Raw genomic sequence first — 57,201 nt, 5'->3', positions numbered from 1 at the left:
CGGGATGCCGAGGGCGTGCATCGCCCGGCTGACGACGTACTCGCGCAGCATCGGCCCGACGGCGGCCAGCCCGTCGCCGCCGCGGGAGAACGGCGTGCGCCCCGAGCCCTTGAGGTGCAGGTCGTGCAGTCGGCCCCCGGTGTCGACGAGCTCGCCGAGGAGCAGCGCCCGCCCGTCCCCCAGGCGCGGGTTGTAGTAGCCGAACTGGTGGCCGGCGTAGGCCTGCGCCACCGGGTGCGCACCCTCGGGGACGGCGGTGCCGGTGAGCAGGCCGATCCCCTCGGGACCGCGCAGCGCGGCGGGGTCGAGACCGAGCTCGGCGGCGAGGTCCTCGTCGAGCACCAGCAGCCGCGGGTCGGGCACCTCCGCCGCCTGCCAGGCGACCGCCATCTCCGGCAGCTCGCGGGCGAACCGGTCGTGCAGGGCGACGGTCAGGGCGGGGGCGACGCTCATCCTCGCCAATGTACGAGCGTCCGTGGGCGGCCGCGTCAGCCGCGGAGCAGACCCGTGAGGCGGTCCTGGGCCTGGCCGACCAGGGAGCGCACGAGCCGCGTGGCGCGCGGGCGGGCGGGCAGCCGCGACTCGACGGCGGCCAGCCGGGTCTCGAGGGCCACGACGTCGGCCACGACGTCGTCCTCCCGCGGGGGCTCCGCCGGCCGGGCCGCCAGCCGGGCCAGCCCGTCCGACAGCGCGGCCACCAGGCCGGAGACCTCCTCCGGCCGCAGCTTGACGGTGCCGACGCAGAGGTCGTCGCGCCAGACGCTCAGGTTGAGCAGGCCCTGCTCCGGGTGGGTGGAGACGCGCAGGGCGCGGCTGCGGTCCCGCGCGTCCCAGACCCACCGACCCGGCTTCGGCAGTGCGATCACCGTCATCCCGCCATGATCGGCGGGATCGGCCCGCGCGGCCAGCAGGACCACCGCGCCGGTCCCGTCACTGGGCGCCGGCCACCTCCGGCCGCGGACCCGTGGCGTGCGCCAGCGCCCAGTCGAGGACCTCGTCGGCGATCCGCTCCCACCCCTCCTGGGCCGGCAGCAGGTGGGCGTAGCCCGGGTAGTCGCGCACCTCGGTCACCGTGCCACCGCGGTAGTGCCGGGCGTTCGAGCGCTGGATGGCCGGCGGCATGATGTGGTCCTCCCCGCCGGAGCCGAACAGCAGCGGCGGCCGGGCCGGGTTGGCGTAGTCGACGTGCGCGTCCTGCGGGCCGGGCATGAGGTTGGCGAGCACGGAGTTCCACAGGATCCGGCCGGACGCCGGGACGTGGTAGCGCCGGTAGAGCGCCCGCGACTCCTCCTCGGAGAAGGTGTTCGTGAACGCGTAGTGCCACTGCTCCTCGGTGAGCCCGACGGCGCGGTGCCGGTTGGCCGGGTTCTTGAAGACCGTCCAGGTGGAGCGCAGCTGCGACAGCGGCAGCAGCTTCACCCCCTCGGTCGGCGCCGAGTTCAGCGCCACCCCCACGGCACCCAGACCGCGGTCGAGCAGCAGCTGGGTGAGCGTGCCGCCGGCGGAGTGGCCGATCAGGACCGGCGGCCGCTCCACCCCGCGGACGACGGCGGCCAGGTGCTCGACGATCGCCGGCAGGGTGAGCTCGGCGATCGGCGTCGGGTCGGCGTTGAGCGCCTCCACCTCGACCTCGAACCCGGGGTAGCCGGGGGTGAGGACGCGGAACCCGCGCTGCTCGTAGTGGCTCTTCCAGTTCTCCCAGCTGCGCGGGGTCACCCAGAAGCCGTGGATCAGGACGATGGTGTCCGGTGCGGTCGGCGTGGTCACGGTCGCTCCCTCGGGATGGTGGCCGGTCAGCGGGGAGCCTGGCAGCGGGCCCGGCCGGTGACGGGTCCCTACGTGCACGACTCCGGTCCCTGCCCGCATCCCCGGGCGGGTTCCGATCACCGCGGGCCTCTGCCAGGCTCGGCGGCGTCCACGGGGGACGTCAGCTGCGCGACGCCCAGGGACGGCGATGCTGCTCTCCGAGACCATCCCGCTGCCCCGCGCCGGGCACCGCGGGGAGCCCGCGGCGGTGCCGGGGAGGCTGCAGGCGTTCCGCTTCGGGACGACGGTGCTGCTGACCACTGGCGCGACCCGCCCGGGCCCGGTCCGCGGCCGGCCGCGCGAGGCCCGGGACGGCACCTCCCTGGTCGCCCTGGTCTTCCCGCACCGCGGCCCGGACGGGTCCGGCCGGCCCGGGCACGGGCCGCCGGACGAGGGCGGTGACCTGGAGCTGGTCGACCCGACCGCGCCCGCCGGGTCCGCCCGGGTCACCGGCGGGCGGTCCGGCGCGCTGCTGGTCCCCCTCGACCGGCTCGGCCTGCCCCTCGACGTCGTCCGCCGCGCGGCCCCCCGGCTGCGCACCAGCGCACTGCACGGGCTGGTGCGTGCGCACCTGCAGCGGCTCGCCGACGATGCGGCCGGGCTGTCGGCCGACCCCGGCGCGGCGGCCCTCGGCGGCGCGACCGTCGAGCTGGTGCGCGCGCTCGTCCTGTCCGCCGCCGGCGACGACCGGCCCGACCCCCCGGCGCCGGAGGACCCCCTGGTGCGCCGGGTCCGGGCGCACGTCGCCCGGCACTCGACCGACCCCGGCCTCACGCCGGACGCCGTCGCCCGAGCGCACGGGGTCTCGGTCCGCCACCTGTACAAGGCCCTCGCCGCGGCCGGGGTCAGCCTCGAGCAGGACGTGATCGCCCAGCGGCTGGAGGCCGCGCGGACCCGGCTGGCCTCCCCCGCCGGGCGGCAGCGGTCGATCGCCGCCACCGCACGGGCCTGCGGCTTCGCCGACCCCAGCCACTTCGCCCGGCGCTTTCGCCGCGCCTACGGCACCAGCCCGCGGGAGTGGCAGCGGACCGCCGTTGCCCGCTGACCGGTCCCCGCCACGTGGTCAGCGGTCGCGCCGGTAGCCGAAGAAGCCGCGCTGCTTGATGACCTCGCAGACCTCCGGCGGGACCATCGACTCCCAGCCCTCGTCGTCGGTGGGGATCCGCTTGAGCACGTCCCGGCTGAGGATCGGCAGGTACTCGGGCTTGTACCGGTCCAGGTGCACGAAGCTGCCCCGCTGCGCCAGGTAGTCGTAGAGCGGCTGCAGTTGCCCGCCGATCGAGACGGTCTCGACCGTGGTGACCTCGCCGTCGCGGAGCATCGGGTAGACGAACAGCCGGAGCTCGTTCTTGAACAGGCGGCCGAAGCTCTCCAGGATGCCGCCCGGCAGGTCGGCGTGGCTGGCCTCGTCGAAGAGGTCCAGCAGGCTCGGCAGGCCCATGACCATGCCGATCCGGCCGTCGGTGCGCCAGGCGAGGTAGGCGGCGAGCCGGTGGTAGGCCACGTAGTCGGAGATGAGCACCGTCATCCCGCAGGCGGCCAGCAGGTCGGCGCGGGCGAGGAAGTCACGGCGGTCGACGACGTCCCCACCGGCGCGCAGGTTGGCCATCGTCAGCTCGGTCAGCAGCAGGACGTCGCGTCCGGCGACCGCGGGGTCGGCCTCGAACTCGGCCCGGGCCGCCTCCAGCATGTCGATGTTGACCACCGTGGGCGGGCGGAAGCTGCCCCGCTCGACCAGGATCGCCTTCTTGCGCAGCACCTCGCTGGGCTGCAGCACCCGCCGGTCGGGGCCGAACATCGCCGCCCCGCTGAGCCCGACCTGCACGAGCTTGAGCGCCATGACCCGGTTGTCGACCGTCCGGAACTCGATCCCGGACAGCTCGATCATGTCGATCTCGATCCGGCCGGTGGTGAGCTGGTCGAGGAGGCTCTCCACCAGGCGCTCGGGCTCGTGGTGGTGGAAGAACGCCGCGTGCAGCAGGTTCACGCCCACCACGCCCAGCGCCTCCTGCTGCTGGGGCGCCTCGTCGTCGAGCATCCGCACGTGGACGACGACCTGGCTGGGCTCGTCGCGGGGGTGGGACTGGAACTTGACGCCCATCCAGCCGTGGCACTCGTTCCCGCCCCGGTAGCTGCGCGCCACGACCGTGTCGGCGAAGGCGAAGAAGGCGGTGTCGTCGCCGCGCTGGTCGCCCAGGCGGTCGAGGTTGAGCTGGTACTCGTGGTCGAGCATCGCCTGCAGGCGGCCCTTGGAGACGTAGCGCTCGCTCTTGCCGTAGACGGCGTCGCTGACCGCCATGTCGTACGCCGACATGGTCTTGGCCACGGTGCCGGCCGCGCCGCCGGCCCGGAAGAACCACCGGGCGACCTCCTGGCCGGCGCCGATCTCCGCGATCGTGCCGTACCAGCGGGGGTCGAGGTTGATCTGCAGTGCCTTCTGCAGGGTGTCGACGCCGGCGTCCATCGCGGGCTCCCGTCCTCACCAGGGTGGCGGCGAGCGTAGTCCCCGGCGCACCGCCGGGCACCCGGACCGGACGGCGGACGCGAGGCCCTCGCCCTGCGGGAGCGCCGGCGGGCGAGGAGTCTCGTCGGGGACCCGCACCGTGCCCCGCCGGGGCCCCGGGAGACGAGGAAACCCATGAGCACTCCGACCAGGAAATCGGTCTGGCGGCGGATGCCGATCGACCAGATGGAGGAGATCGAGAAGGAGACCGGCGGCGGGACGCTCGCCAAGAGCCTGGGGCTCTGGCAGCTGACCGCGATCGGCGTCGGCGGCATCATCGGCGTCGGGATCTTCTCCCTCGCCGGGCTGGTGGCCGCCGGCGACGCGGACAACGAGGCCGTCGGCCCGGCCGTCCTCATCGCCTTCCTCATCGCCGGCCTCGCCTCCGCGGCAGCAGCGCTGTCCTACGCCGAGTTCGCCGGCATGATCCCGCGGGCCGGATCCGCCTACACCTACGGCTACGTGGCCCTCGGCGAGGTCATCGGGTGGTTCATCGGCTGGGACCTGCTGCTGGAGTACATCGCCATCGTCGCGGTGGTGGCGATCGGCATCTCCGGCTACCTCGGGGAGCTGCTGGACAACCTCGGGCTCACCCTGCCGACGTCGCTCACCGCCTCGGCCGAGGAGGGCGGCGTCGTCAACGTCCCCGCCGTCCTGATCTGCCTGCTGGTCACGTTCATCCTCAGCCGCGGGACGAAGACCTTCGGCCGGTTCGAGTTGATCGCCGTCGGGATCAAGATCCTGCTGATCCTCGGCATCATCGGGCTGGGGGTCTTCTACGTCCAGGCCGGGAACTACGACCCGTTCCTGCCGTCCGGCTTCGGCCCCGTGCTCACCGGCGCGGCCACCGTGTTCTTCGCGGTGTTCGGCTACGACGCCATGAGCACCGCGGCCGAGGAGGCCGAGGACGGCAAGAAGCACATGCCGAAGGCCATCATCCTGTCGCTGGTGATCGCGATGCTGCTCTACGTCGCCGCCACGCTGGTGCTCACCGGGATGCAGGACTACCGGGACATCGACCCGACCGCAGGCTTCGCCTCGGCCTTCGAGAGCGTGGGCCTGCCGGTGATCGCCAGCATCATCTCCGTCTTCGCCGTGCTGTCGATCCTGACCGTGATGCTGACGTTCCTGCTCGGCGTCACCCGCGTCTGGTTCTCCATGAGCCGTGACGGGCTGCTGCCCCCGTGGTTCGCGAAGGTGGACCGGACCGGCACGCCGCAGCGGGTGACGTGGATCGCCGGCGTCGGGTCGGCCGTGCTCGCCGGTGTCTTCCCCATCCGCGCCGTCGCCGACCTGACCAACATCGGCATCCTGTCGGCGTTCATCGTCGTCTGCGTCGCGGTCATCCTGTTCCGCTACACCCGTCCGGACGCGCCCCGCTCCTTCCGCCTGCCCCTGATGCCCGTGGTACCCGCCTTCGGGGTCCTGGCGTCGCTGTTCCTGATCTGGCAGCTGCCCTGGGAGACGTGGGTGCGCTTCGGCATCTGGCTGCTCATCGGCCTGGTCATCTACTTCGCCTACGGCCGCGGGCACTCGCTGCTGAACCCCGACAGCCCCCTCCACCACCGCTCCCCCCGGACACCGGCCGGCTGAGCGCGTCCGGACCGGGTCAGGGACGCAGCGCCTGGCTCTCCCGGTAGGACCGGTCGCGCACGGCCCGGAAGAGCGCGACCGGCTGCAGGTCGTCGGCGCCCAGGGTCGGCGCGAAGCGCAGGTGCTCGGCCCGGTCGCCGGACACCGCCGGTCCCGGGGTGAGGTGCCCCCACCGTGCCCAGCCGCCGGTGAGCGTCGCGGCGAGGAGCTCCCACCCGGTGCCGGTCCCGTCGTCGCGCGCCCCGAGCAGGACCAGCCGGCCGCTGCCGGTGCGGTAGGGCAGCACGGAGGAGAACGTCCGGCCCATCGGTGCGGGCAGGAACAGGTGGCGCAGGCCGGGCGGACCGCCGGCGGTGTTGACCAGCACGTCGAGCGGGCCGCCGGCCCGGCCCAGCCCGTCGAAGCGGACGGCGAGGCCGACGACGTCGGGAAGCGGCTCGGGCAGCCCGGCCCCGCGCGAGCGGCGGACGACGACGTCGTGGCGGCCCGCCTCGTCGAGGAGCCGGGCGCCCCAGGCACCGCCGCCGTCGGCCTCGACGGTCGCGGTGAACGCCTCCCCGCGGGGGTGGAAGACCCGCGCACCGCGCAGCGCCGTCCCCAGGGCGAGCGCGGACGCGGTGGCGGCACGGGGCAGGGAGAGCAGGTCCATGCCGCCCGGCTACCCGGCCGGGTGTCCGGTGACCCCCTCCGGTGCCGCCGCGGCGTCGAGGTGGGCCAGGACCATCGGGACCAGCCAGTCCAGCCGGTCGAGCACGCCGCTGCCCGGCGGCATGAAGTGGGTGGTGCCCGGCAGGATCGCCAGGCGCGCCCGGGACAGCCCGGCGAGGTCGCCCATCGCGCCCCCGCCGAGCAGGTGGAAGAGCTCGACCGCGTGTTCGGCGCGGACGGCGTCGGCGTCCCCGGCGACGACCAGGGTCGGCGCGGTGACGTCCCGGACGGCCGGCCAGTCGAAGGGCGTCTCGTCCAGGGTCTTGAGCTTCTCCACCAGGACCGGGAAGTGCTCGGGGTCGGGTGCCACCGACTTGTAGGTGGCCTCCATCGGCGACCCGGCGAACCCCTCCGGCGTGATGGTCGGGATCCTCGCCAGCAGCTCCGGCTGCATCCCGGCGCTGGAGTGCGACGCCGAGACCACCACGAGCCTGCGGACCACCTCCGGGTGGCGGATGGCCACCTGCAGCGCGGCGGCACCGCCCATGCTGAAGCCCATCACGTCGGCGCGCGCGATGCCGAGGTGCGCCAGCAGGCCCGCGGCGTCGTCGGCCAGGCCCTCGTAGGTGATGGGCCGGTCGACGTCCGCCGTCCGGCCGTGGGCCTGCAGGTCGGGGACGACGACCTGCCGGGTGGCCGCCAGCGCCGACACCAGCGGCCCGAGGTCGCCGGTGGTCATGTACGCGCCGTACAGCAGGAGGAGCGGGGTCCCGGCCGCCTCCCGCTCGGGACCGTGGACCTCGACGTACACCTGCAGCCCGTTGACCGGCGCGTACCCGGTCCTCGGGCCACCGGTGGCCGGCTGGACGGTGTCGGTCACGTCGGTACCTCCTCGGTCCGGCGGCCCGGCCGGGGCGCCCGCGGGGAGCGGCGCGGGCGCCCGGCCGGGAACCGTCAGCGGTTGGGGCTGTACTTCTCGATGAACTGCGCGTAGCGCGTCGCGCCGACGCCCTCGGCCACGTCGTTCATCCGCAGCACGGTGAGGCCGAGGTACCCCCACCCGTCGAAGGCCTCGTTGATGTTGTCCCAGCCGCCGTCCCAGGTGACCCCGCCGGAGAGCGCGTTCTCGCCCTTGAGCTCGACGCCGGCGCGGAACCCGTAGTCGCCGATCCACTGCACCAGGGTCTGGGCCAGCGACCACGCACCCGCCTCGGTGGGCTGGTCGTCCATCTCCAGCGCGGTGAAGTGCATGACCACCTCACGCGGGCCGCCGTCGAACCGGTTGGCCAGCTCGACGATCCGCGCGTAGCCGTGCCCGGTCGCCCAGGAGTTCTCGTCGACGCTGGTCTGGATCAGACCGGTGGTCACCTCGGTCGCCCGCGGGATCACCGGGCTGGCCATCTGCCAGTGGATGCCCGGGACCTTGTAGCCGATGTCGGCCTCGGGGAACTCGTTGCCCAGCGTGCGGATGACCGTGGTCAGCACCCGCTCGCCGTGGTCGACGAGCGAGCCGTTGTACCAGTCGACGAAGTCACGGCCGTACTGCGTGTCCATGTACGCGTGGCTGGTGAAGAAGGCCTCGGCGTCGGCCGGCGGGGCGATCTCGTCCGCCGACCGCAGGGTGGTCCCCCAGGCGCGGTTGACCGCCCGCAGCGAGCCGTACTGCTGGACCATCGACTTCTGGAAGTCGCGGACGGCCAGCGGGGAGTACGACTGCAGCGCGCCCCGGGTCGGGTAGCCGGTGCCCCTGTCGTGCTGGTTGTAGGAGGGGTACCGCAGCTCGCCGGACGGGCCGAGCGAGACGTTGATCTCCACCACCTCGTCGGCGTAGAGGTCGCCGTAGCGCTGCTCGAACGCCCGGGTGAAGTCCCGGTACTCGTTCATCACGATCTGGTCGGCCCAGCCCTGCACGGTCTCGCGGCTGTAGTTGCCCTGCTCGCTCCGGTGCTGCAGGCCGTTCGGGCCGAGCTTGATCCCCCGGAAGCTGCGTCCCTCGTACTTCGGCCACAGCCAGGCGGGCAGCAGGCTGGTGTAGTCGTCGCCGACGTTCCCGCCGCACTGGTGGAAGGACAGGATCGGCGCGAGGTCGAGACCCTTCGAGGTGATCACCTCGAAGATGCGGTCGTAGTAGGCCCAGTCGAACTGGTTGTCGGCGGCACCCTCGACGTCACCCCACCAGACGTCGACGCTCACGGCGTCCACGCCGTAGGCGGCGACGGTCTCCAGGTCGGCCTCGAAGTCCGCCCACTCCGCGTCGGTCTCCACCTTCAGCGGTGCCATGACGTTGGCGGTGAACTCGGGGTTGTCCTTGGCGACCGGCCCGGGGGGCACCGGGCCGTCGGCGGGCGCGGCCTGGGCGGTACCGGCGCCGGCGAGGAACAGGCTCAGGGCGGCGATCGCGACTGTGGTTCGTCTCACGGCGCTGCATGCTGCCAGTCGGTCACGGTTCGGTCACAGGGGGGTTTCCGGCCGGAGTCGTCCGCCCGGCGTGTCCCGCCCGACGCGCCCGGCGGCCCGGCTCAGGAGCTCGTGAGGACGACGAGCTGCCGGGTCGCCCGGGTCATCGCGACGTAGCGGTCGACCGCACCCTCGATGCCCGTCCCGAACGCCGCCGGGTCGACGAGGACGACCAGGTCGAACTCCAGTCCCTTCGCCAGCTCCGGGGTCAGCGAGCGGACCCGGGAGGTGGCCCGGAACGTGGGGTCGCCGATGACGCAGGCGGTGCCCTCGGCGTGCCCGGCGAGCCAGGCCTCGAGCACCCGGTGCAGGTCCGCGACCGGTCCGGTGACGACGGGGACGCCGCTGCTGCGGACGGACGTCGGCACGTTGGCGTCCGGCAGCACGGCGCGGATGACCGGCTCGGCCTCGGCCATCACCTCCGCCGGCGTCCGGTAGTTGATGCCCAGCGAGGCGATCCGCACCGGGCCGAGCCCGACCCGCGCGAGCCGTTCCTCCCACGACTCCGGGAAGCCGTGCCGGGCCTGCGCGCGGTCGCCGACGACGGTCAGGCTGCGGGAGGGGCAGCGGCGCAGCAGCACCTGCCACTCGGCGTCGGTCAGCTCCTGCGCCTCGTCCACGACGACGTGCGCGAACGGGCCGGCGAGCAGGTCCGGGTCGGCGGTGGGCAGCGCGGCGTCGTCGACCAGGGCGTCGCGGAGGTCCTGGTGGCGCAGGCTCGTCATCAGCAGCAGCTCGGAGTCGTCGGCCGCGATCAGCTCGTCGATGACGCCGGCCATCCGCTCGTGCTCCGCGGCGACGACGGCGTCGTGCCGCCGCCGGCGCCGGGCCGCACCGGCGTCACCGAGTCGCCGGCGGGTGGCGTCCAGGAGCGGCAGGTCGGACAGCGTCCAGGCCCGCGCGTCGGCGCGCTGCAGCGCCCGGACGTCGTCGCGGCCGAGCCAGGGGGCGCACCGCCGCAGGTAGGCGGGCACCGACCACAGGTCCCCGACGACGTCGGCCGCCTCGAGCAGCGGCCACGCGCGGTCGAGGGCCGCCCGCAGGTCGGCGTCGCGCTGCAGCGTCCGGCGGAGGAGGTCGACCGGGACGTCGTCGTCCTCGTGCGCGTCCACCAGGATCGCGAGCAGCGCCTCCCAGACCTGCTCGCGCGCCTCGTTGTGCGGCGTGCCGGGCTCGGCCGCGTCGAACGCCTCGGCCCAGTCGTCGGGGTCCAGCCAGACCTCGGCCCACGGGGTCGAGACCGTCGTCCCGGTGGTGGGCGGCTCCTCGTGGAACCGGACGGCGGCCTCGATCGCCTCGGCCATTCGCGCGGACGACTTCAGGGCCGCCACGTGCGGGTCGGTCTCGACGACGGCGTCGGCGCCCTCGGGGACGAGGTCGCGCAGGGTGGTGGTCTGCACGCCTTCCTCGCCGAGACCGGGCAGGACATCGGCGACGTAGGCCAGGTAGGGCTGGTGCGGACCGACGAACAGCACCCGGCCGCGGCCGGGACCGAGCCGGGGGTCGGAGTAGAGGAGGTAGGCGGTGCGGTGCAGGGCGACGACGGTCTTGCCCGTCCCCGGGCCGCCGTCGACGACCAGGGCCCCGTGGGACCCGGCGCGGATGATCGCGTCCTGGTCGGCCTGGATGGTGCCGAGCACGTCGCGCATCCGGTCCGACCGGCTGCCGCCGAGGCTGGCGAGGAAGGCGGACTGGTCGTCGAGCGCGGCGTGGCCGACGAGCCCGTCGGGGGTGAACACCTCGTCCCAGTAGTCGGTGACCCGGCCGCGGGTCCAGCGGTAGCGGCGGCGGCTGGTCAGGCCCATCGGATCGGCGTGGGTGGCCCCGAAGAACGGCTCGGCCGCGGGGGAACGCCAGTCGACCAGCAGCCGTCGGCCGGCGCGGTCGGTGAGGCCGAGCCGGCCCACGTAGACGGGCTCGGGGTCGTCGGCCCGGACCATGCGGCCCAGGCACAGGTCGAGGCCGAAGCGGCGCAGCGTCCGCAGCCGGGCGGTGAGCCGGTGGACCTCCAGGTCGCGGTCCAGCGCCGCCTGGCCCTCCCGGTCGGGGGCCCGGCGCTCGGCGTCGAGGCGGGCGGACAGGTCGGCGACGGTCTGCTCGAGGCTGTCGGCGATGGCCGCGAGGTGCTGCTCGTCGGCCGCGACCAGCGCCGGGTCGGCCTTGGCGGCGAGGTGGTCGGGGAGGTCGAAGGCGCTGGTGGTCAGGGAGGGCACGTCGGCTCCGATCCGTGGTGCGGGACGCCGGTCCCGGCCCGGCCGCGCGCGCGGGCACGCGGCGCTGCGGAGGGGGTCGCTCGTCCCGTTTCCGCAGGTCCAGGCCTCGGCCGGGCGAGTGTGGGGCATCCCCCGGCCCTTGCCGCAAGCCCCCTGCTGTGCTATACGTTGGAAGTGGCGGGGGGTGGTCCCGCCGGCCCTCAGATCGCGGCGTAGACGGCGTCGATGTAGGCCTGCGCGCGCGGGGAGCCGACGATGCCCGGTGCCATCCGGTTCATCATGTAGCTCGTCGTCACCCGGCGGTCGAGGTCCATCACGATCATCGAGCCGCCCCAGCCACCCCAGAAGGCGACCCGGCCCCCCGGCAGGTAGGGCACGGCCGCGGACGGCGACAGCCCGAAGCCGATGCCCATGCGGAACGGCACGCCGAGGACCAGGTCGACGCCGTCGGCCTGGACCTCGAAGGCCAGGTCGACGGTCTCGTCCGACAGCAGCCGGACGCCTCCGGCCTCGCCGCCCAGCGACACGACCCGCATGACGTCGAGGACGCCGCGGGCGTTGCTGTGCCCGTTGAGCGCACCCAGGTCCGCGGCCCGCCACCCGGGCGTGTTGGCCTTGCTCGCGTCGGCCACCGGGCCGGTGAAGCAGCGGACGACCGGGCTGGCGGGGTCCATCGCCGCCAGGTCGAACGCCAGGGGCGGCGGGGGGACGACCGGCGCGATGCGGCCCTCGTCCTCCGGCGCAGCGCCGATCTGGAAGTCCGCCCCCAAGGGACCGGCCAGCTCCTCGGCCACGTACTGCTTCAGCGACCGGCCGTCGACGCGTCGCAGCACCTCGCCGAGCAGGTGGCCCTGGTTCTGTGCGTGGTAGCCGGACGCCGTCCCCGGCTCCCACCACGGCGCCTGGGCGGCGAGCCGCGCGACCGAGCTGTCCCAGTCGTACATGTCCTCCACGGTGAACGGCGGATCCCAGCCGGCCACGCCGGAGGTGTGCGACATCAGGTGTGCCACGCGGATGCCCGCCTTGCCGTTGGCCCCGAACTCCGGCCAGTACTCCGCGACGGGGGCGTGCACGTCGAGCCGACCCTGCTCGACCAGCGTCAGCACGGCGAGGGCGGTGATCGTCTTCGTCGTCGACCAGACGTTGACGATCGTGTCCTGCGTCCAGGGCGTCGTCCGCCCCTCGTCGCGCCAGCCGCCCCAGATGTCGACGACGGTCTCCCCGTCGACGTCGACGGCGATGGAGCCACCGAGCTCGTCGCCCTCGAGCTGCGCGGAGAACGCGTCGCGCACCCCGCGGAACCGGTCGTCGTACGTGCCGTGGACCTCGGCCATCAGGACTCCTCGGGGCCGGCGCGACCCCGGTGTCGCGTCGGCTGGATCCCACCACCGGGCTCGTCGAGGACGCAATGAGCGTCGGAGCCCCGGACGACGCCGACCCGCCCCGCCGGGCGCTGGCCGGTCGTAGGCTCCGACCTCCACTCGCGGACGCGCGCACGCCGACGCTCGGGAGGGAGCGACGATGCCGCTCTACCTGACCAGGTTCAGCTACACCCCGGAGACGTGGGCCCGGCTGATCGAGCACCCCGAGGACCGCCGGACTGCCGCCCGGACCTACATCGAGTCGGTCGGGGGACAGTTCCACGGCTTCTGGTACGCCTTCGGGCCGCACGACGGCTACACCCTGTGGGAGGCCCCCGACAACGTGTCCATGGCCGCGGTCGCGCTCGCCCTGTCGGCCGGTGGCGCGCTCAGCACGGTGGAGACGACGGTGCTGCTGAGCGTCGACGAGACGATGGACGCCATGCGGACGGCCGCGCAGGTCCGGTACCGGCCGCCGGGGGCAGCGTCGGAGGCGTAGCCGTATGGGCCTGCGGTCGCGGCCGCGGGAGGATGCCGAGCTCGCGCGCCCGGTCCACGGCGAGCAGCCGGTCGTGGCGGTCGAGCTTGCGATAGGCGTTCTCCAGGTGCTTGTGCACCGTGCGGGGGCTGATCCGCAGCAGGCGCGCGGCGGCGTCCGCGGTCAACCCGTCGCCGACGTGACCCAGGACCTGCACCTCGCGGGCGGTGAGGCCGAGCCGCTCGGCCGCCGCCGCGCCGTCCGGCGTCGTCGCCGACCGCCCGCCGACGGCCCGGTCCAGCAGCGCCAGGACCGGCTGCAGCGCGCACGCCGACGCCAGCTCCGCGTCGGTGAAGTCGGCACCCGACCGGTTCACCGTCCATCCCCGGCCGCCGGCCGCCGTGCGCGCGGTCAGGATGGTCAGCTGGTGCTCGGCGCCGCCCGGGCGGAGCAGATCGACGTAGGCCGGGCTGCGCAACAGCTCCGCCCGGGTCGCCACGTCACTCAGCCGTCGAGGAGCCGGCGCGCCGCGGGACCGGTCGGCACGATAGCTGCGCACCACCGGATGCTCCTCTGCCAGGGCGAAGAACTGCCGGGCCACGTCGCCACCGGGCCGTCCGCTCCGCGGCAGCCGCTCGACCCGAGCCCACCGACTGCCGAGGTCGAGCGTCACGTGCCCGATGAAGTCGGCGTGCAGCAGGTCCGTCAGGGTCCCGGCGACCACCCACAGGTACTCGGCCCGGTCCGTTCCGCCGTCGAGCTCGCCGACCAGCTCCGGCGACACCGACCGCATCCGCCCTCCCCACACGGCGACCCCGACACCGACCGCGGAGGTCGTGCGGAGGACGACAGCGTGGCACCGGACCGCCGTCCTCGGCCAGACCGGCGCCCCCGCCAGGCCACCGTCGGGCACTCAGTGCCTGGTCTCGTACCTGGTCAGGAGCACGCCGCCCGGGAACGTCCGGGTCTCCACCAGGGTCAGGTCCACCCGGTCGTCCAGGGCCGTGAAGAACGGTGTGCCGCCGCCCACCAGGACCGGGTGGGTGACGATCGCGTACTCGTCGACCAGCCCGGCCCGCATGGCCGCCGCGGCGAGGGTGGCGCCGCCGACGTCCATGGGACCGCCGTCCTCGGCCTTGAGCCGGGTGATCTCGGTGACGGCGTCACCGCTGACCAGGCGGGCGTTCCTGTCGACCGCGCCGATCGTGGCGGAGAACACCACCTTCGGCACGTCCCGCCAGCGGCGGGCGTACTCGATGTGCGCCGGTGTGGCGCCGGGCTGCTGGTCGGCGGTCGGCCAGTGGGAGCTCATCGTCTCCCACAGTCTGCGCCCGTACAGCGCCAGCCCGGTCGCCCCCACCCGGTCCGACCACCACTGGAACAGCTCGTCGCTCGGCACGCTCCAGCCGAGGTCGTCGCCGGGCGCGGCGATGTAACCGTCCAGGCTCACGTTCATGCCGAAGGTCAGTTTCCGCACGGCGCAGCCTCCCGCGAGTCGGTGTCCGGCCTACGGACCGACACGGCGCGGCGAACTGATCGGTCGGACCACACCGAGGGCCGCTCGACCAGACCGGGAACACCGCGGGACACCCTGCCGGACGGTCGCGGCCTCGTCGTCCGGGAGGAGCCGTGTGACGCCGGCCGGGGGTCGCGCCGACGACCACCTGTACGGACCGACGCCGCCCGCTGAGCGTGGGACCGGAGGTCGGAGGCGGGGGCGACGGACGAGTCGGCCTGTACGCCGGGTTCTGTCCTCGGGCGCCTCGCGGCCTCCCGATGGGCGGTCATCCATCTAGGCCCGCCGTTGCCGGCGGGCTCGAGCGGTCCACCCGCAGGCTCGGGCGGGCAGCCCTCGAACGCCTGCGCGGGACGGCGGTCCGGTCGCCCAGCCGCCGTCCCTTCTCGACCTTGCTCCGGGTGGGGTTTACCGAGCCGCACCGGTCACCCGGTGCGCTGGTGGTCTCTTACACCACCGTTTCACCCTCACCAGCGGCGAGCCGCTGGCGGTCTGTTCTCTGTGGCACTGTCCCGCGGGTCACCCCGGGTCGCCGTTAGCGACCACCCTGCCCTGTGGAGCCCGGACGTTCCTCGGCGACGGGGTCTCCCCCGCCGACGCGACCGCCCGGCCGACTCGTCCGTCGTGCCGGCCAGTCTACGGGCCCTCCGCACGGGGTCCCATGACGCCTGGCCATCGGCGCGACGCTCCCGGTGAAAAGACACGCCGGGGCCCACCAGCCAACTCCTCCAGTTCACCGACCCGGAGTTGGCACAAGCGCACAAGACCTCTACGGTTTCGGCGTCTGGTCGGTCGTCACCTCCCCCATCCGGGGGAACCGCGCCGGATGCCGCCGAGTCGCGCCGGCCCCGTCGACGCGAACCGGGGACCCACCGCACCACTGGGGTGAGTCCCGCCTCCCGAGCCCTGCTCGGGGGCGGGTAGGGCGCATCCCCGCCCGAACCCGTCAGCTGACCCGGTAGGCGGCCAAGGGAGAAACGGAGATCTGCAGCGAGGGGTGCCGAGCGGCGCCCGTCCTCGCACCCCCAGACACCGCCGCCGCGACCCGCTGGACACCTACGCCGGTCGCCGCGTACCCGGGCACGGACCTCGGCAGCCCTGCGCGTCGCCTGCCTCCGGCGGGCTCGGCACGGTCGCGCGTCCGGCTGCCCGTCCCCCCAGGTCACCCCTCATCCGGAACGGGGACCCGCCCGACCAGCGGGCGGCCCCACGGACCACCGTCAGGAGCTCTCCTCACCATGCCCTCGAACACCCCTCGCCGCACCGGCGTCCGCCGGTCGCTGACCGTCGGCGCCTTCGCCGTCGCCTTCGGCCTCGCCGGCCAGTCCGCCGCCCAGGCTCACGACTGGGACCGCGACCGGGACCGCGGCGGCTGGGACCGCTGGGACCGGACCTCGTCCACGGCCGAGGCGGAGGCCCCCGCTCCGGCGCCGGCCCCCGCCGAGGAGGCGCCCGCGGTGCCCACCGGGGCTGCGGCCCCCGCCCCGGCGGCGTCGCTCCCCGTCTCGACCGACCTGAGCGGCAAGCCGACCCCCACCTCCACCGCCTACAGCGCGTGGGCGGCGCACGTCCGCCCGGTCGTCGCCGAGGTCACCCAGGCCTTCGGCGTGTCCACGGTCCTCACCCGGCCCGGCCACTCGCCGACGCAGGAGCTCGCCGCCGACTTCATGGTCTACAGCGACTCCGCCAAGGGTGACGCCGTCGCCCAGTACGTGATCGACAACGCCGAGCGGTTCAACGTCGACTACGTCATCTGGGAGCAGCGGATCTACATGATCGGCGGCTCCGGCTGGCAGGCGATGGAGGACCGCGGGTCGATCACCGCCAACCACTACGACCACGTGCACGTCAGCTTCAACTGACCGGCGGCCGTGGGGACGCGGTACCCCGGCCGCGTCCCCACGGCACGCTTCGTCGTGCACCGGCCGGCCTCATCCCACGGTGCCCGACCTCACCCCGCAGCGCGAGGTCGGGCACCGCGCGGGGAGGCCGGCCGCCCGTGCGCGTCGAGGAGCGCCGCGGTCAGCCGCCGTAGAGCACGAAGCCGGCCACCCGGCGCCCTGCGTCGTCGGCCGGGGTCGCCATCTCGACCTGTCGCCGTGCCTGCTCCTCGACCGGGTCGTCCGACAGCGCCTGCAGGTAGCGCCGGTGCTCGGCCAGCGAGGCCACCGCCCGGTCGACGACGGCGGTCACGTCGACGGTGTGGGTCGCCCCCACGGGCGTGGAGACGGCGGTCCACCGCACGCCCTGCCACGGCACCGGGTCGGCCAGTTCGGGGAAGATCCACTCGTTCGCCGCGTCGCCCACCGCGTCGAGCACCGCCCGGCCCAGCGCCCGGTGGTCGGCGCTGTTCCAGTACGCGGGCGCGGTGCCCGGCGGCGTCCAGGTGTCCCCGAAGTGCATCGTCACCACCAGCTCCGGCCGGTGCCGGCGGATCGCCGCGGCCACCGACCGCCGCAGGTCCAGACCCTCGACCAGCCGGCCGTCGGGATGGCCGAGGAACTCCACCACCGAGACGCCCGCCGCCGCCGCGGCCGCCCGCTGCTCCCGCTCACGCAGCGGCCCGGCCACCTCCGGCGGCAGACCGGCGATGCCGGCCTCCCCGCTGGTGGCCAGCACGTAGCGCACGTCGCGCCCGGCGGAGGTCCACGCGGCGACGGCGGCCGCGCAGCCGTACTCGATGTCGTCGGGGTGGGCGACGACGACCAGCGCGCGCTCCCAGTCCTCCGGCAGCGGCTGGGTCACGCCCGCCCCCGGGCCACGCGCAGCGCCGCGGCGATCATCGGCACCTGCAGGGGCAGCCGTACCACCCCGGCCGCCAGCAGCGCCGGCCGCCCGCGCGCCGCCCGCAGGTGGTGCAGGTGCGCGGGCAGGAACGACGCCAGCAGGACCGCGGCCGCCCAGCCCCCGGCCCGCCGGCTCGGCGGTGCGGACAGCAGCGCGGCGGTGGCCACCTCGGCGACCCCGCTGCCCAGCACCCAGCCGCGCGCGTCCCCGAGCTCCGGTGGCACCAGCCACTCGTAGGTCCGCGGCCGCACCAGGTGCAGCACGCCGGAACCGCCCAGGGCGGCGGCCAGCCAGGTCGCGGGCGCGGGCGGTCGCATGCGGCCACCGTAGGCTGCCGCTCCGTGCCCGCCGCCGACCTGCTCGTCGCCGCCGCGGTGGCGCTGGCCGCGGGCGTCGTCAACTCCATCGCCGGCGGCGGCTCGCTGATCCTCTTCCCCACCCTGGTGGCGCTGGGCCTGCCGACCGTCGCGGCCAACGTGACCAACTCGGTCGCGCAGTGGCCCGGCTACCTCGGCGGGATGGCCGGGTTCCGCCGCGAGTACGCCGGCCAGGGCGGGCGGCTGGCCCGCCTCGGCGTCGTCTCGGTCCTGGGTGGGACGGCGGGCAGCGTGCTGCTGCTGACCACGCCCAGCGCGGCCTTCGACGTCGTCGTCCCGGTGCTGGTGCTCCTGGCCAGCCTGCTGCTGGCCGTGCAGCCGCTGCTCACCCGCCGGCTGCGCGACCGGGACGGCGCCACGGTGCGTGACCCGCGGTGGCTGTACCTCGCGCTGTTCCTCGCCACCGCCTACGGCGGCTACTTCGGCGGGGCGCTGGGCGTGATCCTCGTCGCCGTCCTCGGCACGGCACTGCACCGGCTGCCGCTGGCCAACGCGCTGAAGTCAGCGCTGTCCGCGGTGACGGCGACGGTCACGCTGGTGGTGTTCGGGCTCTTCGGCCCGGTCGCCTGGCAGGTGGTCGCCGTCGCGGCGCCGGCGAGCCTGGTGGGCGGCTTCACCGGCGCCCGCATCGCCGGCCGCATCCCCGCGACGCCACTGCGGGTGCTCATCGTCGTCTTCGGCGTCGCGGTGTCGGTGTACCTGTTCGGTCGGATCTGAGGGTCATTCGCCGCCGCGGCCGGGCTCGCCGATGGCGATCATCGCCTCCACGGCCCGGCGGGCACGGGCGGCGGTGTCCGGGTCGACGTCCACCGCGCCCTCGCCGGTGCGCAGCGTGTGCAGCAGCTTGGCCGGGGTGATCATCTTCATGTAGCGGCAGGCCGCGCGCTCGTTCATCGGGATGAACGCCGTCCCGCTGTTCAGCGAGCGCAGCTGGTGCAGGATGCCGACCTCGGTGGCCACCAGCACCTGGCCCGACGACGTCCGCGCCGCCGCCTCGACCATCCCGCCGGTGGAGAGCACGCGGGTGCGGTCGGCGGGCAGGTCGCCGTGGCTGACCAGGTCGAGCACCGAGGTGGTGCAGCCGCACTCGGGGTGCACCAGGATCTCCGCGTCGGGGTGCGCGGCCACCTGCGCCCGCACGTCAGCCGGGCTGATGCCGGCGTGCACGTGGCACTCCCCCGCCCACACGTGGATGTCCTGCCGGCCGGTCACGCGCTTGACGTGCGCGCCGAGGAACTGGTCGGGGCAGAACAGGATCTCCCGGTCCTCGGGGATCGAGCGGATGACGTCGGCGGCGTTGGACGACGTGCAGCAGATGTCGGTCTCGGCCTTCACCGCGGCGGTGGTGTTCACGTAGCTGACGACGACGGCGCCGGGGTGCTCGGCCTTCCACTCGCGCAGCTGCTCGGCGGTGATCGAGTCGGCCAGCGAGCAGCCGGCGGCGTGGTCGGGCAGGAGCACCGTCTTGTCCGGCGAGAGGATCTTCGCCGTCTCCGCCATGAAGTGGACGCCGCAGAAGACGATCTCGCGCGCGTCTGTCTGCGCCGCGACCCGGGAGAGGTAGAGCGAGTCGCCGGTGAAGTGGGCGACGTCCTGGATCTCGGGCACCTGGTAGTTGTGCGCGAGCACGACCGCGCCGCGCTCCTCGGCCAGCCGGCGGACCTCGGCAGCCCAGGTCTCGAACTCGGCGGGCGACAGGGTGCGCTCGTCACCGACGGCGGCGGGGGCGGCGGGCGCGGAGGTCGCGGTCACGGGGGCTCCTCGGAGGGGAAGGGGCTCTCATGGTGCCCCGCCCGGCGTCCGGTGCGGCAGCGTGGGGTCGCCGGGGCGGGCCGTTCGGTGCAACACCCGCGCGCCCGGCCCACTTCCCCGTCAGCGCCGCACGTCGTAGACCAGGTGGGTCACCCGCTTGCCCTGGACCACCTGGGGGTCCTCGAACTGGATCTCCGGCGGGCCGCCGGCGCCGAAGTACGGCTTGCCCGAGCCCAGGACCACCGGGACGAGGGCGAGCACCACCCGGTCGACCAGACCCGCCCGCAGCGCCTGCCCGCCGACGTCCCCGGCGCTCACCGTGACGTCGCGGTCCCCGGCGAGCTCCCGGGCCCGGTCGATCCCGGTCCGCACGTCGGGCACGAAGCTGAACGGCGCGGTGCCCAGGTACGGCCAGCCGGCGGCCGGCCGGTGGGTGACCACGACGACGTGCTCGCCGCTGGGCGGCACGCCCTCCCAGCCGTTGGTGAGGTCGAACAGCCGGCGCCCGCAGACCATGACGCCCACCCCGGACGCGACGGCCTGCATGAACTCCGCCGTCTCCTCGGTCACGCGGAAGGGCCGGTCCGGGTCGCTGAAGGTCATCTCGACGTCGCCGTTCTGGTACCAGTCGAACAGCGGCCCGGGCATGTCGTCGTCCCTGCCGACGAACCCATCGAGCGACACCGCCGCGAACAGCGCGACCCGTCCCATCGCCTGCCTCCTCGCTCGCGGCCCCCGGACGGGGCCGGCTGCAGTGGAGACCGCCCCGACGTGCTCAACTCATCGGTTGAACACGTTCCGCGCGAGATCGGCGCTCTCGTGGCGATCACGCGCTGATGGCCACGAGACCGCCGATGTCGTGGCGGGGGGCGGCACCTCAGCGCAGGTGCGACGTGTCGTTGACCAGCCGGACCGACGTGCGGCCGTCCGAGCTCCACGCCACCGTCGACAGCGACGCGGCCTCGAGGAACACCCGGTGCACCACCTCGTCGCCGACGCCGAGGCCCGCGGCCAGCAGCAGCTTGATCGGCGTCACGTGGCTGACCACGAGCACGGTCCGCCCGGCGTGGCGCTCCAGCAGCCGCGCCCGCGCCCGGGCCACCCGCCGCGACACGTCGGCCACCGACTCACCACCCGGCGCGGCCACCGTCACGTCCGCCGCGAACCGCCGGACCGCGAGCGGGTGCCGCTGCCGCGCCTCGGTGGCGGTCAGCCCCTCGAGGTCGCCGAAGTCGAGCTCGGCGAGGTCGTCGTCGACCTCGACGTCGAGGCCCAGCGCCGCGGCCACCACCCCGGCGGTCTCCCGGGTACGGCGCAGCGGGGAGGCGACGACCACCTCGATGCCCAGCTCCTTGGCACGGACGGCGGCCACCTCGGCCTCGGCCCGCCCGGTGGCCGACAGCGGGAGGTCGTTGCGGCCGCTGTACCGGCGTTCGGGAGTGTGCTCCGTCTGCCCGTGCCGCAGCAGGTGGGTGACCGTGGTGACGACCGGAGCGGGCTCGGCGGCGGGCTGGACGTCGTCGGCCACGACCGCGGGCTCGGCGGCGGCGTCGCGGTGCACGGGCCGGCCGTCCATCGCACTGTTGGCCAGCGCGTCGGCGGCGCTGTTCTGCGCGCGCGGCACCCAGGTGTAGCGGACCCGGCCCAGCTGGCGGGCGATGTCGCGGGCCTGCACGGCCAGCTTCTGCATGTCGGGGTGCTTGATCTTCCAGCGGCCCGACATCTGCTCGACGACGAGCTTGGAGTCCATCCGCACCTCGACGTCGGCGCCCGGGTGGAGGTCGAGCGCGGCCTGCAGCCCGGCCACCAGGCCGCCGTACTCGGCCACGTTGTTGGTGGCCCGGCCGACCGAGGCGGCCCGCTCGGCCAGCACCCGGCCGGTGTCCGCGTCGCGGACCAGCGCGCCGTACCCGGCGGGTCCGGGGTTGCCGCGCGAGCCGCCGTCGGCCTCGACGACCAGTCGGCGCGTCACAGGCCCGACTCGGCGGTGCGCACCAGGATCCGGCCGCAGTTCTCGCAGCGGACCACCTCGTGGGGATCGGCGTTGCGGACGGCGGCCAGCTCCTTGCCGAACAGCTCGATCCGGCACCCCTGGCACTGGCGGGCCTTGAGCACCGCCGCACCGGTGGTGCCCGTCTGGGCGCGGATGCGGTCGTAGAGCGCCAGCAGCGCGTCGGAGATGCCGGCGGCGATCTCGGCCCGGGCGGCCTCGTGGCGGGCGGTGGCGTCGGCGATGTCGGCGAGGGCGTCGTCGCGGAGCTGCTCGGCCCGCTCGCGGTCGGCGACGGCCGCGGCGCGGCCCTCCTGGGCGGCGACCAGGGCGGCGTCGGCGGTCTCGCGGCGCTCCATCAGCTCGAGCACCTGGTCCTCGAGGTCGGACTGCCGCCGGCCGAGCGAGGCCAGCTCCGACTGCAGCGAGGTGATCTCCTTCGCCGTCACCGCGCCGGAGTCGATCCGGGACTGGTCGCGCGCCGCCCGCTGCCGGACGGTCTCGACGTCGGCCTCCAGCCGCTTCTGGTCCCGGTCGAGGTCACGCACCTCGGTGTCGGCGCGCACCTCGGCCTCGGTGAAGGTCCGCTCGGCCTCCGCCGCGGCGTCGACGGCGGCGACCTCCGGCAGCGTCCGCTTCCGGTGGGCGAGCTGGGTGAGCGCGACGTCCTCGTCGGCCAGCGCCAGGAGCTTCTGCTGCTCGAAGTGGTCGGCCTTCACCCGGCCAACCTACCGGGGCACCGCCCCGGTCCCGGCCCCCGTGCAGGGACCCGCCGCGAGCGTGGTCCGGCCCTCCTGCAGGGGCCCGCCGCGAGTTCACGAGTGGTGGGGGGCAGGAGGGTCCTCCACGGGGGGCACGGGGGTCCTTCGACTACCTGCGAGTGGGACGCCCTCCCGTCGTGCCGGGCGGGGCGGACTCCAGCGGGTCGGGCAGCTCGCGGAAGGTCGGGTCCTCCCGCTCGGCGGTGTAGTCGGTGTCCTGCGTCCCGTCGACGCCGTCGTCGACCCGCGCCGCGCGCAGCGCCACCGTCACCAGCACGGTGACCAGCAGGTTGACCAGCAGCGCGAGCAGGCCGGTGTAGACGGTGTAGGTGGTGTCCAGGCCCAGCTTCGACAGCGCGAACGACGACCCGCCGAAGTGCTCGCGCACCACCGTGCCGTCCGGGCCGAGCCGGGGGGTGTTGTAGAGCATGAGCAGGCCGGCGGCCATGCCGGCGACCCAGCCGGCGATCAGCCCGCCGCGGTGCATCCACCGGGTGTAGAGGCCCAGCGCGACCGACGGCAGCGTCTGCAGGATGATCACGCCGCCGATGAGCTGCAGGTCGATGGAGAACTGCGGGTCGATGAAGAGGATGGCCGCCACCGCGCCGAACTTCACGACCAGCGACACGATCTTGGCGACCTGCGCCTCCTGCCGAGGGGTGGCGTCCTTCTTGAGGAACTCCTTGTAGATGTTGCGGGTGAACAGGTTGGCCGCGGCGATCGACATGATCGCCGCCGGCACCAGCGCGCCGATGCCGATGGCGGCGAAGGCGATGCCGGCGAACCAGCTCGGGAACATCTCCTGGAACAGCACCGGGACGACCGTGTTGCCGTCCTCGCCGATCGGCGTCACGCCGGCCGCGATCGCCATGAAGCCCAGCAGCGCGATGAAGCCCAGCGCCAGGCTGTAGACCGGCAGCGCGCTCATGTTGCGCTTGAGCACGTCGCGGTTGCTGGCCGCCAGCAGCCCGGTGATCGAGTGCGGGTAGAGGAACAGCGCCAGCGCCGAGCCCAGCGCCAGGGTGGCGTAGCCGAGCTGGCCGCTGGCCGGGAGCAGCAGGCCCGCCCCGGTGCCGGCGGAGAACTTCTCCTCCGCGGCGCCGAAGATCGCGTCCCACCCGCCGAGCTTCGACGGGATGACGATGACCGCCACGATGATCGTCAGGTAGATCAGCGTGTCCTTGACGAAGGCGATCAGCGCCGGCGCGCGCAGCCCGGAGTTGTACGTGTAGAGCGCCAGGATCACGAACGCGACGATGAGCGGCAGCTCGCCCTCGACGCCCATCGCCTTGAGGATCGCCTCGATGCCGACCAGCTGGAGGGCGATGTAGGGCATCGTCGCGACGATCCCGGTGAGGGCCACCAGCAGCGCCATCGTCGGGGAGTCGAACCGGGAGCGCACGAAGTCGGCCGGGGTGACGAAGCCCCGCACGTGGCTCACCGACCACAGCCGGATCACCACCAGGAACACCAGCGGGTAGATGACCACGGTGTAGGGGACGGCGAAGAACCCGGCGGCACCGGCCCCGAACATGAGCGCGGGGACGGCGACGAAGGTGTAGGCGGTGTAGAGGTCACCGCCGAGCAGGAACCAGGTGATCCAGGTGCCGAAGTTGCGCCCGCCCAGCCCCCACTCGTCGAGGTGCATGAGGTTCTCCGCCCGCCGCCAGCGCGAGGCGACGAACCCCAGGACGGTGACGACGAGGAACAGGACGATGACGATCGACAGCTCGACGACGTTGACCCCGTCCACGGCTCAGCGCTCCCTGTCCCGCTCGACGGCGGCGCGGGCGGCGGCCCGCTCGGCCGGGCTGCGCCGGGTGGCCCGGTAGACGACCACGGTGGTGAGCACGCCCAGGCCGACGAACGCCAGCTGCAGCCAGTAGAAGAGCGGCCAGCCGAACAGGGTCGGCTCGACGCTGTTGTAGAGGGGCACCAGCAGCGGCACCACGATCGGTATCAGCAGCAGCCAGTTCCACGGGCTGCGGTCGCTCCGCCGGGGGACCGCACCCCCTGACGGCGGTCGTTGGGCGGTGGCCACGGCGTCCTCCCGTCTCAGCCGGCCGCGCTGGCCGGGTCCCCTCCTGCCGACCGGCCCCGGTGCACCGTCCAGGGGTCCGTGCGGTGCCGCGAGGCGGCGGCCTCGACCCTGCCGGACAGGTCCGCGGCCAGCACCTCGGCGGCCACGGGCACCCAGGGCCACTCGGTCGCGAAGTGTGCCACGTCACACACCGCCGGGCCCCTCGACTCCTGGGACTCCGACACCGGGTGGTGCCGCAGGTCGCTGGTGAGGAACACGTCGGCCCCCGCAGCCGCCGCCTCGGGCAGCAGCGAGCCGCCGCTGCCCCCGCAGACGGCGACCGTGCGCACGGGCCGGTCCGGGTCACCGGCCGCGCGGACCCCGCCCTCCGTGGCAGGCAGGACCGCGGCGGCGTGCGCGGCGAAGGCGGCCAGCGTCGTCGGCTCGGCCAGCTCGCCCACCCGGCCGAGGCCCTGGCGGGAGCCGGGCTCGGCCGGCTGCAGCGGCCGGGTGCCGGTCAGCCCGAGGACGGCGGCGAGCGCGTCGTTGACGCCGACGTCGGCGGCGCGGTCGGCGTTGGTGTGCGCCACGAACAGCCCGCAGCCGGCGCGCACCAGCCGGTGCACCAGCCGGCCCTTCGGGTCGTCGGCCGGGACGCCGTGCACCGGGGTGAGGAACAGCGGATGGTGGGTCACCAGCAGCTGCGCGCCACGCTCGACCGCCTCGTCGACGACGGCGGCCACGGGGTCGACGGCGACGAGCACCCGCTGCACCGGCTCGGCGGGGTCGCCGCACACCAGTCCGACGGCGTCCCAGCTCTCCGCCAGCCCGGGCTCGTAGCGGGCCTCCAGCGCGGCGACGACCTCGCCCAGGGTGGCGGTCACGGGCGCCGACCCTAGGTCAGACGGGGCGGCCCAACACGACGCGGCGGCCGTGGACCGCGAGGCCCATCACCGCCTCCCGGTCGACCAGCGCCGCCAGCTCCGGCCCGGGGCCGGTGACCTCGGTGAAGCCGCGCGCGGCGTACCACGGCGCGTTCCACGGCACGTCGGCGTAGGTGGTCAGCGTGACCCGTGCCGCCCCGGCCTCGCGCGCGGCCCGCACGGCGGCGTCGAGCAGGGCGGTGCCGAGCCCGCGCCGTCCCGCCGTCGGGTGCACCGAGAGCTGTTCGAGGTGCACGTCGCCGTCCACCCGCTCCAGGACGGCGAACCCGGTGACCGGGCGGCCGGCGACCAGCACCCGCCAGGCGGCCGCCCGCTCCTGCGGGGTCTGCGGCGGCGGGAGGTCGGCGAAGCCCAGCGGCACGAACAGCGCGTCCGCGGCGGCCTCGATGTCGGGCAGCAGCTCCAGGTCGGCCGGCTCCGCCACGCGTACGTCGGCGTCCACGCCGTCAGGCCGCCGTCGGGGCCGAGTGCTCCACCATGCGGCGCAGCATGCCGGGCACCACCCGCGCGTGGAACGGGCGGACCACCGCGAAGTACGCCCGGCCCAGGGCGTTGTGCCGCCGGACGACCGTGACGGCGACGAGCTCGTGCCCGTCCGCGGCGGGGCGCACGTGCAGGACCAGCCGGAAGTCCAGGTGCCGGTCGTCGACGCCGAGCACCACCGTGTCCGCGGCGGTCGAGTGCACGGGGAAGAGCCCCGTCGGCCCGGTGCGCAGACCCAGGGGCCTGACCACCAGCGTCCGGACGCCCATGAGCGCCCGCACCCATGCCGGGACCGCGGCCGGGCCGAAAGCGGCGAGCCAGTCCCGGGCGTCGGTCGAGGCCCCCGCCGGGACGGGCGCGGCGAAGGCGTCGGCGAAGTCGGCGCCGTCGAGGGCCGCGGCGGCGACCAGTCCCGGCGGCACGGCGACCGCGCGCGGGCGGGGCCTCGCGGCTGCTGCACCGGGGATCACGGGCCACCTCCGTACGTCACCGTATGGTGGTCCGTACCGTAGCGTACGGACGTGTCCCCACGGGAGAGGTTGTCGGCGGAGGACTGGACCCGGGCGGCGCTGGAGGCGCTGGGCCGTGGCGGCCTGGCCGCGGTGGCCGTCGAGCCCCTCGCCACCCGCCTCGGGGCGACCAAGGGCAGCTTCTACTGGCACTTCGCCAGTCGTGACGCCCTCGTCGACGCCGCCCTGGAGCTGTGGGAGCGGGCGCACACCGACGCCGTGATCGCCGACCTCGACCGGCTGGCCGACCCCCGCGAGCGGCTCCGCGCGCTGGCCGGCCGCACGCTCGACCACGCCGGCGGCGGTGACCCCGTCGTGTCGCTGCTGCGCGACGTGGACGACCCGCGCGTCGTCCGGGTGCTCGCCGCGGTCACCCGGCGCCGCGTGGAGTACGTGCGCGCGCTGCTCGTCGATCTCGGCGTGCCTCCCGAGGAGGCCGGGCGCCGGGCGGCCCTCGCCTACGCGGCGTACGTGGGCTGGTGGCAGGTGCGCGCCGTCGCGCCGGAGCTGGCCCCGGCGGGCGAGGCGTCGGAGGGCCACGCGCGGGTCCTGCTGGAGGTCCTGCTGCGCGGGGACCGGCCGGGGGCCTGGGCCGACGCCGACCGTCCTGGCTGACCGCAGCGCACTCCGGCTCACCGCAGCGGGTCCTCCCTCACCGCAGCGCGTCCTCCCTCACCGCAGCGCGTCCTCCCTCACCGCAGCGCGTCCTCCCTCCCGTCCCACCGTGAGGGAGGACGCCGCACGATCAGGTCACCTGATCCCGGCGGCCCCCGGCACCGGGTGAGACGCTGCCGGACGTGGCGGACCGGTCGCTGCGCGCCCCGGCGTGGCTCGAGGAGCTGGTGCGCACCTCTCCCCCGCCGGTGCCGTGGCGCGACGTCGTCCGGTTCGCCGTCACCGTGCCCGCCCCGCTGGCCCTGGCGCTCGCCGTCGGCGGGGAGGCGGCCCTCGGCGCCGGGGTCTTCGCCACCACCGGGGCGCTCGCGGCCACCCTCGCCCCGCAGGGCGGGCCGCTGCGCGACCGGTTGCGCCGCACCGCGGCCGCCGTCGGCCTGGGCGCGGTCGGGCTCGTGGCCGGCCAGTACGCCGCCGGGGGCGGGGTCCTGCCGGTGGTGGTCGTCGCGCTGCTGGCGCTGGCCGCGGCGCTGATCAGCGGGATCGGCTCGGCGGCGTCGCTGGGTGCGCTGCAGCTGCTCATCTACACCGCGCTGGCGTCGGGCCTGGTGACGCCGCTGTCCCCGGCGGTGGAGGTGGCGTGGTTCGCGGCCGGCGCGGCGTGGGCGACCCTGGCCACCGTCGTGCAGGCGGCGACCGAGCCCAGCGACCCCGACCGCAGCGCGGTGGCCGCCGTCCTCACCCGCATCGCCGGGCTCCTCACCGCCGTCGGCACCGAGGACACCGACGACGCCCGTCGCGACCTGACCACCGCGCTCAACGACGCCTACGACCGGGTGATCCGCAGCCGCAGCCTCGCGGCGGGGCGCAACCGGGAGCTCGCCGAGCTGGCCGGGGTGCTGAACGCCACCGCGCCGCTGGTCGAGGCCGCCGTCGCCTCGGCCCGCGCCGGCGTGCACGCCGACCCGCACGACGTCACCGCGGTGCACGCGCTCGCCGCCGCGGTGACCGGGAGCCGCGAGCTGCCCCCCGCGCGGCCGCCGTCCCTCGAGGAGGGGCCGGCGCAGCGCCGCGCGGTGCGGCACGGGGTGCGGCTGGCCTGGGCGGTGGTCGGCGACCCGGAGGAGCGGGCGGGGGCCGCCGTCGACCCCGCGCGGCCGTCCTGGCGGGAGCGGCTGCGCGATCTCGCCGACCGCACGCTCGGCAGCGCCGACTCCCGCGACTTCGCCCTGCGCCTGGTGCTGTGCATGACGATCGCCGAGGTGGCCCGCCAGCTGCTGCCCATCGAGCGGCCCTACTGGGCGCTGCTCACCGTGGCGATCGTGCTCAAGCCCGACTACGGCTCGGTGTTCACCCGGGCGGTCCAGCGCGGCGCCGGCACGCTGCTCGGCGTCCTCATCGGCTCGCTGCTGCTGTCGGTCCTGCCGCGCGACGGCTGGGTGGTGGTCGCGATGGCCGTCGCGGCCGGGCTGCTGCCGTGGGCGCGTGGCGCCAACTTCGGCCTGTTCTCGGTGTTCCAGACGCCGGTGATCATCCTGCTGCTCGACCTCGCCGACCCCGGCGGTCCGGGCCTGGTCGGCGCCCGGCTGGTCGACACCCTCATCGGCTGCGCGATCGTGCTGGTCGCCGGCTACCTGGTCTGGCCCTCGACCTGGCGGGCGCCGCTGGACGAGGCGCTGCGCGCGGCCGCGCTGGCCCTCGACGCGTTCGTCGGCGCGGCCTTCGGCGGCGACCCCACGACCCGGCGGCGGGCGCGGCGGCGCACCTACCGGGCGCTGACCGAACTGCACACCCAGCTGCAGCGCCGGCTGGCCGAGCCGCCGCCGGTGAGCACCCGCGCCGCGGCGTGGTGGCCGGTGATCGTGCAGCTCGAGCGCACCGCCGACGCGGTCACCGAGGCGGTCATCGCCGTCGGCCAGGGCGGTCCCTCCCCCGACCCGGACCAGGTGGCGGTGCTGCGCCGGGCGCTGCGCGAGCTGGAGGACGACGTCCGCGCCCACCGGCCCCCCGACGACGCCGAGATCCTCGCCGACGGCGTGCTCGCCCCGGTGGCGCGTGAGGTCGACGCCGCCCGCCGGCTCGTCCGCGACGCCGCACCCGGCCGCCGCGCCGAGGACGTCGCCCGCCGCGGCTGAGAGACGGCCGTCACTCCCGGTTGCCGGGACCGCGCCGTGCGCCTGTCATGGACGGATGCGCCGCCGCCGACGGACCCCCTCGCCCGCCCCCCGCATCCCGGCCGTCCCCGGCATCGACGGCCCCCCACCGCCGGGCTCGCGCACCGTCCGCACCGACGACGGCGTCGACCTGCACGTCGAGTTCGACGGCCCCGAGGCCGCGCCACTGACCGTGGTGTTCTGCCACGGGTTCACCGCCCGCCTCGGCGAGTGGGAGCTGCAGCGGCAGGCGGTCCGCGACCGCGCGCGGCTGGTGCTGTGGGACCACCGCGGGCACGGCCGGTCGAGCTGGGCCGCCCCGACGACGGCGACGATCGACCGCACCGCCCGCGACCTGGGGCAGGTCCTCGACGCCGTCGTCCCGGCCGGGCCGGTGGTGCTCGCCGGGCACTCGATGGGCGGGATGACGATCATGGCGCTGGCCAGGCAGCGGCCGGAGGCGTTCGGCACCCGCGTCGTCGGGGCGTTCCTGCTGGCCACCTCCGCCGGCGGGCTGGTCTCCACCGGCCTGCTCGGCACCGTGGTCCGGGTGATGCAGGCACTGCGGCTGCTGCCGCTGTACCTGTGGTGGCTGCGGCTGCTCGCCCCGCTGCTCGAGCGGTACCGGCGCCGCGGCACCCGGATCGGCCACCGCTTCGTGCGCAAGTACCTGTTCGGCAGGGACGACGCGACACCCGAGGCGGTGCGGGCCGTGCAGGAGATGCTCGAGGAGACGCCGCTGACGATCACCATGGCCTTCTACGGCACGTTCCTCGACCACGACGAGACCGCGGCGCTGCCGGTGCTCGGCCGGGTGCCGGTCACCGTCGTCGCCGCGGAGCACGACCGGCTGACCCCGGCCGCACACGGCCGCCGGCTGGCCGAGCTGCTGGGGCCGCGGGCCGAGCTCCTCGTCGTCCCCGGCGCCGGGCACAGCGTCAACCTCACCCGCACCGCGGTCGTCGACGCCGCGCTCGTCGCCCTCCTCGACCGGGTGGGGACGGCTGGCTCCGGCGAGGCCCGGCAGGCAGGCTGAACCCGACCGGTGCCCACCGTGTCCCGCGCTCCACGCCCGTGTTACGCCGGGCGACCTGCGGGACAGGTACCGGACGAGACCGTCTCGTCGAGCCCGAGGAGTGACCCCCGTGGACCGCCTGAGCGCCACCGATGCCGGCTTCTACTACGCCGAGACCGAGAACGCGCCGCTGCACGTGGGCTCCGTGGCCGTGTTCGAGGGCCCGGCACCGTCCTACGGCGACCTGGTGCGGCTGCTGCTGAGCAAGTTGCCGCTGGTGCCCCGGTACCGGCAGCGGGTGCGCGAGGTGCCACTCAACCTGGGCCGGCCGCTGTGGGTCGACGACCCGCACTTCCAGATCCTCTACCACGTGCGGCACACCGCCCTGCCGAGGCCCGGCGGGCGGGAGCAGCTGCGCAACCTCGCCGGGCGGGTGCTCGGCCAGCGGCTGGACATGGCCAAGCCGCTGTGGGAGGTGTGGCTGGTCGAGGGCCTGGAGGACGACCGCTGGGCGATCATCTCCAAGGTCCACCACTGCATGGTCGACGGCGTCGCCGGCACCGACCTGATGCAGGTCATGTTCGACCTCGACCCCGAGGCCGAGCACGCGGCGCCGCGGGACTGGACGCCGCAGCGCAGCCCCTCGGGTCTGGCGATGGCCGCCGGCGCCGTGGCCGAGACGGTCACCACGCCGCTGCGCCAGCTCACCTCGCTGCCCGGCCCGCAGGCGGTCACCGGCGGCGCGCGGAGCCTGGTCAAGGGCGCCCGCGCGGCGGCGGCCGGGCTGCCCACGCTGGCCCGGCAGGCGCTCACCCCGCTGGCCCGCACGCTCACCGGTCCGATCGGCCCGCACCGGCGGTGGGCGTGGGCCGACGCCGAGCTCACCGAGCTCAAGACCGCGCGCACCGCGCTCGGCGGCACCGTCAACGACGTCGTGCTCACCGCGATCACCCGCGGCTTCCGCGACCTGCTGCAGGGCCGCGGCGCACTCGGCGGGGACACCGTCGTGCGCACCATGGTCCCGATCTCGGTGCGCAAGGAGAACGAGCGGGGAGCGCTGAACAACCAGGTGACGGCGGTCTTCGTCGACCTGCCCGTCGGCGAGCCCGACCCGCTGGCCCGGCTGACCTCCATCCGGCGGCAGATGGACGAGTACAAGCAGACGATGCAGGCGGTCGACGCCCGGTCGATCATCGCGATGGGCGACTACGTGTCCCCCACGCTGCTCTCCCTGGGGGTGCGGGCGGCGGCACAGGGCGGGCAGATGTGGTGCCAGGCGGTGACCACCAACGTCCCCGGACCGCGCGTCCCGCTCTACGTGCTCGGCCGGCGCATGGTCTCGTCGTACCCGTACGTGCCCATCGCCGGCGGCACCCGGATCTCCATCGGCATCTTCAGCTACCTCGGCTCGATGACGTTCGGGATCAACACCGACTTCGACGCCTTCCCCGACGTCGACGTGCTCTCCGAGGGGATCCGCCGCGGGGTCGACGAGCTCGTCGGGCTGGCGCAGGGCCAGCAGGCAGCGGCGGCCCGGTGAACCGGTTGCGGCCGGGAGGGGTCGGGTAGCCGAACGGCGTGACCGCACCCGAGAAGGACCTGACCGTCGCCGTCACCGGCCCCACCGGAACCTTCGGGGAGGGGCTGGTGCCCCTCCTGCAGGCCGACGACCGGGTGGAGCGGGTCGTGGGCATCGCCCGCCGGCCCTTCGACCCGGCGGCCCGCGGCTGGACGAAGATGGAGTACCGGCAGGGCGACGTGCGCGACACCGCCGCGCTGCGCGAGGCCTTCGCCGGTGCCGACGTCGTCGTGCACCTGGCGTTCCTCATCACCGGCAACGCCTCCCGCCAGACGACCCGCGCCATCAACGTCGACGGCACGCTCAACGCCTTCCGGGCCGCCGCGGCGGCCGGTGCGCGCCGGTTCGTCTACGCCTCCTCGCTCGCCGCCTACGGCTTCCACCCGGACAACCCGGTGGGCATGACCGAGGACTGGCCGGTGCGCCCGGCGTCGCGGCTGTTCTACGCGCAGGAGAAGGCCGAACTCGAGCAGCTGCTGCAGGCCGAGGCGGAGGCGCACCCGGAGCTGTCCCTGTACCTGCTGCGCCCGCCGGTGGTGCTCGGCCCGCACACCGTGGGCGCCAAGGACCTGCTGCCCGGCCCGCTGGCCCCGCTCGGGCGCTGGCTGGCCGAGCAGAGCACCCGGCGGCTGCCGGTGCCGGTACCCGTCGCGGTGCCGGCCCTGCCCCTGCAGTTCGTCCACGAGGACGACGTCGGCCAGGCGCTGCTGCAGTGCGTCGTGGCCGCCGGCCCGCCCGGGGCCTACAACATCGCCGGCGACGGCGTCCTGACCGCCGCCGACGTCGCCCGCGAGTACGGCGCCCTCCCGCTGCCGCTGCCCGCGGCGCCGGCCCAGCTGGCCGCGCGGGCGGTGTCGCGGCTGCCGTTCCTGCCGCCGGCGGCCGAGTGGGTGGAGGCGGCCAGCCACCCGGCGATCATGGACACGACCAAGGCCCGCGAGCAGCTGGGCTGGCGGCCGCGCTACACCGGTCTGGAGGCGCTGCGCTCCACCCTCCGCTCGGGGTGAGCGCGGCTTCCGCCCGGGGCGCCGGACCGGCAGGCTCGGCGTCCCGCGGGCGGAGCCGCGACCGCCGCCGGCCGGTGCCCCGGCAGCTCCCCGAGCAGGGCCGGCGACGAGACCGCAGAGAGGTGCACATGACCAGACTGGTGGACGCCGACGTCCCGACCATCGTGCTGGCCGACGTGACCAGCGAGGTGGAGCGGCGGCTGGTCGCCGAGGCGCTGCCCGCCGACGGCGACCGCGTGACCGTGCTGCCGCTGCACGGCACGGCCCTGCACGAGGCCCTCGACGGGGCCTCCCCGGACACCGTGGTCACAGCGGTGCGGGTGGCGTGGGCACCGCGCCGTCCGCCCACCCCGGCCCCGGGCCGCAGCCGGCGCGGGCGGCTGCACGACGCCCGCCCCTCGCTGCTGCGCCGTCCCCCGGCCGCCCTGCAGGCGGCCGCGCTGCGCCGCGACCCCGACCGCGCCCGGGTGGTGGTCGCGGAGCCGGCCAGCGTGGCCGAGCTGACCCGCCGCTGGGACGGCGGCGGCCTGCTGCCCGACTTCGTCGCCCAGCAGGCCGAGCTGGCGCTGGACCGCGCCGAGCGCTCGGTGGTCGGCGACCGGGCCAAGGTGCCGCGGCACGTGGCCGAGGCCATCCAGTACAGCCCCGAGTTCCGCGGTGAGGTGGCCGCCCTCGCCGAGCGCCTGGAGCGCCCGGAGGAGGAGGTCTACGCCGAGGCGGTCGAGGACCTCGGCAGCCTGGTCGCGGCGATGGACCCGATGGCCGTCGAGCTGTTCACCGCGCTGCTGCGCCCGGTGCACGCCCGCGCCTGGGACGTGCAGGCCGACACCGCGCGGCTCGACGACCTGCGCGAGCTCAACCGGCGGCACCCGCTGGTGTTCCTGCCCAGCCACCGGTCCTACGTCGACCCGCTGGTGCTCGCCGACGTGCTCGCCGCGCACGACTTCCCGCGCAACCACGTGCTGGGCGGGGACAACCTGCGCTTCTGGCCGGTCGGGCCGATCGCCAAGCGCGCCGGGCTGGTGTTCATCCGCCGCAGCTTCGGCGACGACCAGGTCTACAAGCTCGCCGTCCGGGAGTACTTCGCCTTCCTGCTGGCCAAGCGGTTCAACCTCGAGTGGTACATGGAGGGCGGCCGGACCCGCACCGGGAAGCTCCGCCCGCCCCGGCACGGGCTGCTGCGCTACGTGGCCGACGCCGTCGAGCGCGGCCGGGTCGACGACGTCTACGTCGTCCCGGTGTCGATCACCTACGACCAGCTGCGCGAGGTCACCGGCATGGCCGCCGAGCAGGGCGGTGCCGCCAAGCGCGGCGAGGGGCTGTCGTGGATGGCCTCCTACATCCGCGAGCAGGTGCGCACCCCGCTGGGCACGGTGCACGTCGGGTTCGCCGAACCGCTGTCGCTGGCCGCGGCCCTGCGCAACGGCGCCGACCCGGCCGACCCCGACGCCCGCCGGCTGACCCTGCAGAAGGTCGCGTTCCAGGTCGCCGTCGGCATCAACGCGGTCACCCCGGCGACGGCGACGGCGCTGGTCACGCTGGCGCTGCTCGGCGTGCGCGACCGCGCGCTGACGCTGGGCCAGGTGCAGCGGGTGCTCGAGCCGCTGCTGGCCTACCTGACCGAGACCGGCCGCCCGCACTCGGGCTCGGCGCTGGCCACCGCCCAGGGCGTGCGGCGCGTGCTCGGCGCGCTCGCCCAGCAGGGCGTGGTCACCGTCTACGAGGGCGGCGAGGAGCCGGTCTACGCCATCGAGCGCGGCCAGCACCTGGTCGCCGCCTTCTACCGCAACAGCGCCATCCACCACGTCGTCGACCGGGCGATCGCCGAGCTGGTGATGCTGCGCGACCCGGTCGACCGGTGGGAGGAGGCCTTCCGGCTGCGCGACCTGCTGAAGTTCGAGTTCTTCTTCCCCGAGCGGGACGCCTACCGCGAGGCGCTGACCGCCGAGCTGGAGCGGCTGGACCCGCAGTGGGAGACCGCCGACGGCCGCGAGGTGCTCTGCGGGGCGCCGCTGCTGTTCGCCCACCGGGTGCTGCGCTCGTTCGTCGACGCGCAGCTGGTGGTCGCCGAGCGGCTGGCCGCCCGCGACCCCCGCTCGCCGGTGGTGCAGGCGGAGTTCCTCGCCGAGTGCAGCGGCGTGGGGCAGCAGATGCTGCTGCAGGGCCGGCTGCACGGGCCCGAGTCGCTCTCCCGCGAGCTGTTCGCCAGCGCCCTGCAGCTGGCCGCCAACCTCGACCTGGTCGACCCCGGCCGCGAGGAGCTGGCCCGCCGCCGGCAGGAGTGGGCCGCTCAAGTCCGCGACGTCGTCGGCCGAGTAGGAGTGATCGACGAGTTGGACGCCGCGTCGCGGCGGGAGAACGTGGGGGTGGAGCCGTGAGCGCCGACCAGGAGACGGCGACCGGCGGGCTGCGCGAGAACGCCGCGGCGATGGCGCGGAGCAACGTGTGGACCGAGGAGCAGCTGATCGCCGACGTCGAGGCCGCGCCCCCCGGGCCCCGCGTGGGCGCCTTCTTCGACTTCGACGGCACCGTGATCGACGGCTACTCGCTGGCCGCCTTCGCCCGCCACCACCTGCGCTCGCTGGAGGTGACGCCCAACGCGCTGGGGCAGCTGCTGCTGTCCGGCCTGCGCGGGGTCACCACCGAGGAGGACTTCGAGCGGTTCACCGTCCTCGGCATGCGCGCCTGGGCCGGCCGCAGCGAGGACGAGCTCGTCGAGCTCGGCGAGCGGCTGTTCGTCCAGGGCATCGCCGGGTCGCTGTTCCCCGAGGCCTGGCGCCTGGTCACCGCCCACCTCAACGCCGGGCACACCGTCGTCCTGGCCTCCTCGGCCACCCGGTTCCAGGTCGAGCCGGCCGCCCGGGCCCTCGGCGTGGAGCACGTGCTGGTCTCCCCCGTCGAGATCGTCGACGGCGTCTGCACCGGCCGTCCCGGCGGGCCGCTGCTGTGGCGCAAGGGCAAGGCCGCCGCCGTGCGCGCCTTCGCCGAGGAGCACGGCATCGACCTGCTGCAGAGCTACGCCTACTCCAACGGCGACGAGGACGTGCCGTTCCTGCGCACGGTCGGGCGGGCCCGCGCGCTCAACCCCGGCAGGGGGCTCGCCGCCGCCGCCCGCCACTACTCGTGGCCGGTCGCCCGCTTCCGCCGGCGCGGGCAGACCTCGCCGGTCGACCTCGCCCGCACCGTGGCCGGCGTCGGCGGCATGGTCGGCGGCTTCGCCACCGGCCTGGCCGTCGGCGCGCTCAACGGCTCCCGGCGCGAGGCGGTCGACCTGGGCATCACCCTCGCGGGTGAACTCGGCAGCGCGCTGGCCGGCGTCCGGCTCGACGTCCAGGGCGCCGAGCACCTGGCCACCCGGCCGGCGGTCTTCCTGTTCAACCACCAGAGCCAGCTCGACGTCCTGGTGCTGGCCAAGCTGCTGCGCGGCGGGTTCACCGGCGTGGCCAAGAAGGAGCTGGCCCGGACGCCGGGCTTCGGGCTGGCCTTCCGCCTCGCCGACGTCGCCTTCGTCGACCGCGGCGACCCCGCCCAGGCCCGCAAGGCGCTCGAGCCCGCGGTGGAACGGCTGCGGGAGGGCATCTCGCTGGTCGTGGCGCCCGAGGGCACCCGGTCGGCCACCCCCACCCTCGGCCCGTTCAAGAAGGGCGCCTTCCACGTCGCCATGCAGGCCGGCGTCCCGATCGTGCCGATCGTGCTGCGCAACACCGGCGAGCTGATGTGGCGCGGCGCGACCACCATCCACCCGGGCGTGGTGCAGGTCCGCGTGCTCCCGCCAGTCCCGACCGAGGGCTGGACCGTCGAGCAGCTCGACGAGCGGATCGCCGAGGTGCACGACCAGTACCTGCGCACCCTGGCCAACTGGGGCGGCCGCGGCGAGCGCCCGGTGGTCAGCGAGGAGCCGACCGCCGGCGAGCACAGCCGCAGTCCCGCGCCGCCGCTGGACTGGGGCAGCGCCCCGGAGATGAACCCGCTGGAGACGGCCATGTGGCGCGCCGAGGTGGCCGACCCGCGGCTGCGCGCCAACGTCGCGCTGCTCGAGCTGCTCGACCCCGCGCCCGACTGGGAGCGGCTGCGCGCCGCCCACGAGTGGGCCTCGCGGATGGTGCCGCGGATGCGCCAGCGGGTGGTGGAGCCGGCGCTGGGCATCGGCACCCCGCGGTGGGTGACCGTGCCCGAGCTCGACCTCGACGCGCACGTGCGGCGGGTCCGGCTGGAGGCGCCCGGCTCGATGCGCCAGCTGCTCGACGTCGTCGGGGAGTTCGTCTCCGCGCCGCTGGACCGCGACCGGCCGCTGTGGCAGGCGATGCTCGTCGAGGGGCTCTCCGACGGCCGGGCCGGCTACGTCGTCAAGACCCACCACAGCACCACCGACGGGCTGGGCGCGGTCCAGCTCATGGGCAAGCTGCACAGCCGCACCGCCGAGCACGACCCGGCCCGCCCCGAGCCGCCCGTCCCCACGCCCGACGACGGCGTCTCGCGCACCGGGCTGCTCACCGAGCAACTGGTCGGCACGGCCCGCTCCGCCCCGCTGGCCGTGCTGCGCCGCGGGGTCGACGCGCTGACCGCGGGCGGGCGGCCCTGGGACCTGGTCGGCTCCGCGCTGGGCTCGGTGCGCTCGGCCGGGCGCACGCTCACCCCGCCGGGACCGGGCTCGACCCTGCTGACCCCGCGCGGCGGCGACTGGCACCTCGAGGTCCTCGAGGTACCGCTGGCCGACCTCAAGGCCGGGGCCAAGGCGGCCGGCGGCTCGCTCAACGACGGCTACCTCGCCGCGGTGATCGGCGGGTTCCGCCGCTACCACCAGCGGCACGGGGCACCGCTGGGCACGCTGGCGATCGGCATCCCGATCAGCCTGCGCGCCCAGGACGCGCCCGAGGGCGGCAACCGCTTCACCGGCGCCCGCTTCCCGGCACCCCTGGACGAGGCCGACCCCACCGTCCGCATCCAGGCCCTCCGCGAGTTCGTCATGTCGGTGCGCGGCGACGCGAGCTCCAGCGTGCTCAACGACCTCCTGGCCCCGACGCTGAGCTGGCTGCCCGCCCCGGTGATCGGCGCGGTCTCCGGCCAGCTGACCAGCGCCAACGACGTCCAGGTGTCCAACGTGCCGGGCGTGACCCACCCGGTCTACATCGCCGGCTCGCGGATCGACCGGATGTACCCGTTCGGCCCGCTCCCCGGCTGCGCGGCGATGATCACGCTGCTGTCGCACGAGGCGCAGTGCTGCATCGGGATCAACGTCGACTCCGCCGCCGTCACCGACCCGGCCGGGCTGGTGGCCGACCTGCAGGCGGGACTGGACGAGGTGGTGGCCCTGGCTGGGGTGTGAGGGGCGGCGGATACGGTACTGGACCGGGAGTAACCCGCGTCACAGTCCCCACCGCCGGGAGCGTCCATGAGCTTCAACCTCGCCACCATCCTGCGGGAGTCCGCCCTCGCCCAGCCGGACAAGCCGATGCTCCGGCTCGGGCCGCTGACCCTCACCTACGGGCAGGTCGACCAGCTCTCGGCGCAGGTCGCCGCGGGGCTGCGGGCCGCCGGGCTGCAGCGCGGCGACACCGTCGCGCTGCAGCTGCCCAACGTGCCGCAGTTCGTGCTCGCCTACTTCGGAGCGCTGCGCGCCGGGCTGACCCTCGTCCCGCTCAACCCGCTGCTCAAGGCGCCCGAGGTGGCCTACCACCTGTCCGACAGCGGGGCACGGCTGCTGGTCACCTTCGACGCGTTCGCCGACGAGGCGGTCAAGGGCGCGGCCGAGGCCGGCGACGTCCGCGTGTACGTGGTGCCCTCCCCCGGCGCGCAGGCGGACGCGCTGCCGGGGGACACCACCCCGTTCGACGCGCTGCTGGCCGGCGGCGCGGGCGCCGACCCGGCCGACGTCGAGCAGATGTCCCCCGACGACACCGCGGTGGTCATCTACACCAGCGGCACCACCGGCCGGCCCAAGGGCGCCGAGCTCACGCACTTCCAGGCGTTCATGGCGGCCACCGTCGCCGCCGACACCTTCCAGTACCGCGACGACGACGTCGGCATGGCGGTGCTCCCGCTGTTCCACGTCTTTGGCCTGTCCAGCGTGATGAACTGCGCCGTCCGCGCCGGGGCGACGCTGGTGCTGGTGCCGCGGTTCGAGGTCGGCGCCGTCCTCGACGCGATGGAGCAGCACCGCGTCACCGTGTTCTGCGGCGTGCCGACGATGTTCGTGGCGCTGATGCACGCCGACCTCACCGGCCGCGACGTCTCCGCGCTGCGGGTGTGCGTCTCCGGCGGCGCCTCGATCCCCGGCGAGGTGATCAAGGGCTTCGAGGCGGCCTACGGGGCCACGGTCCTGGAGGGCTACGGGCTGTCGGAGACCTGCGCGATCGCCACCTTCAACCGCAGCGCCGAGGAGCGGCGGGTGCTCTCGATCGGCAAGCGGCTGTGGGGCTGCGAGGTGCGCGTGGTCGACCCCGACGACCAGGAGCTGCCGCCCGGCCCCGACCACGTCGGCGAGATCGTGCTGCGCGGCCACAACGTCATGAAGGGCTACCTGAACCGGCCCGAGGCCACCGCCGAGGCGATGAAGGGCGGCTGGTTCCACACCGGCGACCTCGGCTACCGCGACGAGGAGGGCTTCTTCTTCATCGTCGACCGCAAGAAGGACCTGGTCATCCGCGGCGGGTTCAACGTCTACCCGCGCGAGATCGAGGAGGTCCTGCACGCCCACCCCGCCGTCCTCGAGGCCGCCGTGATCGGCCGGCCCGACGAGCGCCTCGGCGAGGAGGTCGTGGCCTACGTCAGCCTGCGCGCCGGCGCGTCGGCCGAGCCCGACGAGGTGATCGGGTTCTGCAAGGAACGGCTGGCGGCCTACAAGTACCCGCGCGAGGTGGTCGTGATCGACGAGCTGCCGAAGGGGCCCAGCGGCAAGGTGCTCAAGACCGAGCTGCGGAGCCGCTGACGGCGACCTCCCCCAGCCAGGTCAGCACGAGGTCGGCCAGGCGCTCGGGCACCTGCAGCTGCGGCACGTGCCCGACGCCGGCCATCTCCTCGTACCGCCAGTCCGGGTGCTCGGCGGCGACCTCCCGCGCGGCCGACACCGGCACCAGCCGGTCGCGGTCGCCCTGCACCAGCAGGACCGGGGCGGTCACCCGCGCCATCGCGCTCCGGTAGCGCTGCGGGCGGAGCAGGATCCCCAGCAGCGACCGGGCGGCGACGAGGAAGGCGCGGTCCATGCCGACGACGTCCTCGCGCTGCTCGAGCAGCGCCACCGCCCGGTCGACCACCGGCGCGGGCAGCTCGTCGGGGTCGACGCCGACCAGTCCGAGCATGGTCCGCACGCGGGTGAGCGGCGTCTGGCGGGCGCGCCGCACGGACAGCACCCGCTCGCCGACACCCGGGATGGCGTAGAGGGCGAAGGTGGCGGCCACCAGCGGGTCCAGCCGGCGGCGACCACCGGGCAGGGCCGGGTCGAGGAGCACCAGCGCCCGGACGGCGTCCCGGGCGGCCGCGGCGGTGAACAGCGAGACCATGCCACCCATCGAGTTGCCCACGAGCACGGCCGGCTCGCCGACCACCTCGCGCAGGAACCGCTGCAGCACGGCCACGTTGGCCGGCACGGTCGCCCGGCGCTCACCGGGCTCGCTGCGGCCGAAGCCGGGCAGGTCCAGCGCCCACACCCGGGCCGACGGCGTCAGCAGCGGGGCGAGCAGGTCCCAGTTGCCGTGGGAGCCGCCCAGTCCGTGCACCAGGACGACGGCGGGACCGTCGTCGGCGCCGCCGTAGTCGACGACGTGGACCGGCCCTCCCAGGTCGACCGTCCTGCTCGTGCCCGGTGCGTGCTCCACTCGCCGTCCTCCCGCCGTCGTCGGCACCCCGCGCGCCGACGTCCGTACGGTTCCACGGCCCCGCGGCTGTCGCGCGGCGGGCTCCTGGGACCCCTGCGACCGGTGTGGTCTGCGCCACACTCTGCTCACCGGCGTTCCCGCGCGCCGGAACAGTCAGGTGTGACGGGTCCCCGAGAGTGGTACCCGGCCGTACGGCGGCGACGGGGCTGCCGGCGAGGAGGGCGACGTGGCACGAGAGCAGTTCCAGGGACCGGGTCTGCCGCTCTACCTCACGGAGGTCGGTCGCGCGTTCGCCGACTACGGCCTCTACCTCGCCGCCCGGCCGCTGCTGCCCCGCCTGCCGGTGGGCGACGGGCACCCGGTGCTCGTGCTCCCCGGGCTGATGGCCGACGACATGTCCACGGTGACCCTGCGCCGCGTGCTGCGGCGGCTCGGCTACCGCGTGCACGGCTGGCGGCTGGGCCGCAACATCGGGCCGACGGCGGAGTGCGTCGAGGGCATGGCCCGGCGCATCGAGGACCTCGGCGACCGCTACGGCCGGCCGGTCAGCCTCGTCGGGCAGAGTCTCGGCGGCATCTTCGCCCGTGACCTGGCCCGCAGGACCCCCGACGCGGTACGCCAGGTGATCACCCTGGGCAGCCCGTTCGCGCTGCGGGCCGACAGCCAGACCCGCGCCCACCGGGTGTTCGAGCGCTACTCGCACCTGCACGTGGAGCGGCGCACGCTGCCGCTGGAGAGCGAGGCGACGCCGATGCCGGTGCCCTCGACGTCGATCTACTCCCACCAGGACGGCATCGTCGCCTGGCAGGCCTGCCTGGGCCGGCTCTCGCCGACGTCGGAGAACATCGCCGTCCACGCCAGCCACCTGGGCATGGGGCACAACCCGGCGGTCATCTACGCGGTGGCCGACCGGCTCGCGCAGCCCGAGGGCACCTGGCGCCCGTTCCGCTGCTCCCTGGCGCTGCGCCCGGCCTTCCCGCGCGCCGACGTCCCCGAGCCCTGGTTCCCGACGGCCGCCGCGGCCTGAGGCAGATCTCGACCCGCGAGTGGTCGGCCGGCGTGGTCACCGCACTGCCGTGACCACGCCGGCCGACCGTTCGGCGGCGGTTGTCGACGTGACGCGGTCTCGACGGCGCTGAGACCGCACCAGGTCGACAGCGGGCGCTGACGGTTCGCGCGCGTGCGGTGACGGCGCCGTGACGCCCCCCGACTAGGGATGACGTCGTCGGGTGGAGCGGGCTGGCGCTCCGTGTCGTGCGGGCCCATCCACCTCTCGGGGAGAGGAGCGACCGTGGCGGACGAGGACGCGGAACAGCGTGTCTCCCGGCTGGAGGAGCAGGTGCGGCGAGAGCACCCCCGGGCCGACGACGTGCTCGCGTCGGCACCCCGGGACCCGTACCTGCGCGCCGCCGCGCTGGCGACGGTGCTCGAACTGGACGCCCTGGCCGCCATGCGGGGCGAGGTGTCCCTGGACACCCTCGTGGACGACCGCGACGCGCGACGCGCCTCCGTCGAGGAGGCGCAGCGGGTGGCCGCCGAGCACGGCATCTCCGTCCCGACCCTCGATGGGGAGGCGTGACGATGGGTGCGGGCATCAGCGCCCGGCCGGTACCCCGGAGCCGCTGGGTGGACGGAGGCCCCTCCACCAGCTTCGACGAGCCGTTCCACATCCAGCACGCCTACTGGTACGGAGTGCTCACCGTGGAGGTGCTGACCGGCTACGAGTCCTACGACGCGTCGGCCAGCGTGAAGGTCAACGGCCAGGAGGTGGGGAAGCTCGAACCCCGCCCGCTCAGCAAGTACGACAACCTGATCCCCCAGCACCTGGTCTTCGGCCTGGGAGCACTGGGGCTGGCGCACCCGTACCCCTACACCGGGACGCACCGTCTGCGGATCGATCCGGTCTCCCCCGCCGACTGGCTCGTCGTCGGTCAGTGGTTCCTCGTGCACTACGGCGAGTGACCGCACCAGGTCGACAACCGGCGCTGAGCGGGACAGTACGGGCGTTCCTCGCGCACTGCGGCCTCTGCAGGACCGGCACTGCACGGGGGACGCCGGCACTGCGAGATGTCGTGGGCGCGGCCGGGATCGAACCGGCGACCGCTCGCTTGTAAGGCGAGAGCTCTCCCGCTGAGCTACGCGCCCCGGCCACCCAGGGTAGAGGCCCCGGGCGGCGGGCCTCAGGCGGCCAGCGCCTGGACGGCGTCCTTCCAGCCGGACTGCTCCCGGGCGTCACCGGGCGCGTTGACCTCGGCGAACGCGATCCTGCCCTCCGCGTCGACCAGGAACGTGCCGCGCAGCGCCATGCCGGCCTTCTCGTTGAACACGCCGTAGGCCTGGGCGGTCGCGCCGTGCGGCCAGAAGTCGCTCAGCAGCGGGAAGTCGAAGCCCTGCTGGTCCTTCCACGCCTTGAGGCTGAACACCGGGTCGGTGCTGATCGCGACCACGCGCACGCCGGCGTCGGTGTAGACGGCGAGCTCGTCGCGCAGCTGGCACAGCTCACCCGTGCAGATGCCGGAGAAGGCGAACGGGTAGAAGACGACCAGCACCGGCGCCCCGCGCAGTTCGGAGAGGGAGACGACCTGGCGGTCGGAGTCGGGGAGGCTGAAGTCGGGCGCGACGTCGCCGACGGAGAGGCTCATGCGCCCGATCGTGCCGCACCCGCCGGGGGTGCCGTGACCGGGTCCCTAGCGACGGGTGCGGGCCGTCTTCGGGGTGACCAGCCGGATGCCCGACCAGTCCTTGGCCGCCGAGATGCTGCTGGTCTGGGCGAGGCCCGCGGTGGGCGCGGCCTCGGTGACGTCACCGGGCTCGACGTGGCCCGGCCGCCCGGACTTGGGCACCAGCAGCCAGACGACGCCGTCGTCGGCGAGCGAGGCGATGGCGTCGACGAGGGCGTCGACGAGGTCGCCGTCGTCCTCGCGCCACCACAGCAGGACGACGTCGGCCACCTCGTCGGTGTCCTCGTCGACCATGTCGCTGCCGGAGACGTCGACGATGGAGTCGCGCAGGTCCTCGTCGGCGTCCTCGTCCCAGCCGAGCTCCTGCACGACCATGCCCGGCTTGATGCCCAGCCGGGCCGCCATGCTGGCGCTGCCCGAGTCGACGCTCATCCCTGCTGTTCCTCCGAGGCTCCGTGGGGTGCCGGCCGGGGTGCGGCGAGCACGCGACGCCGGCTCCCCGGCGTGTGCGGAAGGGGTGGGCCGACGACGGACACGACCGGCGGGGAGGGCACCCGCAGCCTGGTCATGTCACCCCCCTCGAGCCCGGACGTACGGCGCCGACGGCGTCGGTCCGCGTGGGCAGGAGCGTAGGGCATGCCTGGTCAGGCGCAAGACGTCCGCGGGACGCCGCGTGGGCCCGGTCCCGGCGTGCGACGGCGGCCGTACGGGTCCTCGCGTGACGCCGGGGCGCCCGACGCGCGACCATGGACACATGAGCTCACCGCAGCAGGGTGGAGAACCCACTCGCGACGCCGGCCAGCCCCGCGCGGTCATCACCGACGGGCTCCCCAGTCAGCTGGTCGACACCGATCCCGACGAGACCCAGGAGTGGGTGGAGTCGCTCGACAGCGTCGTCGAGCACGCAGGCCGCGGGCGCGCCCGCTACCTCATGCTCAAACTGCTGCAGCGCAGCCGTGAGCAGCAGGTGGGCGTCCCGGCGCTGCGCAGCACCGACTACATCAACACGATCCCGCCGGAGCGGGAGCCGTACTTCCCCGGCGACGAGGACACCGAGCGGCGGATCCGCGCCTACATCCGCTGGAACGCCGCGATCATGGTGCACCGCGCGCAGCGGCCGGGGATCGCCGTCGGCGGGCACATCTCCTCCTACGCCTCCTCCGCCTCCCTCTACGAGGTCGGCTTCAACCACTTCTTCCGCGGCAAGGACCACCCCGGCGGCGGCGACCAGATCTGGTTCCAGGGCCACGCCTCCCCCGGCATCTACGCCCGCGCCTTCCTCGAGGGCCGGCTGACCGAGCACCAGCTCGACGGCTTCCGGCAGGAGGTCAGCCACCCCGGCGGCGGGCTGTCGTCCTACCCGCACCCGCGGCTCATGCCCGACTTCTGGGAGTTCCCCAGCGTCTCCATGGGCCTGGGCCCGATGAACGCGATCTACCAGGCCCGGTTCAACCGGTACCTGCACAGCCGGGGCATCAAGGACACCTCCGACCAGCACGTCTGGGCGTTCCTCGGCGACGGCGAGATGGACGAGCCCGAGTCGCTCGGCCTGATCGGCCTGGCCGCCCGCGAGGAGCTGGACAACCTCACCTTCGTCGTCAACTGCAACCTGCAGCGGCTCGACGGCCCGGTGCGCGGCAACGGCAAGGTCATCCAGGAGCTGGAGTCGTTCTTCCGCGGCGCCGGCTGGAACGTCGTGAAGGTGATCTGGGGCCGGGAGTGGGACCCGCTGCTGGCCGCCGACCGCGACGGCGCGCTGGTCAACCTGATGAACTCCACGCCCGACGGCGACTACCAGACCTACAAGGCCGAGGACGGCGCCTACGTGCGCGAGCACTTCTTCGGCCGCGACCCGCGCACCCGCAAGCTCGTGGAGTCCATGAGCGACAAGGAGGTCTGGGACCTCTCCCGCGGCGGGCACGACTACCGCAAGGTCTACGCGGCGTTCAAGGCGGCCGTCGAGCACAAGGGGCAGCCGACGGTCATCCTCGCCAAGACCATCAAGGGCTGGACGCTGGGCAGCCACTTCGAGGGCCGCAACTCGACCCACCAGATGAAGAAGCTGACCGCCGAGGACCTCGCCGCCTTCCGCGACCGGCTCTACCTGCCCATCCCCGACGAGGCGCTGGACAAGACCCTGCCGCCCTACTACAAGCCCGACCCGGACTCCGACGAGATGCAGTACATGCTCGAGCGCCGGCGGGCCCTGGGCGGTGCGGTGCCGCGGCGGCGGGCGGAGTTCAAGACGCTGAAGGCGCCCGACGACAAGGCCCTCGACGTCCTGCGCCGCGGCTCGGGCAAGCAGGAGGTGGCGACGACGATGGCGTTCGTCCGCCTGCTCAAGGAGCTGCTCAAGGACAAGGACCTCGGCCCGCGGTTCGTGCCGATCATCCCCGACGAGGCGCGCACCTTCGGGATGGACTCCCTGTTCCCGTCGCAGAAGATCTACAACCCGGCCGGCCAGCGCTACACCTCGGTCGACCGGGAACTGATGCTCGCCTACAAGGAGTCCGAGCAGGGCCAGATCCTGCACGAGGGGATCAACGAGGCCGGGTCCACGGCGTCGTTCACCGCCGTCGGCACCTCCTACGCCACGCACGGCGAGCCGATGATCCCGATCTACATCTTCTACTCGATGTTCGGGTTCCAGCGGACCGGTGACTCCTTCTGGGCCGCCGCCGACCAGATGACCCGCGGCTTCGTCCTCGGCGCCACCGCCGGCCGGACGACGCTCAACGGCGAGGGTCTGCAGCACGAGGACGGCCACTCGCTGCTGCTGGCGCTGACCAACCCCGCGGTCGTGTCCTACGACCCGGCCTTCTCCTACGAGGTCGGGCACATCACCCGGGACGCGCTGCTGCGCATGTACGGCGAGGACCCGGGCGCGCCGCTGGGCGGGCACCGCAGCCCCGACGTCATGTACTACCTGACCGTCTACAACGAGCCCTACAACCAGCCGGCCGAGCCGGAGGGCCTCGACGTCCAGGGGCTGCTCGCCGGCATGTACCGGTACGCGCCCGGCCAGGGCGACGGCCCGAAGGCGCAGCTGCTCGCCAGCGGCGTGGCGGTGCCGTGGGCGCTGCGCGCGCAGGAGCTGCTGCGCGAGGACTGGGGCGTGTCGGCCGACGTGTGGTCGGTGACCTCGTGGACCGAGCTGCGGCGCCAGGCCGACGAGGTGGCCGAGCGCAACCTGCTGCACCCGGAGGAGGACCCGCAGGTCCCCTACGTGACGCAGCGGCTGCAGGAGGCCGAGGGCCCGGTCGTCGCCGTCTCCGACTGGATGAAGGCGGTCCCCGACCTCATCGCGCCCTACGTCCCCGGCGGGATGTCGACGCTGGGCACCGACGGGTTCGGCCTGTCCGACACCCGCCCGGCGTTGCGGCGGCACTTCCACGTCGACGCCGAGTCGATCGTCGTCCGCACGCTCGCCTCGCTGGCCGACCGGGGGCAGCTCGACCGGGCGAAGGTGCGCGAGGCGGTGGAGCGCTACCGGGTCCGCGACGTGCAGGCGGCGCCGGCCGACGAGCGGTCGGACCCCAGCCCCGCCACGTGAGCACCGCTGACGACGGCGGCCCGGGCCTGCGGGTCGCCGTCGTCGGCGGCGGGGTCATCGGCCTGACCTGCGCCCTGGAACTGGCGCGGGCCGGCCACCGGGTGCGGCTGCACGCGGCCGACCCGCCGGAGGGGACCACGTCGGCCGTGGCCGCGGCCCTGTGGTTCCCCTACCGGGCGGCGCCGGCCGACGCGGTGCTCCGCTGGGGTGCCGCCTCGCGGACGGTGTTCACCGCACTCGCCGGTGACCCGGCCACCGGGGTGACCCTGCGGCCGGGCACGGTGGTGCACCGCACCCCCGAGCCCGACCTGTGGTGGACCGTCGGCATCCCGCACCGGCCGGCGACGGCTGCGGAGCTGCCGCCCGGGGCGCCCGGCGGCACCCGCTGCACGCTCCCGGTCGTCGACACCGGCCGGTACCTGCCGTGGCTCGCCGGCACCGCCCGGTCGGCGGGGGTCGAGTTCGTCCCCGAGCGGGTGGCGCGGCTGGGTGACGTCCCCGGCGACGCGCTGGTCGTCGCCGCCGGGCTGGCCTCGGGCCCGCTGCTCGGCGACGACACCGGCGTGCCGGTGCAGGGCCAGGTGGTGCGGCTGGCCGACCCCGGCCTGACCGGCTGGGTGCTCGACGAGGACGGCCCCGACGGGCTGACCTACGTCGTCCCGCGCGGGCGCGACGTCGTCTGCGGCGGCACCGCCGTGGAGGGCGCCACCGGCACCGAGCCCGACCCGGACGTCGAGGCCGCCGTCCTCGCGCGGGCGCGGGCCCTGGTGCCGGAGCTGCGGCAGGCGCCGGTGCTGTCCCGCGCGGTCGGGTTGCGGCCCGGCCGGCCCACCGTGCGCCTCGAGCGCGTCGAGGGGGCGGGCCGGCCGGTGGTGGCCTGCTACGGCCACGGCGGCGCGGGCGTCACCCTCTCCTGGGGCTGCGCGGCCGACGTCCTCGCGCTGGTGTGAGGGGGTGCGGGAGCGCAGGTGGCCTGCGCTCCCGCACCCCGCTCAGGCGCGCTCGCGGTGGCGGCGCAGCACCTCGGCGTAGACCCGGCCGCTGTCCTTCACCGTGCGCCGCTGGGTGTCGTAGTCGACGTGCACCAGGCCGAAGCGCTGGCCGTAGCCGCGGGCCCACTCGAAGTTGTCCAGCAGCGACCAGGCGAAGTAGCCGCGGACGTCGGCGCCCCGCTCCACGGCCGCGGTCAGCGCGGCGAGGTGGCGCAGCAGGAAGTCGACCCGCGCGGGGTCGCGCACGGCGCCCTCGGCGTCGACCTCGTCGTCCCAGGCCGAGCCGTTCTCGGTGACCACCAGCGGCAGGCCCGGCGCCTTCTCGCCGAGCCACAGCAGCAGGTCGGTGAACGCCTGCGGGCTGATGCCCCAGCCCATGCTGGTGGTCGGGCCCTCGGGGTCGAGCTCGTCGACGTCCTCGCCGCCGATGAACGACGTCGGGGGCCGGCCGGCGGGGCGCCCCCCGGCCCGCACGGTCTCCTCGAAGTAGTAGTTCACGCCCAGCCAGTCCAGCGGCGCGGCGATCGTCTGCAGGTCGCCGTCCTGCACCGGCAGGGGCGCCCCGGCGGCCGCGAGGTCCTCCACGACGTCGGCGGGGTAGGCGCCGGAGACGACCGGCTCGAGGAACACCCGGTTCTGCTGGCCGTCGAGCCGGCGGGCGGCGTCGACGTCGGCCGGTGAGTCGGAGGCCGGGTTCATCGGCGTGAAGTTCAGCGTGATGCCCAGCGAGCCGACGCCGGCGTCCCGGAGGCGCCCGGCGGCCAGGCCGTGGCCGAGCAGCAGGTGGTGGACGGCGCGGGAGGCGGCCACCGGGTCCTGCAGGCCGGGGGCGTGCGCGCCGCTCATGTGACCGAGGAGGGAGCTGACCATCGGCTCGTTGAGCGTCGACCAGTGCCGCACCCGGTCCCCCAGCGCGTCGACGACGACGGCCGCGTAGTCGGCGAAGCGCGCCGCGGTGTCGCGGTCGGTCCAGCCGCCGCGGTCCTGCAGCGCCTGCGGCAGGTCCCAGTGGTAGAGGGTCAGCCACGGGTCGATGCCCGCGCCGAGCAGCTCGTCGACCAACCGCCGGTAGAAGTCCAGCCCGCGCTGCTCCACCCGGCCGGCGCCCTCGGGCAGCACCCGCGGCCAGGCCACCGAGAAGCGGTACGCCGAGAGCCCCAGCTCGCCCATCAGCGCGACGTCGTCGCGGTAGCGGTGGTAGTGGTCGCAGGCCACGTCGCCGGTGTCGCCGCGCTCGACGCGGCCGGGGGTGTGGCTGAAGGTGTCCCAGATCGACCGGCCCCGCCCGTCCTCCTCGACGGCGCCCTCGATCTGGTACGCCGCGGTCGCGGCGCCGAAGACGAAGCCGGGCGGGAACGTCAGGCCGGCGAGGAGGTCCTCGCGGCCGTCGCTGGTGGTCATGGGAGGTGGGCTCCTTCGGGACGACGGGTCAGGGAGGGCACCGGCACGCAGGCCGCCGGGGAGTGCGGGCAGTGTGCAGGACGCCCGAGCCCCGCCCGGCGCCGAGGGTGTCGATCAGTCCGCCCAGGCGGGGCGGGCGGGATCGACCTGCCAGACGACGACCGTCCCGCCGCCGGGGCGCAGCACCACCCCGTCGGGCACGCCGGGCCCGTCCTCGCCGCCCGCTTCGGAGCCCAGCCACAGCCGGGCGTCGGGGCGGCCGAGGTCGACCCAGCCGCGCGGCGCCGGCAGCACCTCGTGCGCCGGCGCCGCGTCGGGGTCGGCCGCCCGCAGATAGGACTGCAGGACCCGCGCGCCGGCGGGACCGGCGACCTCGTCGTGGTCGAGGCCGCGCCCGGCGCGCAGCACGCCGACGTCCCCGGCCGCCATCCCGGCGGCGTCCCCCCAGCGGTGCGTCACCGACCCGGCCAGCACGACGGCCACGACGTCGACGGCGCGGTGCGCGTGCACGCCGTAGCCGGCGCCGGGCGGCAGCCGGTCGAGGGTGACCCGCAGCAGCGGACCGAGCGAGCCGTCGCCGGGCTCGAGCAGGGTCTCGCCGACCGGGCCGGTCACGTGCAGGCCCCCGCCGCCGCGCGCTCGGGCAGCGCGGCCGCCCCGCCCGGCAGCCCGCCGAGCGTCAGGGCCACGGTCAGCGACCACGCGACGCCCAGCGCGAGCCCGCCGACGACGTCGGACGGGTAGTGCACGCCCAGCCACACCCGGGTGAGCCCGACCAGCGCCGCGAGCGCGACCCCCGCCGTCACCGCCCTGCGTCGCCCGCCCGAGGTCAGCCGCGGCCAGGCGAGGACCAGCGCGACGGTGACCAGCGTGGCCACGCCCGACGAGTGCCCGCTGGGGTAGCTGAGCCCCTCGTAGACCAGCCCGCCGTTCTCGTAGGCCGGGCGGGCGCGGCCGGCCGCCTCCTTGAGCGCGGTGGTGAGCGGGCCGATCGCGGTGATCGCCGCGCCCACCCAGAGCAGCGTCCGCCACGCCCGCCGCGCGGCCAGCCAGGCCAGCACCGGGAGGAACACCAGCACCCGGAACCAGGTGACCCCCGGGGTGGTCAGCACCTCCAGCAGCCCGCCGACCAGCGCGGAGCGGTCGTCCCCGGCGTAGAGCGCCCCGCTGACCGCCTCGTCGAGGCGGACCTGCGGCGGGAACCCGGAGACCACGCCGGCACCGAGCACGCCGAGGACGGTGATCCCGCCACCGATCGCGGTGAGCACCCGGCGGCGCGGGCGGGAGGCGTCGGGGGGCGGCACTCCCCCACTCTCCCCGACGTCGCGGGGCGTGACACGCTGGCCCGCGTGGTCGACCGGGGACACGACCGCCCACCGTCCGCCGAGACGCTGCGGCGGCTCGAGCGCGCCTCCGGCGCCATCGCCACCCGCGCCGTCGCCCGGATGGACGACGACCTGCCCTGGTTCCGCACCATGCCCGCCGACCAGCGCTCCTGGGTCATGCTGGTCGCGCAGGCCGGCATCGCCTCGCTGGTGGAGTGGTGCCGCAACCCGGGCCGCCCGCCCCGGCTGACCGGCGAGGTGTTCGGCGCCGCGCCCCGCGACCTGGTGCGGGCGGTGCCGCTCAAGCAGACCGTCGACCTGGTCAAGCTCACCGTCGAGGTGATGGACGACCACGTCGAGTCGGTGGCCGAGCCCGGGGACGCCGTCGCGCTGCGGGTGGCGGTGCTCCAGTTCAGCCGCGAGGTGGCCTTCGCCACCGCGCACGTCTACGCCAGCTTCGCGGAGAACCGCGGCGCGTGGGACGCCCGGCTCGAGGCGCTCGTCGTCGACGCGCTGGTCCGCGGGGAGCGCTCCGAGGAGCTGCCCGGGCGGGCCGCGGCGCTGGGCTGGGCGGGCACCGAGCCGGTCACCGTGCTGGTCGGCGCCGCCCCGGCCGACGGTGACGCACACACCGCCGTCCGCCGGGCCGCGCGCTCGCACGGCGGCGAGGTCCTCGTCGGCGTGCACGCCGAGCAGCTGGTCGTCGTCCTCGGCGGGGTCGACGACGTCGCCGCGGCCGCCCGCCGGGTCGCCGAGGAGTTCGCCCCCGGCCCGGTGGTCCTCGGCCCCGTCGTCGACCGGCTCAGCGCCGCCGGCGGGTCCGCTGCCGCGGCCCTGGCGGGGCTGCGGGCGGCCCGGGCGTGGCCGGAGGCACCGCGGCCGGTCGCCGCCGACGCCCTGCTGCCCGAGCGGGCCCTCGACGGCGACCCGCTGGCGCGGGCGGCCCTGACCGAGCGGGTCGTGCTGCCGCTGCGCAGCGCCGGCGGCGAGGTGCTCGAGACGGTGCGCGCGGTGCTCGCCGGCGGCGGCAACCTGGAGGCCAGCGCGCGGGCGCTGTTCGTCCACCCCAACACCGTCCGGTACCGGCTCAAGCGGGCCGCGGAGCTGACCGGACTGGTGGCCACCGACCCCCGCGGCGCGTGGACGCTGCACGTCGCGCTGACCCTCGCCGACCTCGACGGCGGCCGCGGCCTCTGGCGCTGAGCAAGGACCCCCTCGCCCCCCACCACTCGCAGGCTCGCGGCGGGGCCCTGCGAGGGGCCGCCCGCGGAGTGCCCGGGCGGGCAGTGTGGTCCCCACCACGGAAACGGCCTCTGGCGGCCATCTGGGGCGTCGTTCTTGTAGGAACCCTCCAAAGAGCCGCGGTGTGCTTTCGTCGCGCCCGAGCGCGCGGGCGGCCCCGACCTCTGACACGGTGAGGAGGTGCTGGCCGTCCTCGCCCCCGGACAGGGTGCCCAGAAGCCCGGGATGCTCACCCCCTGGCTGGACCTCCCAGGAGCCGAGTCCTTCTTCCGCTGGGCCGGCGCGATCGCCGACGCCGACCTGCTGACGATGGGCACCACCGGCGACGCCGAGGCCATCCGCGACACCGCCGTGACCCAGCCGCTGGTGGTCGCGATGAGCCTGTTCGTCGCCCGCGAGCTCGGCGGCCTGCCCGGCCCGGTCGCGCACTCGCCGCACAACGGCCGCGACGTGGTCATCACCGGGCACAGCGTCGGCGAGCTCACCGCCGCCGCGCTGGCCGGCGTGCTGTCGGTGGAGGCCGCGATCGCGCTGACCGCCGTCCGCGGCCGGGCGATGGCCCGCGCGTGCGCGCTCACCCCGACCGGGATGTCCGCGGTCCTGGGCGGCGACCCCGAGGAGCTCGAGGCGGCGCTGGCGCGGCACGGGCTGGTGGCGGCCAACCTCAACGGCGGCGGGCAGGTCGTCGTCGCCGGGCCGGTGGAGGGGCTGGCCGCGCTCAAGGCCGAGCCGCCGGCGAAGGCGCGGGTGCTGCCGCTGTCCGTGGCCGGCGCGTTCCACACCGCTTACATGGCCCCCGCCCGCGAGGAGCTCGAGGCCCTGGTGGGCGGGCTCCGCCCGGCCGACCCGAGCCGGCTGCTGCTGTCCAACGCCGACGGCGCGGCGGTCGAGTCCGGCGCCGAGGCGCTCTCCCGCCTGGTCAGCCAGGTGACCAGCCCCGTGCACTTCGACGCCTGCCTGGGCACCCTGCACGACCTCGGCGTCACCGCCGCGATCGAGCTGCCGCCGGCCGGGGCGCTGGCGGGGCTGGCCAAGCGGGAGTGGAAGGACGCCACGGACGGGAACGCGGTCGAGGTCCTGGCCCTCACCGGCCCCGGCGACCTCGACCGTGCCCGCGCGCTCATCGACGCCGCCCGCGGCCGGCCCGAGGCCGAGCACCAGCCCGACTGGCGGGTCGTCGTCGCCCCCGTCCGCGGCACCGTCAGCCCCGCCGACGTCCCCGAGGGCACCCGCCTGCCGGCCGGCACCCTGCTCGGCCGGGTCCGCGGCCGGCAGGGGGAGGCCGACGTGTCGGCCGGCTACGACGGCGTCCTCGCGGAGTGGCTGGTCCAGGACGGCGACCTGGTCGACGCCGGCGACCCCCTCGCCCGTCTCTACCCGGAGGTCCCCGCGTGAGCATCCGCCTGGCAGCCGGTGCGCCCGGCGCCCGCATCCTCGGACTCGGCGCCTACCGCCCGCGACGGCGGGTGACCAACGACGAGCTCGCCCAGGTCATGGACACCAACGACGAGTGGATCCAGACCCGGGTCGGCATCGCCGAGCGCCGCTGGGCGTCGGAGGACGAGACCCTCGTCGAGATGGCCGTCGCCGCCGGCGGCAAGGCGCTGGCCGCCAGCGGCCTGGCGCCCGACGAGATCGACCTGGTCGTGCTGGCCAGCGCGAGCCTCAAGGAGCCGATCCCCGGCATCGGTCCGCAGGTGGCCCACCGGCTGGGCATCCCGCGCCCGGGCGCCTTCGACCTCAACGCCGGGTGCGCCGGGTTCTGCTACGCCCTGGAGGTGGCCTCGGCCGCCATCCGCACCGGCTCGGCGCGCAACGCCCTCGTCGTCGGCGTCGAGCGGCTGACCGACGTCGTCGACAAGAGCGACCGGTCCACCGCGGTGATCTTCGCCGACGGGGCCGGCGCCGCCGTGCTCGGCGCCGCCGACGAGCCCGGCATCGGGCCGGTCGCCTGGGGCAGCGACGGCGACCAGTTCTCGGCCATCGAGATCGCCGCCGGCACCGGCACGATGACGATGGCCGGGCAGGCGGTCTACCGCTGGGCCACCACCCGGCTCACCGAGACGCTGGAGCAGGCGATGGAGGCCGCCGGCGTCGGACCGCAGGACATCGACGTGTTCGCCCCGCACCAGGCCAACCTGCGCATCGTCGAGTCGATGACCAAGCGGCTGGGCTTCGGCGCGGACGTCGTCGTCGCCCGCGACATCGTGCGGTCGGGCAACACCTCCGCGGCGTCGATCCCGCTGGCGCTGACCGCGCTGCTCGAGTCCGGCGAGGCGAAGAGTGGTGATCTCGCGCTCGTCCTCGGGTACGGAGCGGGCCTGACCTTCGCCGGCCAGGTGCTCACCCTGCCCTGAGCCGCGCCACCGACCCCCGGACCCCCGGGCCCGACGGCGGGCACTGCCCGCCCCCACCGAGAGAGAGGACCCCCCGCGTGAGCGAGGACATCCAGGCAGGTCTGGCCGAGATCCTGGAGGAGGTCGCCGGGGTCACCCCCGCCGACGCCACCCCGGAGAAGTCGTTCACCGAGGACCTCGACGTCGACTCCCTGTCGATGGTCGAGATCGCCACCGCCGTCGAGGACAAGTTCGGCGTGGCCATCCCCGACGACGAGCTCGGCAACATCAAGACCGTCGGCGACGCGATCAGCTACATCCAGAAGAACCAGGGCTGACGCCGGTCCCCCGGCCGCCCGCGCCTGCACGCCCCAGGAGAGGACCCGTCATGAGCTCGAACGACGACGTCGTCGTCACCGGCCTCGGAGCCACCACACCGCTGGGTGGCGACGTCGCCAGCACCTGGGACGCACTGCTGGCCGGGCGGTCGGGGGTCCGCCGGCTCACCGACGACTGGGTCAAGGAGTTCCCGGCCCAGCTCGCCGCGACCCTGGCCACCGAGCCCGCCGAGCAGATCGACCGGGTCCGCGCCCGGCGGCTGGACCGCAGCCAGCAGGTGGCGGTCATCGCCGGCGAGGAGGCCTGGGCCGACTCCGGCGCCGCCGACGCCGGCGTCGACCCGGAGCGGATCGCGGTCGTGTTCGGCACCGGCATCGGCGGCGCGATGACGCTGCTCGGCCAGGACGACGTCCTCGAGGCCAAGGGGCCCAAGCGGGTCTCGCCCTTCACCATCCCGATGCTCATGCCCAACGGCCCCGCCGCCGCCGTCGGCCTGGCCGTGGGCGCCCGCGGCGGCGTGCACGCACCGGTGAGCGCCTGCGCCTCCGGCGCCGAGGCCATCCGCTGGGGGCTGGACCTGCTCCGCCTCGACCGCGCCGACATCGTGCTGGTCGGCGGCGCCGAGGCCGTCGTCCACCCGCTGCCCATGGCCGGCTTCGCCGCGATGCGCGCCATGAGCACCCGCAACGACGAGCCCGAGCGCGCCTCGCGGCCGTTCGACAAGGGCCGGGACGGGTTCGTCCTCGGTGAGGGCGCCGCCGCGCTCGTGCTCGAGCGGGCCGGCTCCGCCCGCGCCCGCGGCGCCACGGTGCACGCCCGGCTCGCCGGGGCCGGCGCCACCGCCGACGGCTACGACCTCGTCGCGCCGCACCCCGAGGGCGAGGGCGCCGCCCGTGCGATCGGCGCCGCGCTGCGCGACGCGGGCCTCTCCCCCTCCGACGTCGGCCACGTCAACGCGCACGCCACCTCGACGCCGGTCGGCGACACCGCCGAGGCCCAGGCGATCCGCAGCGCCGTCGGCGAGGACACGCTGGTGTCGGCGACCAAGAGCCAGACCGGCCACCTGCTCGGGGCGGCCGGGGCGCTGGAGTCGGTGTTCACCGTCCTGGCCCTGCGCGACCAGGTGGTGCCCGCGACGGCCAACCTCGACGACCCCGACGACGACGCCGCGGTCCAGGCGCTCGACATCGTGCGCCGCGAGCCGCGCAGGGCCAGCTTCACCGCCGCGGTCAACGACTCCTTCGGCTTCGGCGGGCACAACCTGGCGCTGGTCTTCACCACGTTCTGACGAAGGACCCCGCTGCCCCCCGCCACTCGCACGCTCGCGGCGGGCCCCTGCAGCGGGGCCGTTCCAGCACCTCAGCCGGCCTCGCGGGGGGCCGGTCCTCGACCACCGGCCCCGGGCCGGCCTCTGGAGACCCCTGGTGACCACCGTCCACGCCGTCCCGACGCTGCCCAGCCCCGACCCGCGCGACCCCGAGGACCGGCTGCTGCGCCTGCTCGACGACGGATCCGCGGGCCTGCTGGCCCCCCGCGACACCTCGGGCGTGCTGGCCGCCCGCGGCACGGTCGACGGCGCGCCGGTCGTCGCCTTCTGCACCGACGCCACCGTCATGGGCGGGGCGATGGGGGCCGACGGCTGCCGGCACGTCGTGGACGCGATCGACACCGCGCTGCGGGAGCGGGTGCCGGTGGTGGGCGTCTGGCACTCCGGTGGCGCCCGGCTCGCCGAGGGCGTCACCGCGCTGCACGCGGTCGGCGAGGTGTTCGCCGCGATGGTGCGCGCCTCGGGGCGCATCCCGCAGGTCTCGGTCGTCCTCGGCCCCGCCGCCGGTGGCGCCGCGTACGGCCCGGCGCTCACCGACCTGGTGATCATGGGCCCGGCCGGGCGGGTGTTCGTCACCGGTCCCGACGTCGTCCGCTCGGTCACCGGCGAGGACGTCGACATGGAGAGCCTCGGCGGACCCGACACCCACGGCCGGCGCAGCGGCGTCGTCCACGTGGTCACCGACTCCGAGGCGGCGGCGCTGGCCACCGCCCGCCAGGCGGTCGGGCTGCTGGCCGCCCAGGGCTCCTTCGGCCCGGTCGCCTCCCGGCCCGGCGCCGACCTGCGCGCCCTGCTGCCCGAGCGGGCCAACCGCGCCTACGACGTCCGGCCGCTGGTCGCCGCGGTCCTCGACGGGCCGGGCCTGGAGCTGCACCCGCGGTGGGCGCCCAACGTCGTCACCACGCTGGGCCGGCTGGCCGGGCGCACCGTCGGGGTCGTGGCGAACAACCCGCTGCGGCTGGGCGGCTGCCTGGACTCCGCGTCGGCGGAGAAGGCGGCCCGGTTCGTGCGGATGTGCGACGCGTTCGGCGTGCCGCTCGTGGTGCTCGTCGACGTCCCCGGCTACCTGCCCGGCGTCGGCCAGGAGTGGGACGGCGTCGTGCGGCGCGGCGCCAAGCTGCTGCACGCCTTCGCCGAGGCGGTGGTGCCGCGGGTGACCCTGGTGACCCGCAAGGCCTACGGCGGCGCCTACATCGCGATGAACGCCCGCTCGCTGGGCGCCACCGCCGTGTTCGCCTGGCCGGGGGCGGAGGTGGCGGTGATGGGCGCCCGGGCCGCCGTCGGGATCCTGCACCGCAAGAAGCTGGCCGCGGTGCCGCCCGGGGAGCGGGAGGCCCTGCACGCCCGGCTGGCCGAGGAGCACGAGCGGATCGCCGGCGGGGTGGCTCGGGCGCTGCAGATCGGCGTCGTCGACGAGGTGGTCGAGCCCTCGCAGACCCGCGCCCGGCTGGTGCAGGCTCTGATCGCCGCGCCGGCCGGCCGCGGCGCGCACGGCAACATCCCGCTGTAGCGCCACACTCCCGGACCGGCGTGGACGAGGAGAGGGGGGGGGGGGGGGGGGGGGGGGGGGGGGGGGGGGGGGGGGGGCGGGGGGGGGGGGGGGGGGGGGGGGGGGGCGGGCGCG

General features: G+C 75.3%; 52 protein-coding genes, 1 tRNA gene, 1 other RNA gene and 1 riboswitch (1 of these 55 only partly in view). Of the genes, 24 read left to right on the top strand and 30 right to left on the bottom strand.

The genetic code is table 11. From position 1 onward, the window contains the following. The 3 genes in view from ACI78U_RS13705 to ACI78U_RS13695 are tightly spaced (at most 58 nt apart) and all read right to left on the bottom strand, a layout consistent with a single transcriptional unit that may run on beyond the window. A protein-coding gene (locus ACI78U_RS13705) for a protein adenylyltransferase SelO (protein ID WP_456875873.1) crosses the window boundary here: on the bottom strand, positions 1-453 show its 5' portion. Its footprint begins 1,005 nt before the window's first position; only the first 453 of its 1,458 coding nucleotides appear in the window; the start codon lies at positions 451-453; its stop codon lies beyond the left edge, outside the window. Between the two features lie 35 nt (positions 454-488). Continuing rightward, positions 489-872, bottom strand: a complete 384-nt coding sequence (locus ACI78U_RS13700; protein ID WP_456875872.1) for a hypothetical protein — start codon at positions 870-872, stop codon at positions 489-491. 58 nt (positions 873-930) lie between these two features. After that, positions 931-1,767, bottom strand: a complete 837-nt coding sequence (locus ACI78U_RS13695; RefSeq protein WP_456875871.1) for an alpha/beta hydrolase — start codon at positions 1,765-1,767, stop codon at positions 931-933. Positions 1,768-1,954: 187 nt separating this feature from the next. Between ACI78U_RS13695 and ACI78U_RS13690 the strand changes: the two genes are divergently transcribed. After that, the gene (locus tag ACI78U_RS13690) at positions 1,955-2,851 is read left to right on the top strand and encodes a helix-turn-helix transcriptional regulator (protein WP_456875870.1); all 897 of its coding nucleotides are present in this window, start codon (positions 1,955-1,957) and stop codon (positions 2,849-2,851) included. A gap of 18 nt (positions 2,852-2,869) precedes the next feature. On the opposite strand, the gene ACI78U_RS13685 is transcribed toward ACI78U_RS13690, so the two are convergent. Next, the gene (locus tag ACI78U_RS13685; protein ID WP_456875869.1) at positions 2,870-4,270 is read right to left on the bottom strand and encodes a TonB-dependent receptor; all 1,401 of its coding nucleotides are present in this window, start codon (positions 4,268-4,270) and stop codon (positions 2,870-2,872) included. A gap of 174 nt (positions 4,271-4,444) precedes the next feature. On the opposite strand from ACI78U_RS13685, the gene ACI78U_RS13680 reads away from it, so the two are divergent. Continuing rightward, positions 4,445-5,902, top strand: coding sequence for an amino acid permease (locus ACI78U_RS13680; RefSeq protein ID WP_456875868.1), 1,458 nt, complete (start codon positions 4,445-4,447; stop codon positions 5,900-5,902). A 16-nt stretch (positions 5,903-5,918) separates the two neighbouring features. Here the strand turns inward: ACI78U_RS13680 and ACI78U_RS13675 are convergent, their stop codons facing one another. The 5 genes from ACI78U_RS13675 to ACI78U_RS13655 all read right to left on the bottom strand — a co-directional run bounded on the left by ACI78U_RS13675 (position 5,919) and on the right by ACI78U_RS13655 (position 12,554). Next, a complete protein-coding gene (locus ACI78U_RS13675; protein WP_456875867.1) occupies positions 5,919-6,551 on the bottom strand; it encodes a hypothetical protein in 633 nt (210 codons plus the stop codon). A 9-nt stretch (positions 6,552-6,560) separates the two neighbouring features. Further along, positions 6,561-7,430 (bottom strand): alpha/beta fold hydrolase, encoded by an 870-nt coding sequence (locus ACI78U_RS13670; RefSeq protein WP_456875866.1) that lies wholly within the window; start codon positions 7,428-7,430, stop codon positions 6,561-6,563. Between the two features lie 74 nt (positions 7,431-7,504). Further along, positions 7,505-8,968 carry a family 14 glycosylhydrolase gene (locus ACI78U_RS13665; RefSeq protein ID WP_456875865.1) on the bottom strand — a complete coding sequence of 488 codons (1,464 nt, stop codon included), beginning with the start codon at positions 8,966-8,968 and terminating at the stop codon, positions 7,505-7,507. A 101-nt stretch (positions 8,969-9,069) separates the two neighbouring features. Beyond that, on the bottom strand, positions 9,070-11,220 hold the full coding sequence (gene helR / locus ACI78U_RS13660) for an RNA polymerase recycling motor ATPase HelR (protein WP_456875864.1): 2,151 nt from the start codon (positions 11,218-11,220) through the stop codon (positions 9,070-9,072). A 200-nt stretch (positions 11,221-11,420) separates the two neighbouring features. Further along, positions 11,421-12,554 (bottom strand): serine hydrolase domain-containing protein, encoded by a 1,134-nt coding sequence (locus tag ACI78U_RS13655; RefSeq protein ID WP_456875863.1) that lies wholly within the window; start codon positions 12,552-12,554, stop codon positions 11,421-11,423. A gap of 187 nt (positions 12,555-12,741) precedes the next feature. Here ACI78U_RS13655 and ACI78U_RS13650 point away from each other — a divergent pair, with 187 nt between their 5' ends. After that, positions 12,742-13,080 (top strand): GYD domain-containing protein, encoded by a 339-nt coding sequence (locus ACI78U_RS13650; RefSeq protein WP_456875862.1) that lies wholly within the window; start codon positions 12,742-12,744, stop codon positions 13,078-13,080. On the opposite strand, the gene ACI78U_RS13645 is transcribed toward ACI78U_RS13650, so the two are convergent. The 3 genes from ACI78U_RS13645 to rnpB all read right to left on the bottom strand — a co-directional run bounded on the left by ACI78U_RS13645 (position 12,971) and on the right by rnpB (position 15,193). Next, positions 12,971-13,852, bottom strand: a complete 882-nt coding sequence (locus tag ACI78U_RS13645) for a response regulator transcription factor (protein WP_456875861.1) — start codon at positions 13,850-13,852, stop codon at positions 12,971-12,973. The two genes, ACI78U_RS13650 and ACI78U_RS13645, sit on opposite strands and share 110 nt — an antisense overlap. Before the next feature lie 120 nt (positions 13,853-13,972). Continuing rightward, complete coding sequence (locus ACI78U_RS13640; protein WP_456875860.1) at positions 13,973-14,536, bottom strand: dihydrofolate reductase family protein; 564 nt, start codon at positions 14,534-14,536, stop codon at positions 13,973-13,975. A gap of 244 nt (positions 14,537-14,780) precedes the next feature. Then, positions 14,781-15,193: RNase P RNA component class A (gene rnpB, locus ACI78U_RS13635), an RNA gene on the bottom strand. Between the two features lie 202 nt (positions 15,194-15,395). Further along, positions 15,396-15,555: riboswitch (cyclic di-AMP (ydaO/yuaA leader) on the top strand. Positions 15,556-15,813: 258 nt separating this feature from the next. Here rnpB and ACI78U_RS13630 point away from each other — a divergent pair. Beyond that, positions 15,814-16,437, top strand: a complete 624-nt coding sequence (locus tag ACI78U_RS13630; RefSeq protein WP_456875859.1) for a hypothetical protein — start codon at positions 15,814-15,816, stop codon at positions 16,435-16,437. Between the two features lie 160 nt (positions 16,438-16,597). On the opposite strand, the gene ACI78U_RS13625 is transcribed toward ACI78U_RS13630, so the two are convergent. Beyond that, entirely contained in the window at positions 16,598-17,320 is a 723-nt protein-coding gene (locus ACI78U_RS13625) for a PIG-L deacetylase family protein (RefSeq protein ID WP_456875858.1), read from the bottom strand. After that, on the bottom strand, positions 17,317-17,679 hold the full coding sequence (locus ACI78U_RS13620) for a DoxX family protein (RefSeq protein WP_456875857.1): 363 nt from the start codon (positions 17,677-17,679) through the stop codon (positions 17,317-17,319). The genes ACI78U_RS13625 and ACI78U_RS13620 overlap by 4 nt, the downstream gene beginning before the upstream one ends. A gap of 24 nt (positions 17,680-17,703) precedes the next feature. Between ACI78U_RS13620 and ACI78U_RS13615 the strand changes: the two genes are divergently transcribed. Next, positions 17,704-18,456 (top strand): sulfite exporter TauE/SafE family protein, encoded by a 753-nt coding sequence (locus tag ACI78U_RS13615; protein WP_456875856.1) that lies wholly within the window; start codon positions 17,704-17,706, stop codon positions 18,454-18,456. 3 nt (positions 18,457-18,459) lie between these two features. Here ACI78U_RS13615 and nadA read toward each other — a convergent pair whose 3' ends face one another. The 9 genes from nadA to ACI78U_RS13570 form a co-directional block, all read right to left on the bottom strand. Further along, positions 18,460-19,491: a quinolinate synthase NadA gene (gene nadA / locus ACI78U_RS13610; protein ID WP_456875855.1), complete on the bottom strand. Its 1,032-nt coding sequence runs from the start codon at positions 19,489-19,491 to the stop codon at positions 18,460-18,462. A gap of 120 nt (positions 19,492-19,611) precedes the next feature. Continuing rightward, on the bottom strand, positions 19,612-20,202 hold the full coding sequence (locus ACI78U_RS13605) for a dihydrofolate reductase family protein (protein ID WP_456875854.1): 591 nt from the start codon (positions 20,200-20,202) through the stop codon (positions 19,612-19,614). Positions 20,203-20,368: 166 nt separating this feature from the next. Continuing rightward, positions 20,369-21,463 carry a bifunctional RNase H/acid phosphatase gene (locus tag ACI78U_RS13600; protein WP_456875853.1) on the bottom strand — a complete coding sequence of 365 codons (1,095 nt, stop codon included), beginning with the start codon at positions 21,461-21,463 and terminating at the stop codon, positions 20,369-20,371. After that, positions 21,460-22,200, bottom strand: coding sequence for a zinc ribbon domain-containing protein (locus ACI78U_RS13595; RefSeq protein ID WP_456875852.1), 741 nt, complete (start codon positions 22,198-22,200; stop codon positions 21,460-21,462). The genes ACI78U_RS13600 and ACI78U_RS13595 overlap by 4 nt, the downstream gene beginning before the upstream one ends. Before the next feature lie 151 nt (positions 22,201-22,351). Continuing rightward, a complete protein-coding gene (gene mctP, locus ACI78U_RS13590) occupies positions 22,352-23,995 on the bottom strand; it encodes a monocarboxylate uptake permease MctP (RefSeq protein WP_456875851.1) in 1,644 nt (547 codons plus the stop codon). A gap of 3 nt (positions 23,996-23,998) precedes the next feature. Continuing rightward, positions 23,999-24,283: a DUF3311 domain-containing protein gene (locus tag ACI78U_RS13585; protein ID WP_456875850.1), complete on the bottom strand. Its 285-nt coding sequence runs from the start codon at positions 24,281-24,283 to the stop codon at positions 23,999-24,001. Positions 24,284-24,297: 14 nt separating this feature from the next. After that, entirely contained in the window at positions 24,298-25,146 is an 849-nt protein-coding gene (locus ACI78U_RS13580) for a Nif3-like dinuclear metal center hexameric protein (protein ID WP_456875849.1), read from the bottom strand. A gap of 16 nt (positions 25,147-25,162) precedes the next feature. Beyond that, entirely contained in the window at positions 25,163-25,648 is a 486-nt protein-coding gene (locus ACI78U_RS13575; RefSeq protein WP_456875848.1) for a GNAT family N-acetyltransferase, read from the bottom strand. A gap of 4 nt (positions 25,649-25,652) precedes the next feature. Beyond that, positions 25,653-26,159: a DUF2867 domain-containing protein gene (locus tag ACI78U_RS13570; RefSeq protein ID WP_456875847.1), complete on the bottom strand. Its 507-nt coding sequence runs from the start codon at positions 26,157-26,159 to the stop codon at positions 25,653-25,655. A gap of 51 nt (positions 26,160-26,210) precedes the next feature. Between ACI78U_RS13570 and ACI78U_RS13565 the strand changes: the two genes are divergently transcribed. The 8 genes from ACI78U_RS13565 to ACI78U_RS13530 all read left to right on the top strand — a co-directional run bounded on the left by ACI78U_RS13565 (position 26,211) and on the right by ACI78U_RS13530 (position 39,495). Beyond that, positions 26,211-26,813 carry a TetR/AcrR family transcriptional regulator gene (locus ACI78U_RS13565; RefSeq protein WP_456875846.1) on the top strand — a complete coding sequence of 201 codons (603 nt, stop codon included), beginning with the start codon at positions 26,211-26,213 and terminating at the stop codon, positions 26,811-26,813. Between the two features lie 182 nt (positions 26,814-26,995). Continuing rightward, complete coding sequence (locus ACI78U_RS13560; RefSeq protein ID WP_456875845.1) at positions 26,996-28,948, top strand: FUSC family protein; 1,953 nt, start codon at positions 26,996-26,998, stop codon at positions 28,946-28,948. A 55-nt stretch (positions 28,949-29,003) separates the two neighbouring features. Further along, positions 29,004-30,002 (top strand): alpha/beta fold hydrolase, encoded by a 999-nt coding sequence (locus ACI78U_RS13555; protein WP_456875844.1) that lies wholly within the window; start codon positions 29,004-29,006, stop codon positions 30,000-30,002. A gap of 109 nt (positions 30,003-30,111) precedes the next feature. Continuing rightward, on the top strand, positions 30,112-31,521 hold the full coding sequence (locus tag ACI78U_RS13550) for a WS/DGAT/MGAT family O-acyltransferase (RefSeq protein WP_456875843.1): 1,410 nt from the start codon (positions 30,112-30,114) through the stop codon (positions 31,519-31,521). A gap of 38 nt (positions 31,522-31,559) precedes the next feature. Then, positions 31,560-32,567 (top strand): NAD-dependent epimerase/dehydratase family protein, encoded by a 1,008-nt coding sequence (locus ACI78U_RS13545; RefSeq protein WP_456875842.1) that lies wholly within the window; start codon positions 31,560-31,562, stop codon positions 32,565-32,567. Positions 32,568-32,695: 128 nt separating this feature from the next. Continuing rightward, positions 32,696-34,945 carry a glycerol-3-phosphate 1-O-acyltransferase gene (locus ACI78U_RS13540; protein ID WP_456875841.1) on the top strand — a complete coding sequence of 750 codons (2,250 nt, stop codon included), beginning with the start codon at positions 32,696-32,698 and terminating at the stop codon, positions 34,943-34,945. Beyond that, positions 34,942-37,893 (top strand): wax ester/triacylglycerol synthase family O-acyltransferase, encoded by a 2,952-nt coding sequence (locus ACI78U_RS13535; protein WP_456875840.1) that lies wholly within the window; start codon positions 34,942-34,944, stop codon positions 37,891-37,893. Before ACI78U_RS13540 ends, ACI78U_RS13535 begins: the two co-directional genes overlap by 4 nt. 66 nt (positions 37,894-37,959) lie before the next feature. After that, positions 37,960-39,495, top strand: a complete 1,536-nt coding sequence (locus ACI78U_RS13530; RefSeq protein WP_456875839.1) for a long-chain-fatty-acid--CoA ligase — start codon at positions 37,960-37,962, stop codon at positions 39,493-39,495. On the opposite strand, the gene ACI78U_RS13525 is transcribed toward ACI78U_RS13530, so the two are convergent. Then, on the bottom strand, positions 39,470-40,381 hold the full coding sequence (locus ACI78U_RS13525; RefSeq protein ID WP_456875838.1) for an alpha/beta fold hydrolase: 912 nt from the start codon (positions 40,379-40,381) through the stop codon (positions 39,470-39,472). The genes ACI78U_RS13530 and ACI78U_RS13525 overlap by 26 nt on opposite strands. 226 nt (positions 40,382-40,607) lie before the next feature. Between ACI78U_RS13525 and ACI78U_RS13520 the strand changes: the two genes are divergently transcribed. From ACI78U_RS13520 to ACI78U_RS13510, 3 genes are all read left to right on the top strand, one after another. Continuing rightward, positions 40,608-41,408: an esterase/lipase family protein gene (locus ACI78U_RS13520; protein WP_456875837.1), complete on the top strand. Its 801-nt coding sequence runs from the start codon at positions 40,608-40,610 to the stop codon at positions 41,406-41,408. Positions 41,409-41,672: 264 nt separating this feature from the next. Further along, the gene (locus ACI78U_RS13515; RefSeq protein ID WP_456875836.1) at positions 41,673-41,960 is read left to right on the top strand and encodes a hypothetical protein; all 288 of its coding nucleotides are present in this window, start codon (positions 41,673-41,675) and stop codon (positions 41,958-41,960) included. Positions 41,961-42,007: 47 nt separating this feature from the next. Then, positions 42,008-42,343: a hypothetical protein gene (locus ACI78U_RS13510; protein ID WP_456875835.1), complete on the top strand. Its 336-nt coding sequence runs from the start codon at positions 42,008-42,010 to the stop codon at positions 42,341-42,343. A 111-nt stretch (positions 42,344-42,454) separates the two neighbouring features. Here the strand turns inward: ACI78U_RS13510 and ACI78U_RS13505 are convergent. The 3 genes from ACI78U_RS13505 to ACI78U_RS13495 all read right to left on the bottom strand — a co-directional run bounded on the left by ACI78U_RS13505 (position 42,455) and on the right by ACI78U_RS13495 (position 43,494). Then, positions 42,455-42,526 (bottom strand) — tRNA-Val (locus ACI78U_RS13505). Between the two features lie 35 nt (positions 42,527-42,561). Then, positions 42,562-43,023 (bottom strand): peroxiredoxin, encoded by a 462-nt coding sequence (locus tag ACI78U_RS13500; protein WP_456875834.1) that lies wholly within the window; start codon positions 43,021-43,023, stop codon positions 42,562-42,564. A 45-nt stretch (positions 43,024-43,068) separates the two neighbouring features. Further along, positions 43,069-43,494, bottom strand: coding sequence for a DUF3052 domain-containing protein (locus ACI78U_RS13495; RefSeq protein WP_456875833.1), 426 nt, complete (start codon positions 43,492-43,494; stop codon positions 43,069-43,071). A gap of 322 nt (positions 43,495-43,816) precedes the next feature. Here ACI78U_RS13495 and aceE point away from each other — a divergent pair, with 322 nt between their 5' ends. Together aceE and ACI78U_RS13485 are read left to right on the top strand one after the other, a co-directional pair. Then, entirely contained in the window at positions 43,817-46,615 is a 2,799-nt protein-coding gene (aceE, locus tag ACI78U_RS13490) for a pyruvate dehydrogenase (acetyl-transferring), homodimeric type (RefSeq protein ID WP_456875832.1), read from the top strand. Then, entirely contained in the window at positions 46,612-47,565 is a 954-nt protein-coding gene (locus ACI78U_RS13485) for an FAD-dependent oxidoreductase (RefSeq protein ID WP_456875831.1), read from the top strand. Before aceE ends, ACI78U_RS13485 begins: the two co-directional genes overlap by 4 nt. 42 nt (positions 47,566-47,607) lie before the next feature. On the opposite strand, the gene ACI78U_RS13480 is transcribed toward ACI78U_RS13485, so the two are convergent. The 3 genes from ACI78U_RS13480 to ACI78U_RS13470 all read right to left on the bottom strand — a co-directional run bounded on the left by ACI78U_RS13480 (position 47,608) and on the right by ACI78U_RS13470 (position 50,312). Then, complete coding sequence (locus ACI78U_RS13480; RefSeq protein WP_456875830.1) at positions 47,608-49,008, bottom strand: GH1 family beta-glucosidase; 1,401 nt, start codon at positions 49,006-49,008, stop codon at positions 47,608-47,610. A 114-nt stretch (positions 49,009-49,122) separates the two neighbouring features. After that, positions 49,123-49,623 carry a pirin family protein gene (locus ACI78U_RS13475; RefSeq protein WP_456875829.1) on the bottom strand — a complete coding sequence of 167 codons (501 nt, stop codon included), beginning with the start codon at positions 49,621-49,623 and terminating at the stop codon, positions 49,123-49,125. Continuing rightward, entirely contained in the window at positions 49,620-50,312 is a 693-nt protein-coding gene (locus ACI78U_RS13470; protein WP_456875828.1) for a phosphatase PAP2 family protein, read from the bottom strand. Before ACI78U_RS13470 ends, ACI78U_RS13475 begins: the two co-directional genes overlap by 4 nt. A gap of 45 nt (positions 50,313-50,357) precedes the next feature. On the opposite strand from ACI78U_RS13470, the gene ACI78U_RS13465 reads away from it, so the two are divergent. The 6 genes from ACI78U_RS13465 to ACI78U_RS13440 all read left to right on the top strand — a co-directional run bounded on the left by ACI78U_RS13465 (position 50,358) and on the right by ACI78U_RS13440 (position 57,087). Beyond that, positions 50,358-51,536 carry a PucR family transcriptional regulator gene (locus ACI78U_RS13465; RefSeq protein ID WP_456875827.1) on the top strand — a complete coding sequence of 393 codons (1,179 nt, stop codon included), beginning with the start codon at positions 50,358-50,360 and terminating at the stop codon, positions 51,534-51,536. 219 nt (positions 51,537-51,755) lie between these two features. Further along, on the top strand, positions 51,756-52,970 hold the full coding sequence (locus tag ACI78U_RS13460) for an acyltransferase domain-containing protein (RefSeq protein ID WP_456875826.1): 1,215 nt from the start codon (positions 51,756-51,758) through the stop codon (positions 52,968-52,970). Next, positions 52,967-53,932, top strand: coding sequence for a beta-ketoacyl-ACP synthase III (locus tag ACI78U_RS13455; RefSeq protein WP_456875825.1), 966 nt, complete (start codon positions 52,967-52,969; stop codon positions 53,930-53,932). The genes ACI78U_RS13460 and ACI78U_RS13455 overlap by 4 nt, the downstream gene beginning before the upstream one ends. Positions 53,933-54,009: 77 nt before the next feature. After that, on the top strand, positions 54,010-54,249 hold the full coding sequence (locus tag ACI78U_RS13450; protein WP_089403103.1) for an acyl carrier protein: 240 nt from the start codon (positions 54,010-54,012) through the stop codon (positions 54,247-54,249). A 50-nt stretch (positions 54,250-54,299) separates the two neighbouring features. After that, complete coding sequence (locus ACI78U_RS13445) at positions 54,300-55,538, top strand: beta-ketoacyl-[acyl-carrier-protein] synthase family protein (protein WP_456875824.1); 1,239 nt, start codon at positions 54,300-54,302, stop codon at positions 55,536-55,538. Positions 55,539-55,674: 136 nt separating this feature from the next. Further along, complete coding sequence (locus tag ACI78U_RS13440) at positions 55,675-57,087, top strand: acyl-CoA carboxylase subunit beta (RefSeq protein WP_456875823.1); 1,413 nt, start codon at positions 55,675-55,677, stop codon at positions 57,085-57,087. The last annotated feature ends 114 nt before the right edge of the window (positions 57,088-57,201 follow it).

The sequence above is a fragment of the Geodermatophilus sp. SYSU D00710 genome (assembly GCF_054050195.1).
This window is presented reverse-complemented; position numbering and strand designations above follow the sequence as displayed.

Coding starts and splice junctions, on each gene's coding strand:
- ACI78U_RS13700 (WP_456875872.1), bottom strand. CDS start 872: ATGACGGTGATCGCACTGCCGAAGCCGGGTCGGTGGGTCTGGGACGCG.
- ACI78U_RS13690 (WP_456875870.1), top strand. CDS start 1,955: ATGCTGCTCTCCGAGACCATCCCGCTGCCCCGCGCCGGGCACCGCGGG.
- ACI78U_RS13685 (WP_456875869.1), bottom strand. CDS start 4,270: ATGGACGCCGGCGTCGACACCCTGCAGAAGGCACTGCAGATCAACCTC.
- ACI78U_RS13680 (WP_456875868.1), top strand. CDS start 4,445: ATGAGCACTCCGACCAGGAAATCGGTCTGGCGGCGGATGCCGATCGAC.
- ACI78U_RS13675 (WP_456875867.1), bottom strand. CDS start 6,551: ATGGACCTGCTCTCCCTGCCCCGTGCCGCCACCGCGTCCGCGCTCGCC.
- ACI78U_RS13655 (WP_456875863.1), bottom strand. CDS start 12,554: ATGGCCGAGGTCCACGGCACGTACGACGACCGGTTCCGCGGGGTGCGC.
- ACI78U_RS13650 (WP_456875862.1), top strand. CDS start 12,742: ATGCCGCTCTACCTGACCAGGTTCAGCTACACCCCGGAGACGTGGGCC.
- ACI78U_RS13645 (WP_456875861.1), bottom strand. CDS start 13,852: ATGCGGTCGGTGTCGCCGGAGCTGGTCGGCGAGCTCGACGGCGGAACG.
- ACI78U_RS13630 (WP_456875859.1), top strand. CDS start 15,814: ATGCCCTCGAACACCCCTCGCCGCACCGGCGTCCGCCGGTCGCTGACC.
- ACI78U_RS13620 (WP_456875857.1), bottom strand. CDS start 17,679: ATGCGACCGCCCGCGCCCGCGACCTGGCTGGCCGCCGCCCTGGGCGGT.
- ACI78U_RS13605 (WP_456875854.1), bottom strand. CDS start 20,202: ATGGGACGGGTCGCGCTGTTCGCGGCGGTGTCGCTCGATGGGTTCGTC.
- ACI78U_RS13555 (WP_456875844.1), top strand. CDS start 29,004: ATGCGCCGCCGCCGACGGACCCCCTCGCCCGCCCCCCGCATCCCGGCC.
- ACI78U_RS13540 (WP_456875841.1), top strand. CDS start 32,696: ATGACCAGACTGGTGGACGCCGACGTCCCGACCATCGTGCTGGCCGAC.
- ACI78U_RS13530 (WP_456875839.1), top strand. CDS start 37,960: ATGAGCTTCAACCTCGCCACCATCCTGCGGGAGTCCGCCCTCGCCCAG.
- ACI78U_RS13500 (WP_456875834.1), bottom strand. CDS start 43,023: ATGAGCCTCTCCGTCGGCGACGTCGCGCCCGACTTCAGCCTCCCCGAC.
- ACI78U_RS13495 (WP_456875833.1), bottom strand. CDS start 43,494: ATGAGCGTCGACTCGGGCAGCGCCAGCATGGCGGCCCGGCTGGGCATC.
- aceE (WP_456875832.1), top strand. CDS start 43,817: ATGAGCTCACCGCAGCAGGGTGGAGAACCCACTCGCGACGCCGGCCAG.
- ACI78U_RS13480 (WP_456875830.1), bottom strand. CDS start 49,008: ATGACCACCAGCGACGGCCGCGAGGACCTCCTCGCCGGCCTGACGTTC.
- ACI78U_RS13445 (WP_456875824.1), top strand. CDS start 54,300: ATGAGCTCGAACGACGACGTCGTCGTCACCGGCCTCGGAGCCACCACA.